Source organism: Pseudomonas alkylphenolica, assembly GCF_016009175.1.
Taxonomy (GTDB): Bacteria; Pseudomonadota; Gammaproteobacteria; order Pseudomonadales; family Pseudomonadaceae; genus Aquipseudomonas; species Aquipseudomonas alkylphenolica_B.
Genome location: NZ_JADUCM010000015.1, coordinates 57,672 through 114,905 on the forward strand (window position 1 = coordinate 57,672; position 57,234 = coordinate 114,905).

A 57,234-nucleotide genomic window follows, 5' to 3' on the forward strand; every position below is an offset into this window, starting at 1 on the left:
CAGCGTGCAACCGCCTGGCAACGTCGACAGCACGCCCCAGCCCTGTTCGTCGAACAGGTGTTGCCAGCGGGCGTCGGTCAGCGGCCGGGTGATGCTGGCACTGAGTTCCAACGGGAACGTGCCGCTACGCTGCACCCCTACCCTTGGCAGGAAGGCGCCAACGCAGATCAGCACCTGCTTTGCCTGCACCTCGCCAGCGTCAGTCCGGACTGTCCAGCCCTTGCCCGGCGCGCGCTGCAAATCGGTCACCGCACTGTTTTCATAGACATCCACCTGCGCTGGCAAGCTGTCGGCCAAGCCTTTGACATAGCGCGCCGGCTGCAACAGCCCATTGCCACCGCCGCAGTGAATGGCGCGGCTGTAGAAGGCTGTACCCAGACGCTGTTCAAGGTCGCCTGCTTCAAAAAAGCGCGCCTGCGCGCCAACGGCCTTCAGCGTTGCCAGCGTCTGTTCAACGGCATCGAGGTGAGCGGGCTCATGCACGGCAAAGTGGTAGCCGTCATCGTTCAGTTCACAGTCGATATCCAGTTCAGCGATGCGCTGGCGAACCTCAAGGCCCGCAGCAACACCGATACGGGAGGCGACCTGATAGCCCGAAAACCCTGGGGTGCCGAGCAATTCACCGGCGCCCGGCAGTTCGTGGCTGACCACGAAGCCCGAGTTGCGCGCAGAAGCGCCTTGCGCCACACGCTGGCGGTCAAGCAATGCAATGCGCTGAGAAGGAAAGCGGCTGGCTAGCGTGTGGGCTGCCGACAGGCCGGTGATGCCACCGCCGATGATCAGCCAATCGACATTCTGCTTGCCTACAAGCCGCGCTCGCACCGCAGATTCGCCCGCCAGGGCGATCCAGCCACAGTGGTTGTTCATTGTCTGTCACTCCTCCACAATCAATGCGCAGGAGTTATTGGCAATAACCCGCTGATGCGCCCTCTTAGTCTCTAATTTAAGGGCACTCGGGCATTGACTCTAACGTTAAAAAATCATCCATCCATTCGGAATTTGCATGGGTAAAAACTTCCGTGTGCCGTCCTTGCAGGCGCTGCAAACCCTGGTCCGGGTGGCCGACACCAGTAACTTCACCGAGGCCGCCCGGCAGTTGCACCTGACTCAAAGTGCGATCAGCCGACAGGTGCAGCAACTCGAAGAGCACTACCAGACGGTGCTGTTCGAGCGCACCAGCCGCAAGGTGGCGCTGACCGCTCAAGGGCGTGAGGTGTACGAGGTTGCGCGCGAAATGTTGGCGTCGCTACGGACACTGGAACAGCGCCTGGCACCTGCAGCGCTGGACCGGCCTTTTCGTATCCGCGTCTTCGTCTCCCTGGCGGTGCGCTGGCTGCTGCCCAGGCTGAGCGCGTTCTATGCCATCAACCCCGGCCTGTGCCTGTCCATCGAGACGGTCAGTGGCGAACTGGTGGATACCAGTGGTGACTGCGACGCCTATGTGCTGTACCTGCCCGACGGGCTCGACGAGCGGCCGATGACGTTGTTGTTCGAGGAGTACCTGGTGCCGGTCTGCGCGCCAGGGTTCAACGATGGGCGCACCCCGCCGCGCGCACTCGATCAACTCGAGCAACACGCGCTGATTCACGGTTCGACCCGTCAGCATGAATGGACAGTATGGCTGCAGGCCCAACACGATCAGACCGAGCGCAGCTTCAAACACCTGATGTTCAACCTCGACGACCTGGCGCTGGATGCCGCCAGCCGCGGTCTGGGCGTCGCCATGACAGACAGGACGCTGGCCCACGACGCTTTGGTGCGCGGCGACCTGGTCATCCCCTTCGGCGAGCCGCTCAAGACCGGAGCGGTGTATGCCCTGTGGTTGCGTGACAGCGGTGCAACGCACCCTGCCTGCCGCGCGGTTCTCAGCTGGTTTGAAACGCAGATCGAACAAACGGTCCTCGGTTGATCTGCCACCCGGCTCAGGCCGGGTAAGCCGCACTGCTGACAATCGAGCTTGATAACAATTCTCAGTTGCATATAATTCGCCGATTGATATCCCGGTATTCGTCGTCGTGTCCAGCCCCAGCGACCAGCTCGATTTCTACATGTCCCATCGCACCGCGCTGGTGGACTACTCGACGCCTATTGTTGGCTGCCGTGCGCAGGCCGAAGACGTGGTGCAGGAAGCCTGGCTGCGCTTCAGCCGCACGCTGGAGGAAGAGAAGTCCATCGCCCAGCCGGCCGGTTACCTCTACCGCATCGTGCGCAACCTGTCGCTCGACGTCAGCCGCCGCAGCACCCTGGAAAACCGTGTACCGGACGCCGCCGAGTACCTTGACGAGCTCGCCTCGCCGCAGCCATCCCCTGAGCACGAAGCGCTCTACGTCGATGAACTGCGTGTTCTGCAGGAGGCCCTCGCACGCCTGCCGGCGCGTACGCGTGAGGCTTTTCGCCTGCATCGCCTGGAGGGGCAAACCTTTCAGCAGATCGCCGTACAGCTGGGCATTTCCGTCAGCCTCGCCCATCAACTGGTGCGCGACGCGCTGACTTACTGTGCGGAGCAGCTCGACGATGACTGACGCCCGCATTCCGAACCTTCCGCCCGCTGCCCGACTGAGGAATAATGGGGTGCCTCACGCCATGGAGGCACCCCAGTTGCCAGACGAACGCGCCACCGCAACTCCGCGCCCCGCCTTGCGTGACGACCCGATCTGGGCAGAGGCCCTGGACTGGCTGCTGAAAACCCGCGCAGCGCCCACCGATGAAGCGCTGCAGCAGGCACTGGCGAATTGGCTGGGCAGCTCACCTGAGCATGCACGCGCCTTTCGCAAGGCTGAACGCGTCTGGCTGCTCAGTGGCGATCTCTCATTTGCACGCCCTGCTCCGCGCCCGGAAACGCCTCCCATAGCTCCGTCCAGGCGCATCAACCGCTGGCGCCGGGCATTGGTTGCCGGTGCCCTGGCGGCCAGCATCACGTTATTGGCTTTGCCGACCTGGCAGGGGCTGACTTCCGACGAAGCCACGGCAGTTGGCGAGCACCGCAGCCTCGTGCTCGAAGACGGCAGCCGCGTCGAACTGGACAGCGACAGTGCCATCGATGTGCATTTCAGCAACGGCGGGCGTCAGGTCACGCTGCGTCGCGGGCAGGCATTCTTCCAGGTCACGCCCGACAGCCAGCGCCCGTTCCAGGTACGAGCGGGCGAAGTTGAGGTGACGGTTACCGGTACCGCCTTCGACGTCAGCCTGGCACCGCGCCAGGTCGCCGTGGCGGTCGATCATGGCAGCGTGCAGGTCAGCAACGGCGCGGCCGGCGAACCGCTGGCACGGCTCGCGGCCGGTGACCGCCTGCGCGTTCCCGAGCACGGTGCGCCGCTGCTCGACCGCGTGCCCCGCGATCAGATCGCCGCCTGGCGCAATTGGCGCCTGCTGGTCAATGACCGACCGCTGAGCGAAGTCGTCGATGAGCTACGTCGCTATCAACCGGGGTTGATCCTGCTCCAGGACAACGCCCTGGCCGAACGGCGCATTACCGCCGCCCTCGATCTGCGCTCGCCCAAGTCGGCGCTGCAGGCCGCACTGGCGCCGCTGGGCGGGCAGGTCAGCAGCTGGTCACCCTTGCTGTTGGTAATCGACCGCCACTGATTTTCACGCTTTAGCATTATTTTCTGGAAATTCACTTCGCCCGTTCGTCTTTCCCCCGCCAATAGGATCGATATCGATTCTCATTACTTGCGCCGTTGCGCTCTTGGGGGAACATCCGGATGTCCACAACCGCTCTCGCACCTCGCTGTCTGCTGGGTGCAACCGGGCTGATGCTCGCGCTCTTTGCCTTGCCGTCCGGCGCTGAGCCGGTAACCACCGAGCCCAGCCCCGACACCCGCGAGAGCCGACGCCATTTCGATATCCCGCGACAGCCGCTGGCCAGCGCCCTGCTCAGCTTCGGCAGCCAGTCCGGGTTACAGGTCAGCGTCGACAGCCGCTTGCTGGATGAGCGCCTGAGCGCCGGTATCCAGGGCACCATGAGCAGCGAAGAAGCGCTGCAGCGCCTGCTCGATGGCAGCGGCCTCGGCTGGCGCTACAGCGGGCCGTCAGCCTTGGTGTTGACGCCCCTGACGCAGAGCGCACTGAACCTGGCCAACACGGTCGTCAGCACCCGCACATCGCCGCACCAGGGCGAAACCACCCTCGACCGCAAGACCATCGACGCCCTGCCGGGGGGCAACGGCGACATCACCAGCCTGCTCAAGATCCACCCCAACGTGCAGTTCGACAACAACCAGTTGAGCAGCAAGAACCCGGGGGAAATCGCCCCGGCCAACATCAGCATCAACGGCGCCAAGTACTACCAGAACGCCTTTCTGGTAGACGGCATGAGCATGAACAACGACATCAACCCCGGCGACAGCCAGCACAACCTGGTGAATTCGGTACCCGGGCGCAGCCAGGGGCTGGCGCTGGACACCGAACTGCTCGAAGACATCAAGGTTTACGACAGCAACATCGGCGCCAGGTACGGCGGCTTCAACGGTGGTGTGGTGGCTGCCGAAACGCGCCAGCCGACCAAGGACCTGCACGGTAAGGTTTCCTACCAGACCACCCGTTCATCCTGGACCCGCTACCACGTCGACGAAGACGAGCAAGCCAAGTTCGACGCGGCAAGTTCGGGCAGCAGTTATGCCTACCAGCCCGACTTCGTGAAGCATTTCGTCCGCGCCACGCTGGAAGGCCACCTCACCGAGAACCTCGGCCTGCTTGCCAACGTCACGCAGAAAACCTCGACCATTCCGGTCAATGTGTTCAGCAGCAACAATGATGGCAAGGCCGGCTATACCGCCCAGCAGGAAGACCAGGAACGCAAATCCCAGAGCGTGTTCCTCAAGGCGGTTTACAAGGCCAGCGAGCGTCTGGACCTGGAAGGCAGCTTCACTTCTAGCCCCGAAGAGGCCACCTACTTTCGCGACAACGCGCTGGACACCGGCTACACCATCAAGTCAGGCGGCACCCTGCTCAATTTCAAAGCCGACTACCAGGCCGATAGCGCCAAGATTACCCAGCAGTTTGCCTGGAGCCGGATGGAAAACTCGCGTGACAGTGATGCCGACGACTGGAACAACTGGGTCAAGAATGACGTGAAAAACTGGGGTGTCTCCACCCCGCAGGAAGGTGGCTACGGTGACATCGACCAGACCCAGGACAGCTATGAGTACAAGCTTGAAGCGGCCTGGGACGCCATGGACTTCTACGGTAGCCGCCACAGCCTGACCACCGGCATGGAGCTCAAGTATCAGGCGTTCAGCTACGAACGCCTGACCGCCAGTGACGTCAATGTGTATGGCGCCCTGCCCGGTACCACCACCTGCGCCAGCGCCAGCAGCCTTGGCGGCGACCGTTACTGCGACAGCGACGCCCGCCAGTATGTGCGCCAGCTCACCCGCTACGCCGCCGGCGACTTCGACTTCAACGTCAACAGCGCCGCCCTGTACGTCCAGGACGAGATCGAGATCGGCCGTGTCACGCTGCGCCCGGGCGTGCGTCTCGACACTGACGACTACATGCAGCAGACCACCGTCGCGCCCCGCCTGGCGCTGGAGTGGGATGTTTTCGGCGACCAGCGCACGCGCATCAGTGCCGGACGCAACCGCTACTACGGCCGCAACTCCGCGTACTGGGCCCTGCGTGAGGGCGTCAACAGCCTGCAGACCCGCTACGCCCGCACGGCCGCCGGCGGCGCGTGGACCAAGACCTCGTTCGCCAACGATGCCCAGTTCAACAAGCTCGACATTCCCTACGACGACGAGTGGACCCTGGGTATCACCCAACAGGTGCGTGACCTTGAGCTTGCGCTGAAGTGGGTGCGCCGCGAGGGCCGCGACCAGGTCATGCAGAAAGTCGTCGACAACAGCGGTGACCCGAGCCTCACCAGCAGCTATGACGTGTACACCAACGACGGCAAATCCAACACCGAAGTAGTGACACTCACCCTCACGCCGCTACTGAGCTACGACGTCTGGGGTACCCGCAACTCCGGCCAGCTGGCCGCCGACTGGACCCACTTCAACACCACCCACACCGACTACAGCGAAGAGTTCGAAGACGACGACTACGTGCGCTACAACGGCCAGATCATGCACATCAGTGAGCTGCCACCGAGCAACTACAACCACGACTGGACCTACCGACTCACCACCACTACCGAGATTCCTGCCTGGAACCTGGGCTGGACCAACTTCTTCCGTTACCGCGCCGGGATCGACACGCTCAAGACCCGGGTCGGCAAGGTGGACGGCTACACCGAGTACTTCGACAAGAGCTACGGCAACGCCCTCACCTGGGACATGCGCCTGGCCTGGGAAATCCCCACCGGCCGCGATCAGGCCGCGTTCGTCAACGTCGATGTGTACAACGTCACCGACCGCGTGATTGCCAGCGGCGATACCTCGGCCACTGCCGCCATCAACTCGGCCATCTACGAGACCGGGCGCCAGTTCTGGCTGGAGGTCGGCTACCGCTTTTGAGCCGACCTGACCCGATGCCGACCAGAAGAATAACCATGAAAAGCCTGATAACCGCCTTCATCGCCAGCCTGCTCTGGCTGAGCACCGCCGACGCCGACGACTGCCTGAAACAGCTGGCCTCCGGCACGTTCAGTGACGCCGACGCCGCCTGCCTGCGCACACGCTACAGCGGCCCCAGCCAGCAGTGGCCGAAGCCGACGGTGGATGCCGACATCGCCTGGCAGGAACTGGCGCCGCTGCCTCAGCGGGCACCCTCGCCCGCAAGCAACCCGTTCAGCAGCGAAAAAGCCCGACTCGGCGAAAAGCTGTTCTTTGACCCGCGCTTGTCGCGCTCCGGACAGATTGCCTGCGCCTCTTGTCATGAGCCGGACCTGGCATTTGCCGATGGCCGCAAGGTGTCCTTCGGCCACGACCGCGCGGCGGGACGGCGCAATGCCCCGAGCATCGTCACCAGCGGCCTGGTCACACCGCTGTTCTGGGACGGGCGCGCGGCGACGCTGGAAGATCAGGCCCTGATGCCGGTGGTCGACCCGCTGGAAATGGCCTTTACCCGCGAGGAACTGGTCACCCGCCTGCGTGGCCTGCCGGAATACCCGCCGCTGTTCACCAGCGCGTTTGCGCAAGGGCCGCTGGACGCCGGGCAGATTGCCGCGGCGCTCGCCACTTACCAGCGCACCCTGGTGCAGAAAGCCCGAAACACGCCGTTCGAACGCTTTCTGCGAGGACGCCACGATCAGCTCAACGACCAGCAACTGCAGGGTCTGCACCTGTTCCGCACCAAAGCGCGCTGCCTCAACTGCCACTTCGGCCCGGCAATGAGCGATGGCCAGTTCCACAACGCCGGCATGACCTATTACGGCCGCAAGTACCAGGACCTCGGCCGTTATGAGCAAACCGGCCTGAGCGAGGACTCGGGACGTTTTCGCACACCGTCACTGCGCCTGGTTGGTCGCACCGGACCCTGGATTCACAATGGCCTGTTTCCCGACCTCATGGGTGTACTGAATTTCTACAATGTCGGCATGCCACGCCCGAAACCGCAGCCCGGGCAGGAGCACGATCCGCTGTTCCCGCGCACCTCGGAACGCCTCAAGCCGCTGGCCTTGAACCGCTCGGAACTACTGGCGCTACGGGCCTTCCTCGACACCTTGTAGGACCCGGGCGGGGGTTGCTTGTCCGGCCGTTGACCTGAGTCGTGAAAACATCGCCCGGCCTGCCTATGCTGATGCCCTATGGGCGTACGCTTGCCGGTCGATGCTTTGACCGCAACACTGAGCGAGCAGCCTTGCTCAAACAACTGCGTCCGCCCTGAACTACGCAAAAGGATCGATTCATGCTGCTCGCTCGCTGGCTACCCGGCCTGTCCAATCTGTTGCATTACCGCCGCGAATGGTTCCATGCCGACCTGCAGGCCGGGCTGTCGGTAGCAGCCATCCAGATTCCGATTGCCATCGCCTATGCGCAGATTGTCGGCCTGCCGCCGCAGTACGGGCTGTACGCGTGCATTTTGCCGATGATGGTCTACGCCCTGATCGGCAGTTCTCGGCAACTGATGGTCGGCCCGGACGCCGCCACCTGCGCCATGGTGGCCGGGGCCATTGCACCGCTGGCAATGGGCGATCCGGCACGGCTGGCGCAACTGTCAGTGATCATCACCATCCTGGTCGGCTTGATGCTGATCGGCGCCGGGGTGGCGCGTGCCGGCTTCATTGCCAGCTTTTTCTCCCGGCCTATCCTCATCGGCTACCTCAACGGCATCGGCCTGAGTTTGCTGGCCGGGCAACTGGGCAAAGTGATCGGCTTCAAGATCGAAGGCAACGGTTTCATTCTGAGCCTGATCAACCTGATGCAGCGCCTCAATGAGATCCACTGGATGACCCTGACCATTGGCCTGGCCGGGCTGGCCCTGCTCATCTGGCTGCCGCGCCGCTACCCGCGCCTGCCGGCGGCGTTGGTCACGGTGATCATCGCCACGGCCGTGGTCGGCGTATTTGGCCTGGACCGTTTCGGCGTGGCAGTCCTCGGCCCGGTGCCGTCGGGCATACCGGAGCTGGCCTGGCCGAAAACCAACCTTGAAGAAATGAAGAGCCTGATGCGCGACGCCCTGGGCATTGCCACGGTGAGTTTCTGCAGCGCCATGCTCACCGCCCGCAGCTTCGCCGCCCGGCACGGTTACGCCATCAATGCCAACCACGAGTTTCTCGCCCTGGGGGTTACCAACATTGCCGCCGGTGTATCCCAGGGCTTTGCCATCAGCGGCGCCGACTCACGCACCGCCGTCAACGACATGGTCGGCGGCAAAAGCCAGCTGGTCGGAATCATCGCCGCCCTGGTGATCGCCCTGATCCTGTTGTTCTTCACCGCTCCCATGGCCTGGATTCCCCAGGCAGCGCTGGGCGCTGTGCTGCTGATGGCCGGCTGGGGCCTGATCGACGTGAAGTCGCTGGGCAAGATCTACAAGCTCAGCCGTTTCGAGTTCTGGCTGTGCGTGTTGACCACCGTGGGTGTGCTGGGTGTTGGCGTGTTGCCGGGCATCATCATCGCCGTGACCCTGGCGATCCTGCGCCTGCTCTACAGCATCTACCAGCCCACCGACGCGGTGCTGGGCTGGGTACCCGGAGTTGAAGGCCAGGTCGATATCGAGGGGCACAAGGATGCGCGCACGGTCAAAGGCCTGGTGGTGTACCGCTTCGACGACGCGATCCTGTTCTTCAATGCCGACTACTTCAAGATGCGCCTGCTCGAAGCCGTACAGCGCGAGCCTGAACCACGGGCGGTGCTGTTTGACGCAGAGGCCGTGACGTCCATCGATGTCAGCGGCATTGCGGCGCTACGCGAAGTGTGTGAAACCCTCAACGCGCGCGGCATCCATTTCGGTATTGCCCGGGCCCGTGGACGCTTTTTGCGCATGCTGGTGCGTTCGGGGCTCGCCCGGGAGATGGAGAACGGCATGCTCTTCGGTTCGGTACGCTCGGGCATCCGCGCGTACCGCTTGTGGCGTAACCGCATGCGCAAGGAGACGGCGCCAGCACCTGCAGCTCCGCCGCAACTGCCGTAGAACGACCGGTCGGCTCAGGAGCGCGGCATCAACCCTGGCAAGGCATGCATCAGGGCGTTGACGGCGAAGCCGATGAACATCACCCCGCAAGCACGGGTGATCCATAGCTCGTAGCGGGTATACAGGGTGCGCACCTGACGCGCGCCCACTACCCCGATCAGAATCACATAGGCCAGCAGCCCACCGAGAAAACTCAAGGCAATCAGCGCGGGCAGCATCGACCAGTCCAGCGCCTCGGCGCGGCTGGAGAGCAACGCAGTGAAAGTGGCCACGGCCACGGGGTACGCCTTGGGGTTGGTCAGGCCGAAGACGATGCCGTGCCAGAACGGTTTGCGCACCGGGCCGCCGTCGCCGTTTCCGTTGCCGGGCTTGCTGCGCAGTGCGCGCCAGCCCAGCCAGAACAGGTACAGGCCACTCAGCAAACCGAGGATGTCGAACACCGAACTGCCGATCTGGCGGGCACCGACAATGGCGACCAGCGCCGTGCTGCACCAGAGCACATCGCCCAGCAGATGGCCACAGAGAAACCCCGCCCCTGCCCGGCGCCCGCGCGTCGCGCCGATGCCCAGCACCGCCAGCACACCGGGACCCGGGGTAATGCCATAGATAAATCCGGAAGCCATCACGGCAAACAATAGCGAAAGGGTCATTGGGGCCTGGCTCCTCGGTGCATCGGCAAAGAGGCGAAGTCTACGGTAGCCACCGGCTTGCGGCCAACACCTCAGTAGTCGTAGGCCTCAAGGAGCTGTACCTCGCTGCGCGGCGGTGGGCGCCCCAGATAACGCAACAACTGGCCGCTGCGGTTGGTGAAGATGCCATCGACACCGGCGTCCAGGACCTCGGCAAAGTCCACGGGTTCATCGACGGTGTACACATGCACCAGCAAGCCCTTGTCATGGGTCATGCGGTTCATCCACGGCTGCACCAGGTCGGCATAGCTTTGCGCCCCGCCGGCACTCAGGGCGGCCGACGGGCCGGTGCCGATGGCCCCGGCCGCTTTGGCGTAATCAAGCCAGCGCTCGAATTCGGCGTGACTCCTGGGTTGCTGGCGCGCATAAAACGCCGCCTTGTCGGTCTCTCCCGATTCGGCAAAGCTCTGCGCCGACGCCGGCTCGATGCTGCCCTTGCCGACCCACAGCAACAGTACCTTGGGCACCTGGGGCATGGCCTTGTGCAGCAGGGCCAGGCTGTCGCGATCAAAGCTCTGCAGCACCACCCGCCCCGGGTGATCGAGCCAGCCGCGTGCTTGCAGGCGTGCTTTGAGGTCAGCCTCGATACCGGGGAACCGCTTCGGCACCTTGGTCTCGATGTACAAACCGGGACGTTTGCCCTTTTGGCCTTCGGCAATGTCCATGACCTCGTCGAGGGTCAGGATCTGCAGGCCCTTGAAGCGCTCCTGCGCCCGCTCGGGATAGGCCGTGTTGAACCAGTTGCCGGCATCCAGTGACTTGAGCTCGGCCAGGGTGAAGGCACTGACCGGGCTGTCCTTGCGCTCGGGATAGCGCTGGGCGACATCGCTGGTGCGCAACAGGTTGTCATCATGCACCGCCACCAACACCCCGTCGCTGGAACGCTGCAGGTCCAGTTCCAGGTAGTCGGCGCCCCGCGCCCGGGCCAGCAGGTAAGCGGGCGCCGTTGATTCCGGTGCGTCAAACGACGCTCCCCGATGGGCAATGACCGCCGGGTACGGGATTCCCTGCCTGGCCGCCAGTTCCTTGCCGGTGTCGGCCGCCGCCCACCCGGCCAGAGGCAATAGCAGCAGGCAACCGAGCCAGCAAAATCCTGATACGCGCATGCGTCCTCCTCCTGATTGATTGCGACCCCAGCATAGTCGCCGGCACTGATGACAGCCCGATGGCATGCTAAAGTCGCGCCGATCGAACGACCTTGCCAAGAGAACACCATGCCCCATGCCGACTTCGACGCCAGCCTTCACAGCTGGCCGCAACTGAATGCCGACCATCCCTGCAGCGGTTTGTTGCTGGGCAATGGCGCCAGTCGTGCGGTGTGGCGGCCGTTCACTTATTTCTCCTTGTTCGAGGAAGCGCAGCGGGTACGCCACAAACCCCTGAGCCTGACCGACCAGGCCCTGTTCAAGTCGCTGGGCAGCGAACTGTTCGAGCCGGTCCTCAGCGCCCTGAACACCACGGTACGCATCAACGCCGCGCTGGCGATCAGCTCATCGGCGCCGCTGAACCGCTATTACGCGATCAAGGAAGCCCTGATCCATGCGGTGCGCAGCGTACACATCCCGTGGCGCCTGCTGCCGGCCAGCACCCTGCAGCGCATCAACAGCGCGCTGCGCAGCTACCAGAGCGTTTACTCCAGCAACTACGACCTGCTCAGCCACTGGGCGGTCAGCCACGCCCCGAACGGTTTTCAGGCCTTGTTCGATGAAGAAGGCACCTTCGATATCCGCCGCACCCACAGCGCCGGTACGCGCCTGCTGTATGTGCATGGCGGCCTGCACCTGCTCAAGCAACAGGACGGCAGCACCCGTCAGCGCAGTGCCAGCGGCAGTCAGTTGCTCGATGGCTTTGCGGTGAACACACCCGGCGATGTACCGCTGTTCGTCAACGAAAGCAGCAGCGATGACAAGCTCAAGGCGATACGCAGCTCCGACTACCTGAGCTGGTGCCTGGGCGAGCTGGCGACCCATCAAGACGGCCTGTGCCTGTTTGGCCAGCACCTGGACAGCAGCGACGGTCACCTGTTGCAGGCCATCAAGCAGGCCTGCCCGGCGCACCTGGCCATTGCCATCCGGCCCTTGAGCGAAGCCTCGATCATCAGCCAGAAGCAGCACTTCGCCCAGCGATTTGCCGACACCCCGGACATCCCCCTGTATTTTTTCGACGCCAGCAGCCACCCCCTTGGCGCTGCCGACCTGGAAGTCCCGGTGCCCGTTGTGGTGCGCAAGCGGCGCTGAGTCAATACAACTTCGCATTGGCAAATAACAATTATTATCGATAACATCCGCGACTTTCTACGCAGGCCTCCTGGAAAGTTTGCATGCAACGCCCCAAACCCGATCCACTGACCCCTGACACGTGCCGCGGGTTTTATGCCGACATCCTGCATTTCCTGCGCAAGCGCCTGGACAATGCCAGTGATGCGGCCGACATCACCCAGGACGTGTTTGCTCAGTGGCTGGGGTACCGGGACCGCGCGCGGGTCGAGCAACCCCGGGCCTTTCTGTTTCAGGTCGCACGTAATCTGCTCAGTGATCACTGGCGCCGCCAACGGGTGCGGCACGCCGTGCTCGACGAGCAGGTCACCAGCAGCGAAGACGCCCCGCTCGACACCCAGGCCGACCCGCTGAACCATGCCCAACAACAGCAACGCCTGGAACAATTGAAACGCGTGCTCGCCGAGCTCTCGCCGCGCCGGCGCGAAGCCCTTATGCTGCACCGCTTCGAAGGTTTGACGCAGGCACAGATTGGCGAGCGAATGGGCATTTCCGTGAGCATGGTGGAAAAGCACATTGCTGCCGCGCTGCTGCATTGCAAGCAGCGCCTGGACAGTGACAATGGCACGGAGCAAGGACAATGACCCCGATTCCCGAAATCGATAAGCGCGCCATCGATACCCAGGCAGCCAGCTGGTTCAGCCAGAACCGCAACGCCCCCTCGCGTGAAGCGCGCAAAGCCTTTGCCGTGTGGCTGCAGACACCCGAGCACGCCCGCGCCTATAGCCAGTTCGAACAGCTCTGGGACGACCTCGCCGCCCTCAAGCGCCTCAATCAGCCTGTCGCCTTGCCGGTGCGCAAAGCCCGCAACTGGCGCCCGGCGCTGGCCGTCGCCGCTGCGCTGGTATGCGCCCTGCTGGCGAGTAACGTCGGGCTGCCCGACACGCATTACGCCGACGCGTTTGCGGTCGATGACCAACACCCGCGCACCGTTGAGCTACCCGATGGCAGCCAGCTGACCGTCAATGCCCACACACGCCTGCGGGTGGACTTCGATGCCGAGCGCCGCCTGATTCACCTGGATCAGGGCCAGTTGTTCATTGACGTCGCTGCCAACAAGGAACGCCCTCTGTTTATCGAGGCCGGCGCTGCCCGGGTACGGGTGGTCGGCACGGCCTTTGACCTGCGCCGCGGCCAGCAGGAACTGGTGGTGAGCGTGGCCCACGGTCAGGTGGCCCTGGAAACACCGGGCGAAGATCGCCAGCCGGTGTTGCTCGGCGCCCGCCAACGCGCCAGCTATGACCTTGCAGGGGGCAGCCTGCGTTGGCAAACCCTGAGCGATCAGGAGGTGGGCGACTGGCGCAGCGGTCATGTGACCTTTCGCGATCGCGAGCTGAGCAGCCTGGTTGACGAAATTTCACTCTACCGCCAGGCGCCGGTGGTGCTTGCCGACCCGGTGCTGGGGCGCTACAGGGTTTCCGGCAACCTTGATGTCGACGACCCAGATGCGTTGCTCAAGGCCCTGCCCGCCCTGCTGCCGGTCAGCACCGTGACGCTTGCCGATGGCCGCCTGCGAATCGAGCCGAAATAAAATTCTGAGAATATTTTTCATTCGCATATGAGGGTTTCCCGCTGCAACGCGTCTTCCTCCCGTCTGCGTCGTCATTGCAGGCCTTCTGGCCATTGTTGCCGTATTGGGGGATTTCATGTTGCGTGCGTTTCGTCCTTTTACACCTCTGTCTGCCCGTCCATCGCTGCTGGCTGCCTGCCTGACCTTGAGCCTGATGGCCGAGGCATCACCGGTAGAGCTGAACTTGCCGGCGCAATCACTGGCGCTGTCGCTGAGCCAGCTGGCCCAGCAGACCAAGGTGCAATTGCTGTTCGACGAAGCCTTGCTGCGTGGCGTGCAGGCCCCGGCGCTGCGAGGCCCCTACGAAGCCGAGCAGGCGATCCGCCAGTTGCTGCACAACAGCCGCTTCGCTCTGGTCAAGGTCGGCAGTACCTACGTGGTGCGCCTGCGCGAAGACGATCCGACCGCAGACAACGGCATCCAGCTGAGCGCCGTGAGCATCGTCGGTGACGGCCAGCAGGTAGATCCCAGCACCGTCGGCCGCTCGACCCTGACCCAGGACGACATCGACCGCTACCAACCGAGCAACATCCCCAGCGTGTTGTCGACCTTGCCCGGAGTGAACATGGGCGGTTCGGTAAAGCCCGGTGGCCAGACCATCAATATCTGGGGCCTGGGCGATGCCGAAGACGTGCCGATGACCGTCGATGGCGCGACCAAAAGCGGCTTTGAGCGCTACCAGCAGGGCACCATCTTCATCGAGCCCGAGCTGATCAAGAACATTGAAGTCGAAAAAGGCCCGCACTCTGTCTACACCGGCAACGGCGGCTTTGGCGGCAGCGTCAACATGACCACCAAAGATGCCCCGGACCTGCTGCAGGACGGCCGCAACAGCGGGGCCATGCTCAAATACGGCTATGCCAGCAATGACCACCAGCAGGTCTACAGCTCGGCCCTGTTCGGCCGCACCGACGATGGCCGCATGGATGCGCTGGTGTACCTGACCAAGCGTGACGGCGACGACATGAAACTGGCCGGCACCCTCCCCGACCCGGACAACGACTACCCGATCAACCCCCGGCGCCTGCCCAACAGCGCCCTGGACCTGGACGGGGCACTGTTCAAGTTCAACCTCCAGTTGACCGAAGAGCAGCGCCTGGGCTTCTCCTGGTCGCGTTCGCAAAGTGAGCGCTGGGCGCCGTTTTCCTCTACCGCCTACCCGACTCCGCCGACCCAGTCCGATATCAACAAGTACGGCTACGACAACGCCCTCAAGCGCTACCTGGCCAACCGCACCACCACCGATACCACCTGGTCGGCCACCTACAACTACCAGCCGATCGACAACCCGTGGGTGGACCTGCAGATGAAGTACTCGGTGTCCGATACCGACCAGACCGACGAGCGCGATGCCACAGCGTTCTTCCAGCCGTCTACGGGCGGGCGCAAGATGGACACCGAGTACTCCGACCAGATGCTCGACGTGCGCAACACCAGCCTGTTTGCCACCGGCCCGCTGGAGCACGCCATGACCGCCGGTTTCCAGGTCCGCCGCCACGAGCGCGACACACAGATGTGGATGCCCGGCAGCAAATACGAAACACCGCTGTACAACAACGGCAATTACCAGCCGAACTTCATGCCCAGCGGCAGCGTCGACAGCCAGGGCTACTTCCTCCAGGACGCCATCACCCTCGGTGAAGTAACCCTGACCCCGTCGCTGCGCTATGACCATGTCGCCAACAACGGCAAGCAGAACGATGCGCCGTTCTACAACGACCCGGCGCTGGGACACGACTACAGCGAGAAAACCTACAGTGGGTGGTCGCCACGCCTGTCGGTGTTCTGGAAGACCAACGAACACACCGCGTTCTTTGCCGACTACAGCAAAACCTGGCGCGCGCCGGTGCTCGACGAACAATATGAAGTGCAGGGCCTTGGCTCGCGCACCGCGAGCAGCCGCAACCTCGACCCGGAGCGCATCACCGCCTTGCGCGCCGGTAACATCACCACCCTGTCGAATGTCTTCACCGACCACGACAACGTGCTGATCCGCACCACCCTGTTCCGTAACAAGATCGAAGAAGAAATCTTCAAGGCCACCGGCATCGGTTGCCCGGAGCAACTGGTCAGCGGCCAGAGCATTGCCAAGGCGTGTGGCAAGGGCCTGATGTCCAACTACCGCAACATCGACAGCGTCACTATCAAGGGCTTTGAGGTCGAGAGCTTCTACGACTCCACCTACCTGTTCGGCGCCGTTTCGTACTCATGGATCACCGGTCGCCATGAAGGCGCCTATACCAATCCCTGGGGCCCGGACGTCTGGGCCAAGGACATCCCGGCACCGAAGTGGATCACCACCCTGGGCGTTAAGATTCCCAGCTGGGATGCGCGGGTAGGCTGGCAGGCGCAGTTCGTGCGCAAGACTGATCGCCTGCCCAGCGACAACTACCGCGAAGGCCCGGCCAGTTCGCTGGGTGACCGCTACTACGACCACTATGCCAACGACGACTACCAGGTCCACGGCCTGTTCGCCAACTGGAAGCCGCAGCAGCCGTACCTCAAGGGCACCGAGGTCAACCTGACCATCGATAACCTGTTCAACAACGACTACCGCCCCGAACTCAGCGGCGCCTATGCCTACAGCCAGGGCCGCAACGCCAAGGTGAGCATCACGCGCTTCTTCTGAAGCGCCGGCAAACTGTACGGATGAACTTGTGAGCAACTGTAACAAGATCATCCGTGGCCGCTGTGGCTCAATGGACTGACTTATCTGCCACAGGCGTTCGTTATGTCCAGCCGCGAAAACACCGGGATGGCCCTTGGCTTGCTCGGTGTCGTGATTTTCAGCCTGACCCTGCCCATGACGCGTATCGTCGTGCAGGAACTGCACCCGCTGCTCAATGGCCTGGGGCGCGCCCTGCTGGCAGCCATCCCGGCGGCGGCCTTGCTGTTGTGGCGCCGCGAAAAGTGGCCGACCTGGCAGCAGATCAAGGGCCTGAGCCTGGTCGCACTGGGGGTGATTCTCGGTTTCCCGGTGTTTTCGGCCTGGGCCATGCAGACGGTGCCGGCGTCCCACGGGGCCCTGGTCAATGGCTTGCAACCCTTGTGCGTCGCCTTCTATGCCGCCTGGCTGTCGCATGAGCGCCCGTCAAAGGCCTTCTGGGCCTGCGCTGCCCTGGGCAGTGCGCTGGTGCTGGTGTACGCGATGATCATGGGCGCCGGGCAGATTCAGGCCGGTGATCTGTTGATGCTGGCGGCGATTGCCGTCGGTGGCCTGGGCTATGCCGAGGGTGGACGGCTGGCGCGGGAGATGGGCGGCTGGCAGGTGATCTGCTGGGCGCTGGTGCTGGCCAGCCCGCTGCTGATCGGCCCGGTGGTGTACCTGGCGCTGCAGCACCAGGGGCCGGTCAGCGCCCAGGCGTGGTGGGCCTTCGGGTATGTGTCGCTGTTCTCGCAGTTCATCGGCTTTTTTGCCTGGTATGCCGGGCTCGCGTTGGGCGGCATCGCCCGGGTCAGCCAGATCCAGTTGCTGCAGATCTTCTTCACCATCGCGTTTTCGGCGCTGTTCTTTGGTGAGCAAGTCGAGCCGATTACCTGGGTGTTTGCCGCTGGCGTGATCGGTACCGTGGTGCTCGGGCGCAAGACCCGTGTGCACCCGGCGCCCGCCAGAGCTTGAGTGAGATTTCGTAGGAGCCAGGCTTGCCGGCGAACCAGACGCCGCGGTGTGCCAGCCATACCGCGGCATCATGTTGATACAGGTTTTATTTCAAGCGGCGATCAGGCCATCCGCGCGCAACAGGGTCTCCAGGCAATGCTCCTTGACCCCATAAAAGTCTTTCAGCTGTTGGATCTTCTCCAGCAGTGCCGTTGAATCTCCCGGCGCCTGTCGCTTCACCGCAAGGATCATCTTGTTCTTGTTGGTGTGCTCAAGCGAAATGAACTCGAACACCTTGGTCTCGTAGCCACAGGCTTCCAGGTACAACGCGCGCAGGCTGTCGGTGAGCATCTCGGCCTGCTGGCCCAGGTGCAATCCATACTGCAGCATCGGCTTGAGCAGGCCCGGGCTGTGCAATTGCGGGCGAATCTGTTTGTGGCAGCACGGCGAGCACATGATGATCGCCGCACCGCAGCGAATACCGGTGTGAATGGCATAGTCAGTGGCGATGTCGCAGGCATGCAGGGCAATCATCACGTCAATGGCGCTAGGCACCACGCTGCGTACATCCCCACATTCGAACACCAGCCCCGGATGCTCCAGGCGCGCGGCAGCGGCATTGCACAGCTCGACCATGTCCGGACGCAACTCGACACCCGTCACTTGCGCATCGCGCTGCAAGGTGTTGCGCAGGTAGTCATGGATGGCAAAGGTCAGGTAACCCTTTCCCGAACCAAAGTCCGCCACGCGCAAGGCTTGATCAGCCGCCAGCGGCGCGGAACTCAAGGCATGGGAAAACACTTCGATGAACTTGTTGATCTGCTTCCACTTGCGCGACATCGCCGGGATCAAGGCATGTTGTTTGTCGGTCACGCCCAGGTCATGCAGAAACGGCCGGCTCAGTTCCAGGTAGCGCTTTTTCTCCCGGTCATGTTCGCCGTCCGCAGCCTTGCGTGCCTGCTGCACGGCACTGCTGTGCAGCATCGGCTTGCCCTTTTTGCTGAACTCCAGTTGCGCCTCATTATTGAGGCTCAACAGGTGGGCATTGCGAAACGAGCCCGGCAGCAACTCGGCCACCAGCGCCAGTGCCTGGTCATTGGGCAGGTTACGGGTAATGTCACGGGTCTGGTAGCGATACACCAGCGACAGGCAAGCCTGGCCCTTGACGGTCAACGGTTTGGCGATGATCCGCTGCAAGGCTTCTTCAGTACCGACATGGCGCGCCAGCACCAGCTTGATCAGGGCGTTCTGTTCAAGGCTGGTGGCGAGCAGGCTCAGAAACTGCGCACGCGCATCCGGCGCGGTCTGGGCGGAGGGGGAATCGGACATCGGAAGTGGGTGCCTCGGGTTACGAAGGGGGCGACTGAGCGCAATGCCGGGCATTTTACGTGGATGACCGGCCTGCGCACAGTTTTTGTCGATCAGCGTTTGCCGCTTACCCCAGTACCACCAGGCGGTTGGGCAGTTCGTTGCGCGCCTGGGTCACCGGCACGTGCTGGCGCAACACCTCGCCGCAAGCCTCGACGCAGGTGACGAAACCCTGCAGTGTCTGGCCTTTGCCTACCTGCTCGGTGAAACGCTGGACGATGCCGTCCCAGACTTTGTTATCGAGGTGCCGGGAGATACCTTCATCCACCAGAATCTCGACATAGCGCTCGGCTTCGCTGACGAAAATCAGCACACCGGTACTGCCCAGGGTGTGGTGAAGGTTTTGTTCCAGAAACTGCCGCCGGGCCAGGTTCGACGCGCGCCAATGGCGTACCGAACGCGGTATCAGCCGGGTTGTCAGGCGCGGGATGCGGAACACCAGGCTGAAGACGATGAAGGTCAGCCACTGGCTGATCAACAGCGTGCTGACGCTTAACCAGCCGCTGAGGTAATGCACGATGCCCGGCACCAGCAAGGCCAGCAAACTGGCCCAGAGCAAGGGAATGTAGGCGTAATCGTCGGCGCGCCGGGCCAGTACCGTGACCAGCTCCGCATCGGTGTGCTGTTCGACCCGGGCAATGGCTTCGGCGACCTGGCGCTGTTCATGTTCACTGAGCAATGTCATGCACTGGAAATCCCGTTGAGTGTTGTTTACCAGCCGCCGGAGGAACCACCGCCGCCGAAGCCGCCACCGCCGCCACCGAATCCCCCGCCTCCGCCACCGCCAAAACCACCACCGTAGCCGCCACCGAAACCACCGCCCATGCCGCCGCGACCGCCACGGCCACCGCCGCCCAGGCCCATGCCCTGCAAGGCAAAGACGACGATGACCAACAGAATGAACAGTCCGATCGACCAGCCCGGTGCCTGCGCTTGCCCGCCGCCACCTTGGGCACGCGAAGGCTCGGCCAGCGGATTGCCGCCCAGCACCTGGAGGATGGCAGCGGTGCCCTGGACGATGCCCTGGCTGAACTCGCCACGACGAAACGCCGGGGTGATGATGCTGTTGATGATCACCGAAGACTGCGCATCGGTCAGGCGCTCTTCAAGGCCGTAGCCCACTTCGATGCGCAGCCTGCGTTGTTTGGGGGCGATGATCAACAGCGCGCCGTTGTCCTTGCCCTTCTGGCCTATTCCCCACTTTCGACCGAGCTGGTAACCGAAATCCTCGATTTCCAACCCTTGCAGGTCATTCAGGGTGACCACCACAACCTGCTCGCCGGTGGCCTGTTCATGTGCCGTGAGCATGCGTTCAAGCTGGCCTCGGCTATTGCTGTCGAGCAACCCGGCCTCATCCACCACCCGGCCGGTCAGGGCCGGGAAGGCAACGTCTGCGCGCAGCGGTGCGACCATCAGCAACGCCAGCATCAGCCCCCATACCAGCCGGCGCATCAGAATTTCACTTCAGGGGCTTTGTCGGCGTCGGTGGCAGTGGCCTCGAAGTTCTCCCGTATCGGCAGGTTGCTGTACATCACCATGTGCCAGAGACGACCGGGGAAAGTGCGTATCTCGGTGTTGTAACGCTGAACGGCGGCAATGAAGTCCTTGCGGGCCACGGCAATACGGTTTTCCGTGCCTTCAAGCTGGGACTGCAACGCCAGGAAGTTCTGGTTCGATTTCAGGTCCGGGTAGCGCTCCGAAACCACCATCAAGCGGCTGAGCGCACCGGTGAGTTGCGATTGCGCCTGCTGGAACTGCTGGAGTTTCTGCGGATCGTCCAGGGTGCTGGCATCGACCTGGATGGAGGTTGCCTTGGCCCGCGCTTCAATGACCGCGGTCAAGGTTTCCTGCTCTTGCTTGGCATAGCCTTTGACCGTTTCGACCAGGTTGGGAATCAGGTCGGCGCGGCGCTGATACTGGTTCTGTACCTGGGCCCAGGCCGCCTTTACCTGTTCATCGTAGTTGGGAATGTTGTTGATCCCGCAACCGGCCAGCAGGCTGCCCAGCATCAGTATCAGCCACAGCTTTGCGCCCTTGAAGTGGATTACCTGCATAGTTGCTCTTCTCCTTGATCTGCGTTAACCGTTGCACTTGAGGCATAATCCGCTACCGCCGCTGGATCGTGACGGCCCAATCGGCTAGAAGATGCCCCAGCAAACTACAACAATAGCCGCTTCCCCAACTTCGGCTGGGCAGTATCACCGTGAATACTGCCGTAAGCCTTGAGAACAGAACTTAATGAACAAGCTGTGTTTGCTGGGCCTCCTCGTTAGCCTGGCCAGTCAATCGGCCCTTGCCGACACCTCCTCCGCGCCGTTGCAGAACAAGCAGGCCTTTATCGCCGACCTCATGGGGCAGATGACCCTGGATGAGAAGATCGGCCAGTTGCGCCTGATCAGCATCGGCCCGGAAATGCCTCGCGAGATGATCCGCAAGGAAATCGCCGCAGGGCGCATCGGTGGCACGTTCAACTCGATCACCCGCGCCGAAAACCGGCCGATGCAGGACGCCGCGGGGCGCAGCCGCCTGAAAATCCCGATGTTCTTCGCCTATGACGTGATCCACGGCCACCGCACCATTTTCCCGATCAGCCTGGCCCTGGCCTCGAGCTGGGACATGGACGCGATCGCCAAGGTCGGCCGGGTTTCGGCGCTTGAAGCCGCTGCCGACGGCATCGACATGACCTTCGCACCAATGGTCGACATCGCCCGTGATCCACGCTGGGGCCGCACCAGCGAAGGCTTTGGCGAAGACACCTACCTGGTGTCGCGCATCTCCAGGGTCATGGTCGAGTCGTTCCAGGGCAAGAGCCCGGCAGAGGCCACCAGCCTCATGGCTGCGGTCAAGCACTTCGCCCTGTATGGCGCAGTGGAAGGCGGTCGCGACTACAACACCGTCGACATGAGCCCGAGCAAGATGTTCAACGACTACCTGCCCCCGTACCGCGCCGCTATTGATGCCGGCGCCGGTGGCGTGATGGTCGCGTTGAACTCGATCAACGGTGTTCCGGCCACCTCCAATACCTGGCTGATGCAAGACCTGCTGCGCAAGGACTGGGGCTTCAAGGGCGTGACCGTCAGCGACCACGGTGCGATCACTGAACTGGTTCGCCACGGCGTCGCCCGCGACGGCCGCGAAGCGGCAAAACTGGCGATCAAGGCCGGCATCGACCTGAGCATGAACGACTCGCTGTACGGCGAAGAACTTGCCAGCCTGCTCAAGGCGGGTGAAATCAACCAGGCCGACATCGACAACGCCGTGCGTGAAGTGCTCGGCGCCAAGTACGACATGGGCCTGTTCGCTGACCCGTACCGACGCATTGGCAAGGCCAGCGAAGACCCTGCCGACACCTACGCCGACAGCCGCCTGCACCGTGCCGAAGCCCGTGACGTGGCACGTCGCAGCCTGGTGCTGCTGGAAAACCGCGAACAGACCCTGCCGCTGAAAAAAGCCGGCACCATTGCCCTGGTCGGGCCGTTGGCCGATGCCCCGATCGACATGATGGGCAGCTGGGCCGCCGCTGGCCGTCCGCATCAATCGATCACCGTGCGCGAAGGCATGCGCCAGGTGCTCGGCGACAAGGCCAAGGTGATCTACGCCAAAGGTTCCAACGTCACCCACGACAAGGCCATTCTCGATTACCTGAACTTCCTCAACTTCGATGCCCCGGAAATCATCGACGATCCGCGTCCGGCTGCGGTGCTGATCGACGAAGCGGTCAAGGCTGCCAAGCAGTCCGATGTCGTGGTGGCGGTGGTGGGAGAATCGCGTGGCATGTCCCACGAATCGTCGAGCCGCACCACCCTGGAAATCCCCGCCGCCCAGCGCGAGCTGATCAAGGCCCTGAAGGCCACCGGCAAGCCCCTGGTGCTGGTACTGATGAACGGCCGGCCGCTGTCGCTGGCCTGGGAGCGGGAACAGGCCGATGCCATCCTGGAAACCTGGTTCAGCGGTACTGAAGGCGGCAACGCGATTGCCGACGTGCTGTTTGGTGACTACAACCCGTCGGGCAAGCTGGCGATCACCTTCCCGCGCTCGGTCGGGCAGATCCCGATGTACTACAACCACCTGAGCATTGGCCGGCCGTTTACCCCGGGCAAGCCTGGCAACTACACCTCGCAGTACTTCGAGGAGCCAAACGGCCCGCTATACCCCTTCGGCTATGGCCTGAGCTACAGCGACTTCAGCCTCTCGGCGCTGACCCTGTCGAGCAAGACCCTGAAAAAAGGCCAGACGCTCGAAGCCAGCATCCGCGTGAAAAACACCGGATCGCGTGACGGTGAAACCGTGGTGCAGCTGTATGTGCAGGATATTGCCGCGTCCATGAGCCGCCCGGTGAAAGAGCTGAAGAACTTCCAGAAAGTCATGCTCAAGGCCGGTGAAGAGCGCACCCTGACCTTCATCCTCAGTGAAGACGACCTCAAGTTCTACAATAACCAGCTGCAATGGGCGGCGGAACCGGGTGAGTTCAATGTCCAGGTCGGGCTCGACTCCCAGACCGTGCAGCAACAGCGCTTCGAACTGCTGTAAACCTCGCCAAGCACCCAGGGAAGGCCAGGAGGCCTTCCCTATCTGCCGGGATCTGCACCATGCCGCTTTCCTTCCGAGCCCTGCGTTTGGGACTGTTTGTTTTCTTCATACTGGCCGGCATGTTGTTCACTGCCGGCTGGGCCATGCACCACGCCAAACGTCAGGCGATGATTGAAGACGCCGGCCGCGCCAGCCAGCAACTGGGCCTGTACGCCAATTCGCTGCATACCCTGATCGACCGCTACCGCGCCCTGCCAGCCGTGCTGGCTCTGGACCCGGAGCTGATCAAGGCCCTGAGCAGCCCGGTCGACAAGCCGGTGCAGGACGCCCTGAATCACAAGCTCGAACGCATCAACAGCACCGCCAACTCCTCGACCCTGGAGCTGCTGGACAGCACCGGCCTCGCCGTGGCGGCCAGCAACTGGCGCCTGCCCAGCACCTATGTGGGCTCCAACTACGCCTTTCGCCCCTACTTCAAGCAGACCCAGAGCCAGGGCACCGGGCGCTTTTATGCCGTGGGCGTGACCAGCGGTGTACCCGGTTACTTTCTCTCCAGCGCGGTGCAGGGTGAGAACCAGCGCTTTCTCGGGGCCATGGTGGTCAAGCTGGAGTTCCCTGAACTTGAACGTGAGTGGCGTCAGGGCAGCGATATCCTGCTGGTCAGCGATGCCCGCGGGATCATCTTCATCGCCAACCAGGACGGCTGGCGTTACCGCGAGCTCAAGCCCTTGAGCCGCGAAGACCGGGCCGAACTGGCAGTCACCCGCCAGTACGACAAGCAACCGCTGGTGCCACTGCAGCACCAGGTCCTCAACCGCTTCGGTGACAACAGCCACCTGACCCGCGTACAGGGCCCGGAAGGCAGCACCGAGTACCTGTGGGAAAGCTTGCCACTGGAAGCCGAAGGCTGGACCTTGCACCTGCTGCGCAAACCGCAGGTCAGCAACGCCGGGCGCAATGCAGCCCTCGCCGCTGCGGCCGTATGGCTGAGCCTGGTGTTTGCCCTGCTGTTCATCAGCCAGCGCCTGCGCCTGGCCCGCTTGCGCCAGCGTAGCCGTGAAGAGCTCAAGCAGTTGGTCGAAGAACGCACCCGCGACCTGCGCACCGCGCAGGAAGGCCTGGTGCAATCGGCCAAGCTCGCAGCCCTGGGGCAGATGTCTGCCGCCCTGGCCCATGAAATCAATCAGCCGTTGACGACCCAGCGCATGCAGCTGGCGACCTTGCGCCTGCTGCTCGACAACCAGCGCTATGACGAAGCACGTCAGGCACTGGAGCCGCTGGAGCAGATGCTGACACGCATGGCCGCCCTCACCGGCCACCTGAAAACCTTTGCCCGCAACAGCCCCAGCGGCCTGCGCGAACGCCTGGACCTGGCCACCGTGGTTGATCAGGCCCTGCAACTGCTCGAGACGCGCATTCGCGCCGAGCAGGTAGAGGTCGCCCTGTACCTGGCCCGGCCGGCCTGGGTGCGCGGTGATGCCATCCGCCTTGAACAGGTGCTGATCAACTTGCTGCGCAATGCCCTGGATGCCATGGCCGGCAAAAGCTACAAGCGCCTGGAAGTCCGTATTGAACTGGCAGCCGATCAGTGGCGTCTCAGCGTGTTCGACAGCGGTGGTGGCATCCCTGGCGAGCACCTGGGCAATGTCTTCGATCCCTTCTTCACCACCAAGCCCGTCGGCGAAGGCCTGGGGCTTGGACTGGCGATTTCCTATGGCATCATTCATGAAGCCGGCGGGCGCCTGACCGTCGAGAACCAACCCGGGGGCGCCTGCTTCGCCTTCACCCTGCCCAGAGACCCGGAGCCCTAATGTTGAACTCGGTAATGGTCGTCGACGACGAAGCCAGCATCCGCACCGCGGTGGAACAATGGCTGAGCCTGTCCGGCTTCAACGTGCAACTGTTCAGCCGCGCCAGCGACTGCCTGGAGCAATTGCCCGAACACTTCCCCGGGGTGATCCTCAGCGATGTGCGCATGCCGGGCATGGACGGATTGCAGTTACTCGAGCAGTTGCAGACGCGCGATGCCGACCTGCCGGTGATTCTGCTGACCGGGCATGGCGATGTACCCATGGCCGTCGACGCCATGCGCAACGGCGCCTATGACTTTCTCGAAAAGCCCTTCAGCCCGGAGAGCCTATTGGGCAGCCTGCGCCGCGCGCTGGAGAAACGCCAACTGGTGCTGGAGAACCGGCGCCTGCATGAGCAGGCCGACCTCAAGGCACGCCTGGACCAGACCCTGCTGGGCATGTCGCAAGGCATGCAGCAACTGCGCAAACAGGTACTGGACCTGGCCGACCTGCCGGTCAATGTCCTGATCCGTGGCGAAACCGGCAGCGGCAAGGAGCAGGTCGCCCGCTGCCTGCACGACTTCGGTCCGCGGGCCGACAAACCCTTCGTTGCACTCAATTGCGCGGCGATTCCCGAAGCCTTGTTCGAGGCCGAGCTGTTCGGCCATGAAAGCGGGGCCTTTACCGGCGCCCAGGGCAAACGCATCGGCAAGCTGGAATACGCCAATGGCGGCACGGTGTTTCTCGATGAGATCGAAAGCATGCCCCTGGCCCAGCAGGCCAAGCTGCTGCGTGTGTTGCAGGAGCAGAAGCTGGAGCGTCTGGGGGCCAACCAGAGTATCCGCGTCGACTTGCGCATCATCGCCGCGACCAAGCCCGACCTGCTGGAAGAAGCCCGCGCCGGACGCTTTCGTGAAGACCTGGCCTACCGCCTGAACGTCGCCGAGCTGCGCCTGGCGCCCTTGCGCGAACGGCGTGAAGACATCCCATTGCTGTTTGCCCATTTTGCCCGCCAGGCCGCCGAGCGCGTGGGGCGCACGGCACCTCAACTGAGCGGCGCACAGTTGGGTCACCTGCTCAGCCACGACTGGCCGGGCAACGTCCGCGAACTGGCCAACGCGGCCGAGCGCCATGCCTTGGGCCTGGGTGAACCGGCCGTTGTCACCGTAGAATCCGGACAGTCGCTGGCTGCCCAGCAGGAAGCCTTTGAAGCTCACTGCCTGCGTGCGGCCCTGAGCCGCCACAAAGGCGAAATCAAGGCGGTGATGGAGGAGCTGCAGCTGCCGCGCCGCACCCTCAACGAGAAGATGCAGCGCCACGGGCTGCTGCGCGAAGACTTCCTGCAATAAGCGGAATCTTGCCGATCACCCCTCGCAGCATGAGCGGATTTCCGCTCATCAATCGGGCGAACCCCTTGTAATCCGGGCCTCCAGCACCTGGCACAGCTCCTGCTATAGCCCTCGCAGGCTGCGTTTCGGCGCGCTCCACAAAAACAACTATGAAGGTCCCTTCGATGGATAACTCCAGCACCCTGCCCGCCGGGGCGGCCATTGCGCCCGCCGCGGAAAAAACCACCCGAAGCCGGCTCAAGTCGATTTTCAGCGGTTCGATCGGCAACATGGTCGAATGGTACGACTGGTACGTTTACGCCGCATTTTCCCTGTACTTCGCCAAAGCCTTCTTTCCTGCCGGCGACACCACCGCACAACTGTTGAACACCGCCGCAATCTTTGCCGTGGGCTTTCTGATGCGCCCGATCGGTGGCTGGCTGATGGGCCTGTATGCCGACCGCAAAGGCCGCAAAGCCGCGCTGATGGCCTCGGTTCTGCTGATGTGCGCAGGCTCGCTGGTCATCGCCCTGACGCCAGGCTACGAGACCATCGGTGTTGCCGCTCCCGTCCTGTTGGTGATTGCCCGTTTGATGCAGGGCCTGTCCGTCGGTGGCGAATATGGCACCTCGGCCACCTACCTCAGCGAAATGGCCACCAAGGAGCGTCGCGGCTTCTTCTCCAGCTTCCAGTACGTGACACTGATCTCTGGCCAGCTCATTGCCCTGGCGGTGCTGATTATCCTCCAGCAAACCCTGACCACCGAGCAGCTGTACTCGTGGGGCTGGCGCGTACCGTTCGTGATCGGCGCCCTGTGCGCGGTCGTGGCCCTGTACCTGCGTCGTGGCATGGAAGAAACCGCTTCGTTCACCAAAAAGGAAAAGTCCAAGGAAAGCCTGATGCGCACCCTGATGCGCCATCCCAAGGAACTGGCAACCGTGGTCGGCCTGACCATGGGCGGCACCCTGGCCTTCTACACCTACACCACCTACATGCAGAAGTACCTGGTGAACACGGTCGGCATGAGCATCAGCGACTCGACCACCATTTCGGCGGCGACGCTGTTCCTGTTCATGTGCCTGCAACCGGTGATCGGCAGCCTCTCCGACAAGATCGGCCGGCGCCCGATCCTGATCGCCTTCGGTGTGCTGGGCACCCTCTGCACCGTGCCGATCCTGACCACCCTGCACACCATCCAGACCTGGTGGGGCGCGTTCTTCCTGATCATGGCGGCGCTGATCATCGTCAGCGGCTACACCTCGATCAACGCCGTGGTCAAAGCCGAACTGTTCCCCACCGAAATCCGCGCCCTGGGCGTCGGCCTGCCGTACGCGCTGACTGTGTCGATCTTCGGCGGTACCGCTGAATACGTGGCCCTGTGGTTCAAGAGCATCGGCATGGAAACCGGTTACTACTGGTACGTGACCGCCTGTATTGCCTGCTCGTTGCTGGTGTACGTGTTCATGAAAGACACCCGCACGCATTCGCGCATTACCACCGACTGATCAACTCTGCGGGTTGATAAAAAAGGGGGCCTCCAACACTGGAGGCCCCCTTTTTTCATGCCGGCGAATCAGGACAGTTCAGAGACCGTCTGGCGCTGATTGCGGTTGTTGTAGTAGTAAGCCATGCCAATCAGCACCAGCAGCACGGCGCCGAGTACCGCGGACGAGCCCACGGTGCCAAAGTCCAGGCCACCCTTCTCATGCGGTTTGGTCAGGAAGTCGCCCAGGGTCGCGCCAAAGGGGCGGGTCAGCACGAACGCAATCCAGAACAGCACAACGGTCGATATCCGCGTCCAGTAGCGTGCCACCACCACCAGCGCGATAGCCGAACCGATCAACAGCGCACCGCCGGCAAAGCCCAACCCGGAGTCATCCGCCAGGTAGTCGCCCAATGCCGTGCCCAAGGTGTTGGAGAACAGGATGGCGACCCAGTAGAACAACTCCCCCTTGCGCGAGGTGATGCGATTCACGTCCAGCGGGTTGCCACTCAGGCGCCACAAGGCAAAGGTCAGCATCAGGATACCGATCAGAATTGCCGAGCCGGTGGCGTAACCCAGGCCGAGGGTACGGTCCATGAAATCGGACATGGTGGTGCCCGCCGTACTGGTCGAAAGGATCACCAGCCAATAGAGCACCGGGTGATAGGTCCTCGACAACAACTGGGTCACCAGGGTGACCAGAAACACGCTGATCAGCAGCACCGAACTCAGGGCATAGCCCACGTTCAGTGTCATCGACAGCAGGTCGCCCGCCGTCTCGCCCAAAGTGGTTGCGCAGATTTTCATGACCCAGAAGGCCAGTGTGATCTGGGGAAGTTTGTTCATGCAGTGCCGCTCCATAGTCAGGTGCGGCACAGACTGCTGAGCGGCTGATGAAAAAACGGTAGTGGACTAATGAAAAAAGCGTTGGCCTCGAGAATTATTCGCTTAACGCCTCATTAATCCTCGCGCCTTAGTCTTTGACTACTGACAAACCACTTACCTGAATCAACGGCGTGACCCGTGAAACAGTAATTCTCGTCGCCAAATACATCTAATTAATCGATTTATATGCGCCATTTTTTGCTCTTTTTAATCAAATTAATCGGCGTAGCATTGAACCCATAGAAAGAAACAACCCCACACCACCCCGGAGCAACGACCATGAAAAGCAAACTGATCCTGACCCTCGCCTTCTCGGTACTGGCTGCCAACGCTTTTGCTGAAGACGGCTTCGATCGCACCAACGCCCACAGTTTCAGCGCCCTCCAGACCCAGTCGGCAACCTTTGCAGAAGACGGTTTTGATCGCACTGGCGGCGCCAAATTCGCCGAAGACGGCTTCGACCGCACCGGCGGCGCCAAATTCGCCGAAGACGGTTTCGATCGCACTGGCGGCGCCAAATTCGCCGAAGACGGCTTCGATCGCACCGGCGGTGCCAAATTCGCCGAAGACGGTTTCGATCGTACCCAGGCCCACCGCATCAGCTGAGCACTGATGCGCGGCACTCAGCCCGGCCTCGGCCGGGCTTAATCGTTTTCAGCCGGGCAAAGCCTTGGCACACTAGGCACTTACTCATCGGTAAGGCTTCAAGGCAGATGTATTACTACGAACCCGGCAAAGGCCACGGCCTGCCCCACGATCCCTTCAATGCAATCGTCGGCCCGCGCCCTATTGGCTGGATCTCCACCCAGGATGACGAAGGTCGCTTGAACCTCGCGCCCTACAGTTTCTTCAACGCCTTCAACTACATTCCACCGATCATCGGTTTCTCCAGCGTCGGGCGCAAAGACAGCCTGAACAACATCGAGAAAACCGGCGAATTCGCCTGGAACCTGGCCACCCTGCCCCTGGCCAACGCCATGAACCAGAGCTGCGCAGCCGTGCCGGCCGACGTCGACGAGTTCGCGTTGAGCGGCCTGACGCCGGTAGCGTCCAGGGTTATCGCAGTGCCACGGGTGCAGGAAAGCCCGGTGTCATTCGAATGCAAGGTGACCCAGATTATCCAGTTGCAGCGCGCCGACCAGGTGCCGGTACCTAGCTGGTTGATTCTGGGTGAAGTGGTGGCGGTGCACATTGCCGAGCACCTGCTCAAAGACGGCATCTATGACACCGCAGCCGCGCAACCGATTCTGCGCGGGGGGGGCCCTGCGGACTATTTCGAGCTGGGCAACCTGTTCAAAATGGCCCGCCCGCAGGTCAACAGCTGAGTTACCAGACCAGCTCGGCGTCGTCACTGACGCCCTGCAGGCGCTCCAGTTCAGCGCAGGCCGCTTCGTCAGCAGCCAGGGCAGTCTTGAACGTCTGCCCTTCAAGTACCTTGTGAAAACGCGGCGCGCCGGTGGCACCCAGGCCTTTCACCGCGATTGCCGCGTTGTAACCCTCTTCCCCGCGTACGGCTGCCGATACCGCTTCAAACTGCGAAAACTCTTTACGTGCCATGTGCTGCAAATCCACATCGGTTGTCGAAAACCGTCATTCTAACTCGCCGTGGGCTCGCCGAACGTATGCAGATCGAGACTGGCGACCACCTGGGCCTGAACCAGCTCGCCAAACAGGTCCAGGGTCGGTGAGGCAAAGTAACCGCTCATCGCTTGCTGGTCGCACCAGAAACCACTGAGCAACCACAGGTCGGCGTCGGCCTGGGACTGTTGCAGGTTGAACTGCAGGCAGCCCGGTGCTTGCCGCGACGGTTCGAGCAACTGGCGCAAGCGTTGGCCCAGTTCCACGGAGCGACCGCTACTGGCCCGGATAAAAGCAAGGTGAGTGACCGAGTGAGACGAGGTCATGCGCATTTCTCCTAGAGCAGCCAGATCGTAGTACCAGGCTGCCAAGGTTAGGCGACACCTCGCACGCGCCGTTAGGCCATTCCTGTCACACGCTTGCCTGATCCTGCGCGCGGCAGGATCAGGCAAGCGCTCGACAGCATTTGGCTAGCGCTGCAGCTTGCACAAACCTATGCTGCTTCAGTCCCTTTCTGGAAGTACTCGTGATGTCTACGCTCGACCCTGAACGCCAGGTTCTCGACCCGACCCTGGAACAGCAACGTCAGGAGCTGGCCGACCTGGTGCGTCGCCATGCACCGGGAACCACGACGGCAGAATCGGCCATCGCGAACCTGTACCTGGTGCGTTACGAAGAAAGCGTGCGGTCGGTGCCTACCCTGGCACAACCAGCGTTGTGCATCATGGCCCATGGCAGCAAGGAAATCAGTCTGGGCGATGAACGCTACGCCTACGACCCGTTGCACTACATGGTGTTGTCGGTGGCGCTGCCGCTCAGCGGCGTGCTGCTCGAAGCCAGCCCGGAGAACCCGAGCCTCGGCGTGCGCCTCAACATCGACCCGGCGCAGATCAACAGCCTGCTTGCCGAAGCCGGTCCGATGGGGGTTCCTGCGCTGCCATCGGGGCGTGGGCTGTATGTCGAACGTACCGATCCATTGCTGCTCGACGCCTTGTTGCGCTTGATCCGCTTGCTGGATACGCCCAAGGACATCGCCGTCCTGGCGCCGTTGATCCGCAGGGAAATCATGTACCGCTTGCTACGCGGGCCGCAGGGCTACCGCCTGTATGAAATTGCCATGTCGAGCAGCCAGACCCATCGGGTCTGCCAGGCGATCACCTGGCTCAATCAGCACTTTCATCGCCCGCTGCGCATCGAGGATCTGGCCCGCGAAGTGAACCTGAGCAGTTCCACCCTGCACCATCGCTTCAAGGCGGTGACCTCGATGAGCCCGCTGCAGTATCAAAAGCAATTGCGCCTGCAGGAAGCGCGGCGGCTGATGCTCAACGATGGCCTGGAGGCAGCCGTGGCCGGCTACCGGGTGGGTTACGAGAGCCCGTCGCAATTCAGCCGTGAATACAGCCGGCTTTACGGCGCGCCGCCGGCACGGGACCTGGCCCGGTTGCGCAGCGCACTGTAAAGCATTGCGCAAGGCCGCTTAGGCCGGTACTGCCTGCTGCCACTGGTTCTGGTCGATCTCGATCAGGCTCGGACCCTTGCGCTCGCAGGCCTGGCGCAGCGCCTGGCGCAATCCGTCGATATCGCAGACTTCCAGGGCCGCACAACCGAGCGCCTTGGCCACGCCGATGAAGTCCGGGGTGTGGATGTCGACGCCCACCGGCTCGATGGCGCGGTTGACCATGTACTTCTTGATTTCCTCGTACCCTTGGTTATTCCACAACACGACAATCAACGGCACCTGGGCTTCGGTCGCGCTGGCAAGTTCCGGCAGAGTGAACTGCAGGCCGCCGTCGCCGATCAAGCAGATCACCGGTGCCCGCTCTTCAATGGCCTCGGCACTGCCGAGCCAGGCGCCCATGGCCGCCGGCAAGGCGTAGCCGAGGGTGCCGTAACCGGTGGAGGCGTTGAACCAGCGGCGTGGCTGATCCATGTCCAGGGTCAGGTTGCCGGTGTACACCGGTTGGGTCGAGTCACCCACCAGAATGGCGTTCGGCAACGTGTCGAGCAGGGTCTTGAGCATCCGCGTCTGGCTGTGCATTGGCAGGTCCCAATCGGCCAGCAGCGTTTCGCGCAGGCGTGCCGCACGGCTGGCGCCCCACTCAGCGCCGCGTACCGGTGCAGGCTGTTCGGCCAGGGCCACCAGCAGGGCCTGCGTCGCGACCGTGGCGTCGGCCACCAGGGCGATTTCCGGCGGGTAGTTGCGTACGGTCTGGTCCGGGTCGATGTCGATGCGCAGCAGGCGGCCAGGAATTTCGAAGCCACCTTTGAAAGTCACGTCGTAGTCGGTTTCGGCAAGTTCGGTACCGATCGCCAGCACCACGTCTGCTTCGGCCACCAGTGCACGGGTGGCGACCAACGACTGGGTGGAACCGATCTGCAGTGGATGGCTCGATGGCAGCACGCCTTTGGCATTGATGGTCAGTGCCACCGGAGCCTGCAGGTATTCAGCCAGGCGTGTCAGCGCTGCGCTGGCATCGATGGCGCCGCCACCGGCGAGGATCAGTGGGCGGCGAGCGCTGGCCAGCAAGGCGGCCATCTGCGCCACCGGAGCCGGTGCCGCGCCAGCGCGGGCAATGCGCACCGGCGCACTGCCGAGCAGGTGGTCGGCATCTTCAACCAATACATCCAGGGGGATCTCGATGTGCACCGGACGTGGACGGGCGCCGTCGAATACGGCAAAGGCACGGGCCAGCACCATCGGCAGGTCGTCGGCACTCATCAGGGTATGGGAAAACGCCGCCACACCGGCGACGAGGCTGCCCTGTGCCGGCAGCTCATGCAGCTTGCCGCGACCGCCGCCCAGCTGATTGCGCGACTGAACGCTGGAGATCACCAGCATCGGAATGGAATCGGCGTAAGCCTGCCCCATCGCGGTGGTGATGTTGGTCATCCCGGGGCCAGTGATGATGAAGCAGACGCCGGGTTTGCCACGGGTACGCGAGTAGCCATCAGCCATGAAACCTGCGCCTTGCTCATGGCGCGGGGTAATGTGCCGGATAGACGATTGTGCCAACCCGCGGTAAAGCTCGACGGTGTGCACGCCGGGAATTCCGAAGACATGGTCAACGCCATAGCCTTCAAGGAGTTTGACCAGTACTTCGCCGCAAGTTGCCATGTTCGCCTGCCTGTTGTTGTGCTGAAAACAGGCTCTATTGGACTGCCGCCACGCTAACGGCACAATGCAAAAAAGCGCATACTAGCCATGTCTACAGATCATGGCTTGACGATAATGAAACGCCTGCCCCCCTTGCCCGCCCTGCATACGTTTCTGGTCACGGCCCAGTGCTGCAACTTCACCCGGGCTGCCCAACAATTGCACATCACCCAAGGTGCGGTCAGCCGGCAGATTGCCGGGCTCGAGGAGCACCTGGGGTACGCGCTGTTCCTGCGCCAGGCCCGAGGCCTGAGCCTTACCCGCGAAGGTCAGGACTGGCTGCCGCGGGTTCAACAGGTGTTCGCCTTGATCGAGGAAGGCGTGCAGCATGTGGGGGCGCGCAGCACCACGCTGCAGTTCAAGGCGCCTACCTGTGTGATGCGCTGGTTGTTGCCACGCTTGATGGAATGGCAGGCACTGCGCCCGGACGTACCGGTGGAGCTGACCACCACGGTGCACCATGGCGTGGACTTTCGCCGCGAGGTCTTCGATGCCGCCGTGGTGTACGGTGCGGCGCCCAACCACGGGTTGCACACCCTCAAGCTGTTCGATGAACAACTGACACCGGTATGCGCGCCGCAACTGGTGTCTGGTGACCTGCCCATCACCCGGCTGGCCGACCTCGACCAGCACATGCTGCTGCACCCAACCCGCGATCACCATGACTGGAACGTCTGGCTCAATGCCGCAGGCGCCAACCTGCCACGGCACAGCAAAGGCCAGCATTTCGAAACCCTGGACATGGCGATGTCGATGGCTTCCCAGGGCACCGGCGTTGCCATCGGTGATTGGTCGCTGATCGGTGACGACCTCAAGAGCGGGCGCCTGGTGACGCCCTTCCCGCTAAAGGTCAGGACGGGCCAGGCCTATTACCTGGTCCGCCCGCAGGGCTCGAACAGCCCCGCCCTGCTTGAACTGTTCGACTGGTTGTGCGTGCAGGCGCAGGGCCGGCGCGATCAGTAGCCAACAGTAAAGCGTTGACGCGAGTGTGCAGGCTTTTCCACTTCGTCGAGCATGGCGATGGCGTAGTCTGCAAAGGTGATCAAGCTTTTGCCGTCAGCACCGATCAGCAAGTGGTCCTTGCCCGTCTGGTAGTGACCCGTGCGCGCGCCTTCGACAAACTCGGCAGAGGGTGAGAGAAAGGTCCAGTCCAGTTCTTTTTCCTGACGCAAGGTGTCCAGGTAATGCCCACCGGCGGTGGCCTCGGCCTTGTAAGCCTCAGGGAAATCAGGGCTGTCGATGACCTTGTGCCCCGATGGCAGCAGCAGGCTGCCCGCCCCGCCGACGACCAGCAGGCGTTTCACCCCTGCCTTTTTCACCGGCTCGATAATCGCCTGCGGCTTGATGCCGGAAAAATGCGCGGCGCTGAGCACCAGGTCGTGCCCAACCAGTGCCCGCTCCAGCGCGTCGGCATCGGTGACATCCAGCGCCACCGTGGTGACTCCTTCACGCCCCTGCAATTCTGCCGGGTTGCGGGCTATGGCCGTGACGCGGTGGCCACGACGCAGCGCTTCTTCCAGTAACTGGCTGCCGGCACGTCCGGTAGCCCCGATGATTGCAATCTTGCTCATGGAAACGCTCCTGTCAGGATTAACGAGTTGTTACCACTTCATTTCGCCCTTGGCGACCTTGGCACTGAGCTCCAGCGAGCTCTGTTCGCCCAGGTCCGGGTAACGCTTGTTCATGGCCGCAACCAGCCCGTCGGCATTGCCGGCCCTGGCGGTTTCGGCGTCGAAGGCGCGGATGTAACTGGCAGTAAAGCGCACAGCTTCAAGCGCTTCACCCGGCTGGCCCAAGTAATGACCGGGCACTACCGTGCGCGGCTTGAGCTGTTCGATACGCTCAAGGGTCGCCAGCCAGTCGCGGTGCGATTGCGCGGTTTGCGTATCGGCCATCCATACGTGCAGGTTGTTCGCCACCACCACGCCACCGACCACCGCCTTGATCGACGGGATCCAGACAACGCTGCGGTCTGGCTGCGGGCCATCCAGGCCGATCACCTCGAGGTCCTGGCCCTCCAGCGTCAGCCGGTTACCCGCCAACACCTCTGGCACGACAAGCCTGGCGGGTTTGTCTGCGCCCATTTGTGGGCCCCAGTACGCCAACTTGGCATCCATCGTCTGTTTGATATGGTCAACCGTAGCGGGCGAGGCAACCACCCTGGCGTCGGGAAAAGCCTCGGTCAGCGTCTGCAGGCCGAAGTAGTAATCCGGATCACCATGGCTGATATAGATGGTGGTCAGGTGTTTGCCGCTGGCGCGCAGTTTCGCCAGCACCTGTTCGGCTTGCGCCTTGCCGAACTGGGCATCTACCAGAATGGCATCGTGCTTGCCGCTGACAATCACAGAGCTGACCGGGAACAGCGCCTCGCTCCCCGGGTTGTAGACAGTCAAGTGCAACGGCTGCTCAGCCGCTTGAACCTGGGCCAGCGCACCGAGAGTGGCCAACGCCAGTAAAAAACCGCGCAGGGAAAACGAACGACGCATCAAGGCAATTCCTGAAAGTGGGACCATGGGCAACAGCTTAGTTGCGCGATCCGTCGCAAAAAATGCGATTATCAGGACTAGTTTGTTTCTGAATCCGGGCAAATCATGGATCGTCTGAGCGCAATGCGGGTGTTCGTCACGGTGGTCGACCTGGGCAGCCAATCCGCTGCCGCCGACCATCTGGACCTGTCCCGTCCCGTGGTGTCGCGTTACCTCGCCGAGCTGGAAGACTGGGTCGGCGCCCGCCTGATGCAGCGCACCACCCGCCGTCTGAGTCTGACCGCCGCAGGCCAGGAAACGCTGTCACGCTGCCGGCAGATGCTGGAACTGGCCGGCGACCTGCAAGCGGCTGTACGCGCCCCGGACGAGGCGCCACGAGGCGAGTTGCGCATCAGCGTCAGCACCTCGTTTGGCCAGGCGCAGCTGGTGGATGCCGTCGCGGCCTACGTCAAACGCTATCCCGGGGTCACCATCGACCTGCAAATGCTCGATCGCACCGTGAACCTGGTGGATGAACGCATCGACCTGGCCATCCGCACCAGCAATGAACTGGACCCCAACCTGATTGCCCGCCGCCTCAGCGTCTGCCGCTCGGTAGTGTGTGCAGCTCCCGCCTACCTGCGCGAGCATTCGACACCGATGCAAGTGGAGGACCTGACCCGGCACAACTGCCTGACTCACTCCTACTTTGGCCGCCACTTGTGGCACTTCGAGGTAAACGGCGAAAGCGTTTCGGTGCCGGTGCAAGGCAACATCAGCGCCAATGAAGCCATGACGCTGCAACGCGCAGCTCTGGCCGGCAGCGGTATCGCCATGCTGCCGACCTACCAGGCTGCAGCCGCCTTGCGTAGCGGTGAACTGATCCGGTTGTTGCCACAGGCCAAGCCCCAGGAGCTCAACCTCAATGCCGTGTACACCTCGCGCAAACACATGCCGGCCACCCTGCGCAGCATGCTCGACTTTCTCGCCGAACGTTTCACCGCCGAGCCGCAATGGGACCGCGACCTGCAGTAAGCCGGCAGTCGGGGCAATACTGGCCTATGCTTTAAGTAGCACGTATGTGCTGGTTGAAAGAGGTGAGCATCATGGGCCTCAAATCCAGAAGATGCGCAGTTGTCTGCGCCATTGCCGCAGTGCTCGGGCTTTATGGCACCGCCGCTTACCGGGTCGAACAGGCTCGCCATCAGCCGTATTCGGCAGCCAGCTGCAGCCTGGCCCATTGTGTACCGCACACTGCAACCCTCAGCGCCCTCAGGTAAGGCAAGGCCAGCAGTCGATCGGCACGCCGTGTTGATCGAGGCAGACGCTTAGCAAGCTATCGAGTACACTGGTCGGCACGTGCTTGTGCAGCCAGGCGCTGCACGATAACCCTGCCTTTTCGAGCTGGCCTGTGACCCAACTCAACACACCTCAACCGGTTCTGCGCAGCGTACTGATGGCGCTGATGCTGGCTATTTTCCTGGGTGCCCTCGACCAGACGATCGTCGCTGTGTCGATGCCGGCGATTTCCGCGCAGTTCAATGACGTCGGCCTGCTGGCCTGGGTGATCTCCGGCTACATGGTGGCCATGACCGTGGCCGTGCCGATCTACGGCAAACTGGGTGACCTGTATGGCCGGCGGCGGATGATCCTCACTGGCACCGCGCTGTTCACCCTGGCCTCGCTATTCTGCGCCGTGGCGCAAAACATGGAGCAACTGATCCTCGCCCGGGTGCTGCAGGGTATTGGCGCCGGCGGCATGGTGTCGGTCAGCCAGGCGATCATTGGCGACTTCGTGCCACCGCGTGAACGCGGTCGCTACCAGGGTTACTTCAGCAGCATGTACGCCCTGGCCAGTGTGCTCGGCCCGGTGTTGGGCGGCTACCTTACCGAGTACCTGTCGTGGCGCTGGGTGTTCTGGCTGAACCTGCCCTTGGGGTTGACCGCCTGGTGGGTAACCCGCCGCGCGCTGCACACGTTGGTGGTGCCACAGCGCCAGGCCCAGGTGGACTACCTGGGCGCGGCCCTGCTGATTTTTGGTCTGGGCAGCCTGATGCTGAGCATCACCCTGATCGGCCAGGGACACGCGTGGCATACGCCCGAAGTCAGTGTCCTGGTGCTGTGCGCGCTGCTCGGGTTGTGGGTGTTTGTGCGCCATGAGCGTCAGGTCGCCGAACCCCTGCTACCCCTCAAGCTATTCTCCAACCGGGTCGCTACGCTGTGCTGGTGTACATTGTTCTTCACCAGCTTTCAGGCCATTTCCCTGACCATGTTGATGCCCCTGCGCTACCAGAGCATCACCGGCGCCGGCGCAGACAGTACCGCCCTGCATATTCTGCCGCTGGCCATCGGCTTGCCAATCGGTGCTTACTGCGGGGGCCGCCTGACCAGTTTCACCGGACGCTTCAAACCGCAGATCCTCGGCGGCGCGCTGCTGATGCCGTTTGCCATCGTTGGCATGGCGTTCACCGCACCGCAAGCGGCCTGGCTCAGCGGCTTGTTCATGATCCTGACCGGGATTGCCTCGGGCCTGCAGTTCCCGACGTCGCTGGTGGCGGCGCAAAGTGCGGTACAGGCGCAGGATATCGGCGTGGCCACCAGCACCAGCAACCTGTTCCGATCGCTGGGTGGCGCCATGGGCGTGGCCTGTATGTCGGCAATGTTGCTGGCAATGCTGCAGGGCACGGGCCTGAGCCTGGCCGGCGATGCGTTGCTCGGCAGCCTCAAGGCGGGCATGCCGGACGAACAACTGCAGCTGCAATTGCTGACAACCTTCCGCCATTTATTACTGGGCAGTGCTATGGTGTCTGTGCTCGGACTGACAGCCGCACTGGCGTTGCCTGACGCGCAATTACGCGGCCATGGGTAGGACGGATCCGAAGGTTGTGGACATATTTCATCACAAACCTTCACAAAGTCCTATTTGCGCAATGAGGGGCTCAAGCGCAGCATATCCAGCCCGGTATCGACCCATTGCTCGGCATCACCGAGCAAGTCGAAGCTTTCCGGCAAGAGCAGCCAGCGTCGAATCAGACCGTCGATGTAGGCATATATCGCCAGTGCTGCACGATCCGGATTCACATCAGCGGGCAATTGCCCGCGCTTGATTGCATTGCCCAGCGACAACGCGATATGGGCATGACACTCATCTGTCGAGGTTTGCCGTTGCTGGCGAATTTCGCACATATCATCGGTGAACTCGCACTTGTGATGCAGAATTTCATTGATACGGCGGGTTTTCGGGTCAAGCACCAACTGGTGCATCAACTGGACCAGCAGCTTGCGCATGCAGCCGAGCGGATCCAGCTCGTCTTCACTTTCGCTGGCCCGGGCCAGGGCGTCGAGAGGCTCATGCAGGCTGTCGAGCATCGCTTCGACCAGCTCGGCCTTGTCGTTGAAATGCCAATAGATAGCGCCACGGGTAACCCCGGCCAGTTTGGCGATATCGGCGAGCGTGGTGCGCGCCACTCCGCGCTTGTAGAAGGCCTTTTCTGCTGCCTCAAGTATCTGGGCGCGGGTTTCCTGGGCTTCCTCTTTGGTTCTACGGACCATGGCAGTACAACCTCATCAAGACCCAGACGTGCCTGTGGCCATCCGGGAGCTGGGCCGGGCCAACCTTTTGCAGATTGTGACCGGCATATGAAATTCAAGGCTTGCAGCGGCCTGGGGCATCGTCAGCAAGGTATTTACAAACAACCATGAATGTAAGTATATTCCTTAGCAAGCTATTTATCCACTCGACAGAATTTTTTCTTAAACACCCTTTCCACTATTCTTGAGCGTCTTCAGCTCTTGCGACCCGAGGATCTTCATGCAATTCAAGCCAGCTGTTACCGCTCTGGTATCCGCCGTCGCCCTGGCAACACTGCTCAGTGGCTGTAAAAAGGAAGAGGCTGCGCCCGTTGCGCAAGCGCCTCAGGTCGGCGTCGTAACCCTGAAAACTCAAGCCTATACCCTCACCTCCGACCTGCCGGGGCGGACCACTGCTTATCGCATTGCTGAAGTTCGCCCACAGGTCAACGGCATCATTCTCAAGCGTCTGTTCAAGGAAGGTACCGAGGTCAAGGAAGGCCAGCAGCTCTACCAGATCGACCCGTCAGTGTACGAGGCGACCCTGACCAGCGCTCAGGCCAACCTGCAATCGACCCGTTCGCTGTCCGAACGCTACAAGCAACTGGTTGCCGAACAAGCCGTAAGCCGCCAGGAATACGACGACGCGCAAGCCAAACGTTTGCAGGCTGAAGCCGCGCTGCGCAGTGCCCAGATCGACCTGCGCTACACCAAGGTGCTGGCCCCGCTGAGCGGCCGTATCGGTCGTTCCGCAGTCACCGAAGGCGCCCTGGTCAACAATGGCCAGGCCGACGCCATGGCCGTCATCCAGCAACTGGACCCGATCTATGTCGACGTCACCCAGTCTTCGGCCGAGCTGCTCAAGCTGCGCCGTGAACTGGAAAGCGGCCAGTTGCAGAAGGTCGGTGACAACGCCGCCAAGGTCACCCTGACCCTGGAAGACGGCAGCACCTACCGCCAGGAAGGTCGCCTGGAGTTCTCCGAAGTGTCGGTTGATCCGACCACAGGTTCGGTCACCCTGCGTGCCGTGTTCCCCAACCCCGAACACAACCTGCTGCCGGGCATGTTCGTCCACGCGCGCCTGAAGGCCGGCGTCAACGACCAGGCCATCCTGGTGCCGCAACAAGGCGTGACCCGCGACCTCAAGGGCCAGCCGACTGCACTGGTCGTCAACCAGGAAAACAAGGTCGAGCTGCGCCAGCTCAAGGCCAGCCGGACCGTTGGCAGCGAGTGGCTGATCCAGGAAGGCCTCAACGCCGGTGACCGCGTGATCACCGAAGGCCTGCAGTACGTCAAACCGGGTGTCGAGGTGAAGGTCAGCGAAGCCACCAACGTCAAACCTGCCCAGACCACCCAGGCCAATGCAACGAATGCAGAGGCCAAAGGGGAGTAAACCATGTCGAGATTTTTTATCGATCGCCCGATTTTTGCCTGGGTGATCGCCTTGGTGATCATGTTGGTCGGCGCGTTGTCGATCCTCAAGTTGCCAATCAACCAGTACCCGAGCATTGCGCCACCGGCCATCGCCATCGCCGTAACCTATCCGGGCGCCTCGGCGCAGACCGTACAGGACACGGTGGTTCAGGTGATCGAGCAACAGCTCAACGGTATCGATAACCTGCGTTATGTCTCGTCGGAAAGTAACTCCGACGGCACCATGACCATTACCGCGACCTTCGAGCAGGGCACCAACCCCGATACCGCTCAGGTCCAGGTCCAGAACAAGCTGAACCTGGCAACCCCGCTGCTGCCGCAAGAAGTACAGCAACAGGGTATTCGCGTTACCAAGGCGGTGAAGAACTTCCTGCTGGTAATCGGTCTGGTGTCTGAAGACGGCAGCATGACCAAGGACGACCTGGCCAACTACATCGTCTCCAACATGCAGGACCCGATCTCGCGGACCGCCGGTGTCGGTGACTTCCAGGTGTTCGGTGCCCAGTATGCGATGCGGATCTGGCTCGACCCGGCCAAGCTCAACAAGTACCAGCTGACCCCCGTCGACGTGCGCACTGCAGTGGCTGCACAGAACGTGCAGATTTCCTCTGGCCAGCTCGGCGGCCTGCCGGCCCTGCCAGGGACTCAGCTGAACGCCACCATCATCGGCAAGACCCGTCTGCAGACCGCCGAGCAGTTCGAGAAGATCCTGCTCAAGGTCAACCGCGATGGCTCGCAGGTACGCCTGAGCGATGTCGCCAACGTCAGCCTGGGTGGTGAGAACTACGCCGTGAGCGCGCAGTTCAACGGCAAACCGGCCTCGGGTCTGGCGGTCAAGCTGGCGACCGGCGCCAACGCGCTGGATACCGCCAAGGCACTGCGCAAGACCATCAGCGACCTCGAGCCGTTCTTCCCGGAAGGCATGAAGGCGGTGTTCCCGTATGACACCACGCCAGTGGTGACCGAATCGATCAGCGGGGTAATCCATACCCTGATCGAAGCGATCGTGCTGGTGTTCCTGGTGATGTACCTGTTCCTGCAAAACTTCCGCGCCACCATCATCACCACGATGACGGTGCCCGTGGTATTGCTCGGTACCTTCGGCATCCTCGCTGCCGCCGGCTTCAGCATCAACACCCTGACCATGTTCGGCATGGTACTGGCCATCGGTCTATTGGTGGACGATGCCATCGTTGTGGTGGAAAACGTCGAGCGGGTAATGGCCGAAGAGGGCCTGTCACCCAAGGAAGCCACCAAGAAGTCCATGGGCCAGATCCAGGGCGCACTGGTGGGTATCGCCATGGTGCTCTCGGCGGTACTGCTGCCCATGGCATTCTTCAGCGGCTCGACCGGGGTGATCTACAAGCAGTTCTCGATCACCATCGTTTCGGCCATGGCGCTGTCGGTGCTGGTAGCGCTGATCTTCACCCCTGCCCTGTGCGCAACCATGCTCAAGGCGATTCCCAAGGGTGAACATCACGTTCCCAAACGCGGCTTCTTCGGCTGGTTCAACCGTAACTTCGATCGCAGCGTACAGAGCTACGAGCGCGGTGTCGGCAACATGTTGCGGCACAAGGCGCCGTACCTGCTGGCCTACCTGCTGATCGTGGTCGGCATGATCTGGCTGTTCACCCGCATCCCTACCGCGTTCCTCCCGGAAGAAGACCAGGGCGTACTGTTTGCCCAGGTGCAGACACCAGCCGGCTCCAGTGCCGAGCGGACCCAGGTGGTGATCGACGAGATGCGCAGCTACCTGCTGGACAAGGAAGCCGACACCGTCGCCTCGGTGTTCACCGTAAACGGCTTCAACTTCGCCGGTCGCGGTCAGAGCTCGGGTATGGCCTTCATCATGCTCAAGCCCTGGGAAGAACGTTCCGCCGAGAACAACGTGTTCAACCTGGCCGCCCGTGCCCAGCAACACTTCTTCACCTTCCGTGACGCGATGGTGTTCGCCTTTGCCCCGCCTGCGGTACTGGAGCTGGGTAACGCCACCGGTTTCGACGTGTTCCTGCAAGACCGTTCCGGTGTGGGTCACGACAAGCTGATGGAAGCGCGCAACCAGTTCCTCGGCATGGCCGCGCAAAGCAAGATCCTCTCGGCCGTGCGTCCGAACGGTCTGAACGATGAACCGCAATACCAGCTGACCGTCGACGACGAGCGCGCCAGTGCCTTGGGCGTGACCATTGCCGACATCAACAACACCCTGTCGATTGCCCTGGGTGCCAGCTACGTCAACGACTTCATCGACCGCGGTCGGGTGAAGAAGGTCTACATCCAGGGTGAGTCCGCTTCGCGCATGAGCCCCGAAGACCTGCAGAAGTGGTACGTGCGCAACGCCGCCGGCGAGATGGTGCCGTTCTCCTCCTTCGCCAAAGGCGAGTGGATCTACGGTGCACCGAAGCTTGCGCGTTACAACGGTGTAGAAGCCATGGAGATTCTCGGTGCCCCGGCCCCTGGCTACAGTACCGGTGAGGCCATGCTCGAAGTTGAACGTATCGCCGCGCAACTGCCCAAGGGTATCGGTTACTCCTGGACCGGTCTGTCGTACGAGGAGCGCCTGTCGGGCTCCCAGGCCCCTGCCCTGTACGCGTTGTCGCTGCTGATGGTGTTCCTGTGCCTGGCGGCGCTGTATGAAAGCTGGTCGATTCCGATCGCGGTCATGCTCGTGGTACCGCTCGGGATCATTGGTGCACTGTTGGCCACCAGCCTTCGCGGCCTGTCCAACGACGTGTACTTCCAGGTGGGACTGTTGACCACCATCGGCCTGGCGGCGAAGAACGCGATTCTGATCGTCGAGTTCGCCAAGGAACTGCACGAGCAGGGCCGCAACCTGGTCGACGCGGCCATCGAAGCCTGCCGGATGCGTTTGCGGCCGATCATCATGACCTCGCTGGCGTTCATCCTCGGCGTGGTACCGTTGGCTACCTCTACCGGTGCGGGCTCGGGCAGCCAGCACGCGATCGGTACCGGGGTAATCGGCGGCATGTTGACGGCCACCGTCCTCGCGATTTTCTGGGTACCCCTGTTCTTCGTTACCGTGTCGTCGATGTTCACCGGCAAAAAAGCCGAAGAAGAAGACGCCACACCTGCCACTCCACGCAATGAGGCTGGGCAATGAGTAAGTCCCTGTTGTCCCTGGCGATCACCGCTTTCATGCTGGGCGGTTGCTCGCTGATCCCTGACTACCAGACCCCGGAATCGCCGGTGGCCGCGCAGTGGCCGCAAGGCCCTGCCTACTCGCCGACCGAGTCGGCGCAAGTGGCCGCTGCCGAACAGGGCTGGCGTCAGTTTTTCCATGACCCGGCGCTGCAGCAGCTGATCCAGACCTCGCTGGTCAACAACCGCGACCTGAAGGTCGCGGCCCTGAACATCGATGCCTACCGGGCGCAGTACCGCATCCAGCGGGCCGATCTGTTCCCGGCGGTCAGCGCCACCGGTAGCGGCAGCCGTCAGCGCATGCCGGCCGATATGTCGCAGACTGGCGAATCCGGTATCACCAGCACCTACTCGGCCACCCTGGGCGTGAGCGCCTACGAACTCGACCTGTTCGGTCGCGTGCGCAGCCTCACCGAGCAGCAACTGGAAATCTACCTGTCCAGCGAAGAAGCGCGGCGATCGACCCAGATCGCCCTGGTGGCCAGCGTGGCCAACGCCTACTTCACCTGGCAGGCCGATCAGGACCTGCTCAAGCTGACCGAAGACACCCTCAAGACTTACGAGCAAAGCTACGCATTGACCTTGCGCAGCAATGAAGTAGGGGTGGCTTCGGCCCTGGACCTGAGCCAGGCACGGACATCGGTAGAAGGTGCCCGGGTCAAGCTGGCCCAGTACCAGCGCCTGGTTGCCCAGGACCAGAACAGCCTGGCTGTGCTGCTCGGCACCGGCATTCCGGCCGACCTGCCGGCGGCGAAGGATCTGGACAGCGACCTGCTGGCCGACGTGCCGGCGGGCCTGCCGTCCGACGTGCTGCACCGCCGTCCGGACATCCAGGAAGCCGAGCACCTGCTCAAGGCTGCCAACGCCAACATCGGCGCCGCCCGGGCTGCGTTCTTCCCGAGCATCAGCCTGACCGCCAACGCCGGCACCATCAGCCCGGACATGAGCGGGCTGTTCAACGGCGGTTCCGGTACCTGGCTGTTCCAGCCGCAGATCAACCTGCCGATCTTCAACGCCGGTGCGCTGCGTGCCAGCCTCGACTACTCGAAGATCCAGAAGGACATCAACGTCGCCAAGTACGAGAAAACCATCCAGACCGCCTTCCAGGAAGTCTCCGATGGCCTCGCGGCGCGCAAGACCTTCAACGAGCAGTTGCAAGCCCAGCGTGACCTGGTGTCTGCCAACCAGGACTACTACCGTCTGGCCGAACGTCGTTACCGTATTGGTGTCGACAGCAACCTGACCTTCCTCGATGCCCAGCGTCAGCTGTTCAACAGCCAGCAGTCGCTGATCACCGACCGGCTGTCGCAGCTGGTGAGTGAGGTCAACCTGTACAAGGCCCTCGGTGGCGGCTGGTACGAGCAGACCGGTCAGGCACAGCAGCAGGCGGCGGTTGATTCGCCAAAAAGCTGAGTAGCCGTTGAGTGACCAGAGCCCACCCTTGCGGTGGGCTTTTTTATTCGCCGCACAACCTCTGTAGGAGCATGGCTTGCCCGCGAAAAACGATGACGCGGAGCATCAGGAACACCGCGGTGCCCGGTTCGCCGGCAAGCCCGGCTCCTACGTCGGCGGCTCCCACAAAGACAGTTGCGCCTACAAATCGAAAAGTAACTAACCAGTTAGTGTTCGGTTATCGCCCAGTACCGCTTGTAACGAATTGATTCCCCCTCCCCGCCGCCGCACCATCCCTTCGCAGCTTCTTCATGCCGTACCCAAAGATCGCTACCCGGCCTGTGACCCCACTCCGTCACAGCGGACGGTTTCGGCTTACATAAAAACAAGAGACATACCGAAGATGACCACAACGCCCACCGCACGTCACCTGCTTCCCGGCCTGCTGGCCATGGCTTGCGCCTTGCCCGCCGCCGCAACCGAAGGCGGCTTTATCGAAGACGCCAAGGCCAGCCTCAACCTGCGCAACTTCTACATCAACCGCAACTTCGTCGACCCGGCTTACCCGCAAAGCAAAGGCGAAGAATGGACCCAAAGCTTCATTCTCGATGCGCGTTCGGGCTTCACCCAAGGCCTTGTCGGTTTCGGCGTCGATGTACTGGGGCTGTATTCGGTCAAGCTGGATGGCGGCAAGGGTACGGCCGGCACCCATTTGTTGCCGGTGCATGACGATGGCCGTCCCGCCGATGACTTCGGTCGTCTGGGGGTGGCACTCAAGGCCAAGGTCTCCAACACCGAGCTGAAAATCGGCGAGTGGATGCCGGTGTTGCCGATCCTGCGCTCGGACGATGGCCGCTCGTTGCCGCAAACGTTCCGCGGCGGGCAGATCACTTCCCAGGAAATCGCCGGCCTGACGGTGTACGCAGGGCAGTTCCGTGGCAACAGCCCGCGTAACGACGCGAGCATGGAAGACATGTCGATGAACGGCAAGGCGGCCTTCACCTCCGACCGCTTCAACTTTGTCGGCGGCGAGTACAGCTTCAACGATAAACGTACGCTGATCGGCCTGTGGAATGCCGAGCTCAAAGACATCTACAGCCAGCAGTACATCAACCTGGTGCACAGCCAGCCCCTAGGTGACTGGACCCTGGGTGCCAACCTCGGTTACTTCTTCGGCAAGGAAGATGGCGCCGAGCGGGCCGGTGAGCTGGACAACCGCACCGCCTCGGCATTGCTGTCGGCCAAGTACGGCAGCAACACCTTTTACGTCGGCCTGCAAAAAGTCAGTGGTGACGATGCCTGGATGCGGGTTAACGGCACCAGCGGCGGTTCGCTGGCCAACGACAGCTACAACTCCAGCTTCGACAACGCCAAGGAGCGCTCCTGGCAACTGCGCCACGACTTCAACTTTGCCGGTGTCGGGGTCCCCGGCCTGACCCTGATGAACCGCTACATCAGCGGTGACAATGTGCACACTGCAACGGTCAGCGATGGCGAGGAATGGGCACGTGAATCGGAGCTGGCCTACGTGATCCAGTCCGGCACGCTGAAGAACCTGTCGGTGAAATGGCGCAACTCGACCATGCGCCGCGACTACAGCACCAACGCCTTCGATGAGAACCGCCTGATCATCAGCTACCCGATCAGCATTCTCTGATAAGCGCGGGCGGCGACCCTGGGCCGCCGCCCTGCCGTTTACGCCCCGCGGGTGGTTCGGCTGCGCTGGCCGTTGATGCCGACCGGCACGTCGCCCTGCAAGGTTACCCGACGCACAACCCGGTTCTGCGTGCCATAGTCATCGACGGCGTAATGCTGGGTACCGCGGTTGTCCCAGATCGCCACGTCACCTGCCTGCCAGCGCCAGCGCACGGTGTTTTCCAGGCGCGTGACATGGCTCTGCAACAGGTTGAAGAGGTGGGTGGAATCAAATTGTGAGTAACCCTTCAGGCGTTTGACGAAATGGCCGAGCAGCAGGTGCTTCTCACCGCTGACCGGGTGTACGCGCACCACCGGATGCTCCGTTTCATACACTGTTGAGGTGAAAATACGACGATAGCTTTCCTGCTGCTCGGCGGTGACATTCGGCTTGGCAGCAGCATAGTCGTACTCGTTGCTGTGCACCGCCCAGAGCTTGTCGGCCAGGGCCTGCAATTCAGCCGGGAGGTCCTGGTAGGCCGTGGCGGTGTTGGCCCAGACCGTGTCGCCACCCGAGGCCGGGGCGACCACCGAGCGCAGGATCGATGCCTTCGGATAGGCCTCGACGAAGGTCACATCGGTATGCCAGGAGTTGGCCCGGCGCTCGCCATCCAGTTCCAGCAGGAAGCGCGTGCCTTCGCGAACCGGCACGGTGGGGTGGGCAATCGGCTCACCCAGCAGGTGCGCGAATGCTTCCTGGCCCTGGTCGTCGAGGTGATGCTGGGCGCGGAAGAAAATCACCTTGTGCTCTACCAGTGCGGCCTGGATGGCCTCGATCACGGCGGGCTCAAGGTCGGCACTCAACTGTACCCCGCGAATCTCGGCGCCGATGCGTCCGGCCACCGGATGGATGTCCAGCGCGTGGCTGATCGGTGCTACGGCGTGTGCGGCATTGCTCATGTGACGACCCTCATCTGGCTGCTCTAGGAAAATGCCGATGAAACACTGGCGCTATCTATATGCAAATAAGCTCTAACAGATATTCAAGTGCTTCATTGACGGAATAAGAGCTTGCATTTAAAACCTGAGGCTTCGTGGCGGCAAATACCTTCGCCGTATTTTTGGAATGCCGGGAAAGCATATGGATCTTCGCCAATTACGTTACTTCATCGCCCTTACCGAACACCGCAGCTTTGTCCGCGCGGCCGATGCCATGGGCATCACCCAGCCGGCCTTCAGCCGCAGCATTCAGGGTCTGGAACAGGAGTTCGGGTGCGTGTTGGTCGACCGTGGCAACAAGGAGTTGCGGCCCACCCCGGAAGGCCAGGTGGTGCTACAGCATGCCTTGCGCCTGGTGCAAGGTGCCGCGCAGTTGAGTTGCGAAGTGCTGCAGATGACCAAGCTCGATGCTGGCGAGCTGCATTTCGGCTGCGGCCCTGCACCAGCGGTGCAGTTGGTGCCGCGCGCTCTGGCGCAGTTCCTTCAGGCCTACCCCAAGGTTCGCACCCGTCTGGAAGTGGATAACTGGGAGAAACTCAGCCGGGCCTTGAACCGCGAAGAGATCGAGTTCTTCATCGCCGACATCCGTCAGTTCGAAGCGGACCCGAACTTTCACACCGTGCCCCTGAACCAGCGCCGCGGCCTGTTCTTTTGCCGTCCGGGGCATCCGTTGCTGGCCAAGGAAAGCCTGTCGACCAACGACATGTTCGACTACCCGCTGGCGACCACGCTGATTCCACCGGGCGTGCGCAAGCTGTTGGCCAACCTCAGCGGCAAGACCGACTTTACCCCGCAGCTGCTCACCGAACACCTGCCGACCCTGGTACACCGGGTGCTGGACAGCGATGCCATCGGGATCGGCACCGAAGAAGCCTTCGCCGAGGATATTCGCCAAGGGCGTCTGGTGCGCCTGCACTGGCGCAACCTGCCGGCCAACCTCGACAGCCTCAACGCGCGCTGCGGCATCGTCAGCCGCAGCGGTTTTCGCTTGTCGCCGGCCGCAAGAGCGATGATCGATACCCTGATCAGCCTCGATCAGCAGCCAGGGCTGCAGGTGCTGGCCGGGTAGCCTGCGGGGCCAGCCACTGGCTGACCTTGAACGGCTTGCGGATCAGCCGTTGTTCGGCGGCCAGGTCCACCGAGGCCTGGAGCTGATCGAGAAAAGGCTGGTCGAGGCTTGAACGGAACGTCTGCCCGAGCACCTCGTCCTGCAAGTCGCGCTGGAGGATCACCGGTGGGTAGCTGGCCAGTTCCGAGACCAGTTCGATGTACGCCGTTTTATTGTTTTCATCGCTCAACCACTGAACCGCCTGCTGCTGCGCCTCGAGCAGACGTTGCACCAGTTCGGGGTGAGCATCGACAAACGCCCCCGAGCCCACCAGCACTGCCTGGATACTGCCCACGCCCCCGAGATCCCGGGTGTTGAGCGGCAACTCGGCCAGGCCGCGCTCTTGCAGCGCATTCAGCCCCGACAGCCCCCAGGTGGCATCGATCTGGCGGGCGGCCAGCGCAGCCACGGCGGCACTGAAGTCGAGGTTGATCACCTTCAGGTCTTTCTCGCTCAGCCCCTGGCTGGCCAGGGCCGCGTCGAATGACAACTGGCTGGCGGTGCCGCGAAAGATCGCCACGCGCTTGCCCTTCAAATCCTGCAGGGTCTTTATGCCGCTGCCGGGCACCACGCCCAGGTAATGCTTGATGCCGCGCCCGGTAGCCGCCAGCAAGCGCGTGTCGACACCATTGGCCTTGCCGATGATGGCGGCCAGATCGCCCAGGTACGCGAAGTCGACCTGGCCGTTGGCAAAGGCTTCGTTGATCACCGGGCCAGCACCCTTGAAGTAGTTCCACCGGACCTTGATGCCGTCGGCTGCAAAGGCTTTTTCCAGCAGTTGCTGGCTGCGCAGCACATCGCTGACGCCGCCGCCGGAATTTTTCGTGCCGGCGCTCAGGTCGGGCACGGCGATACGAATCTCGCGGACCTCGACCGCCTGGGCCAACGGGGGCAGCCAGCCCACCACAGCGGCCAGGGCGGGGGCGGCAAACAGGCTGAAAACACGATTGATCGACAGGTTCATGGCGCGACTCCTTGTAATGGTGACGCCACGCTAACCACAACACACACCAGCAAATAAATACTATTAAATTACATTTTAATAATTACATGGAATAAACAAGGCGCTACGGGCCTCTGCGCAACCCATGCAGGCGACACAAGAAAAATATGCTTCGAATGCATTGGATACACGGCCCTGTGCCTGTTTTAAATGCGCTCTCTTATGAGCTATTCGAATTTATTTTCAGATAAATAGACTCAAAAGGAATATATAAATATCCAACCACGGAGCTTCGCCATGGCCCGAGCCTCACTTACCAGCCCGACTCTGGCTCCGCCCGGTCAACGCCTGCCCCTCTTCATCAGCGCCTATCGAGGACACCTGAGTGCCTGGTACCTGCCCTGCGGGCTGGCGCTGTTGTGGTGGCTGGCCAGCCGTTATCTGTGGATGAGCGAACAGATCCTGCCGGCGCCCGCCGTGGTCTGGCAAAGCGCACAGGAACTGGCACAGGGCGAGCTGTGGTCACATCTGGCGATCAGCCTGCAACGCTTGCTGATCGGCCTGCTGGCCGGTGTCGGCAGCGGTGCCGTGCTGGGCGCCTGGCTCGGTGTCAGCCGGCGCGCCGAACGCCTGGTACTGCCCACCTTCAACGCCCTGGCACAAATACCGACGCTGGCCTGGGTACCGCTGTTCATGGTGCTGTTCGGTATCGGCGAAGTGCTCAAGCTGGTGGTGTTGGTCAAGGCCATCATTGTTCCGGTCACCCTGCATACCCTGGTCGGTGTGCGGGACGCGCAACCCCGCCTGCGTGAAGCGGCGGCAGTGCTCAAGCTGCCGCGACACCTGTTGATCACCCGGCTGATCCTGCCCGCGGCCCTGCCCGCCTTCATGGCCGGCGTGCGCCTGGCGCTGGCCACGGGCTGGTCTTCACTGCTGGCGGTCGAGTTGCTCGCCTCCAGTGAAGGCATCGGCTACCTGATGGTCTGGGCCCGCCAGCTGTTCATGCTCGATATCGTGTTCGTCTGCATCGCCGTCATCGGCCTGCTCGGATTTGCCATGGACCGCGGCCTCGGCTGGCTGGAACGGCGCCTGGTGCACTGGCCGCATCCGCCCGGCGCGGAATTGCGGGTGCAGCGCCTGCAGGGCGTCGAGTACCTGCAGGCCTTGCTGCTACCTCTGGCCCTGGTGATCGCCTGGCACCTGGCGAATCAGTTGCAATGGGTCGACGCGACCATCCTCGTGGCCCCCTGGCAGGTGCTGGTCACCGCCTGGGAGGGTCTGCTCGACGGCTCACTGACCTCGGCGTTGGCCGTCAGTGTCGGTCGGGCGCTGGGCGGCCTGCTGCTGGGCGGCGGCCTGGGCTTTGTGCTGGGCCTGTGGATGGGCCTGTCGCGCCCGGCCGAACGCCTACTTGGACCGACCCTTGCCGGTCTGCGCCAGATCGCGATCTTTGCCTGGGTACCGCTGCTCACGGCCTGGTTTGGCTTGGGTGAGCTGGCCAAATGGGTATTTGTCGGGCTGGCCGCGTTTTTCCCGCTGTTCATTGCCACCCAACGCAGTGTCGCCAACCGTTCCCCGCAACTGGAAGAGGCCGCGCGGGTCCTGCACCTGAATCTGCTCCAGCGCCTCCTGCGCCTGGTGCTTCCTGGCGCAGCGCCGGGAATATTCGCCGGGCTGCGCATCGGCCTCATCTATGCCTGGCTCGGCACCATCGGCGCCGAGTACTTCATGCCCTCCGGTGGCGGCATCGGCAGCCTGATGATCGGTGCCCAGCAACTGCTGCGCATGGACCTGATCATGGCCGCGATGCTCCTGGTCGGCCTCACCGGCGCACTGCTGGGCGCCCTCGGACAATACATCGAAGCGCGTGCCACGCGCTGGAGACGAGCATGAACGCAATCGCCCATCCCTTGGTCAGCTTCAACCAGATCAGCAAACACTTTGCCGTGGCTGGCGGTGAGCTGGAAGCCATTCGTGACTTCAACCTGCAGATCGCCGATGGCGAGTTCGTTGCCATCGTCGGCGCCAGCGGTTGTGGTAAATCCACCCTGCTGCGCCTGCTGATCGGCCTCGACAATGATTATCAGGGGCAGATCCTGATCGATGGCAAGCCGCTGACCGGCATCGGCAGCGAGCGCGGCATCGTGTTTCAGGAGCATCGTCTGTTCCCCTGGCTGACGGTCCACGACAACATCGCCCTGGGCCTGGTCAACGAGCCGTTGTCGGCACAGCAGCGCGAACAGCGCATCACCGACTACATCGCCCTGGTCGGCCTGCAGGATTTCAGCCAGGCCTACCCCCATCAACTTTCCGGCGGCATGGCGCAGCGCGTGGCGATTGCCCGTGGCCTGGTGTCGAGCCCGCGCATCCTGTTGCTTGACGAGCCATTCGGCGCCCTCGACGCCCTGACTCGCCAGCAGATGCAGGACGAGCTGCTGGCGATCCGCGCACGTGCGCGGATCACCACCTTGCTGGTGACCCACGACGTCGAAGAGGCGCTGTTTCTCGCTGACCGCGTAGTGGTCCTGGAGCCACGCCCGGGGCGTATCAAGCGCATCCAGCGCATTGACCTGCCACACCCGCGCCAGCGTGCCAGCCACAGCTTCCACCGCTTGCGCGAGGCCTTGCTGCACGACCTGACCGCCGACGACCGCTACCTGCCGGCGGTCCCCGAACAGATCCACAACCTGCCCTTGTCCTACCTTGCCTATTGAGAGCTGACCATGAGCCAACGCCCCAACTTTCTGGTCATCGTTGCCGATGACCTGGGATTCTCCGACCTCGGCGCCTTCGGCGGCGAAATCAGCACGCCGAACCTGGACGCCCTGGCCACCGCCGGCCTGCGCCTGACCGACTTCCACACCGCCCCCACCTGCTCGCCCACCCGTTCGATGCTGCTGACCGGTACCGACCACCACATTGCCGGTATCGGCACCATGGCCGAAGCACTGACCCCGGACCTGATCGGCAAACCCGGTTACGAGGGCTACCTCAACGACCGCGTGGTGGCGCTGCCGGAACTGCTGCGCGAGGCCGGTTACCAAACGCTGATGAGCGGCAAATGGCACCTGGGCCTGAAAGCCGAACTGGCGCCCCATGCCCGCGGTTTCGAGCGCTCGTTCGCCCTGCTGCCCGGCGCGGCCAACCATTACGGTTTCGAGCCGACCTATGACGAGCAGACCCCGCGCCTGCTCAAGTCGACCCCGGCGCTGTACATCGAAGACCAGACCTTTGTCGAGGAACTGCCTGAAGGCTTCTACTCCTCCGACGCCTTTGGCGACAAGTTGCTGCAGTACCTCAAAGAACGCGACCAGAGCCGTCCGTTCTTCGCCTACCTGCCCTTCTCTGCCCCGCACTGGCCGTTGCAGGCGCCGGCCGAAGTGGTTGCACGTTACAAGGGCCGTTATGACGCAGGCCCGGAAGTGTTGCGCCAGGAGCGTCTGGAAAAACTGCGCGCGCTCGGCCTGATCGCCGCCGACACCCGTGCCCATCCGGTCGACAACCACTGGGCCAGCCTTACTGACGAGCAGCGCCAGCGCTCGGCGCGGTCCATGGAGGTCTACGCGGCGATGGTCGAGCGCATGGACTGGAACATCGGGCGTGTGCTGGACTACCTGCGTAATCAGGGGCAACTGGACAACACCCTGGTGCTGTTCATGTCTGACAACGGTGCCGAAGGCGCCCTGCTCGAAGCCTTCCCCAAGTTCGGCCCGCACCTGGCCAGCTACCTGGACCAGCACTACGACAACAGCCTGGAGAACATCGGCCGGGCCAACTCCTACGTCTGGTATGGCCCGCAGTGGGCCCAGGCGGCCACCGCGCCGTCGCGCCTGTTCAAGGCCTTTACCAGCGAAGGCGGCATTCGCGTGCCGGCGCTGGTGCACTACCCTGCGCTCAGCCGTCAGGGGCAGATCAGCCATCAGTTCAGCACGGTGATGGACATCACCCCGACGCTGCTCGATCTTGCCGGTGTACGCCATCCAGGCACCCGCTGGCGCGGGCGCGATGTCGCCGCCCTGCGTGGCAAGTCGTGGCTGGGTTACCTGTCGGGCGAAACCGAGCAGGTGCACGACGAAAACACTGTGACCGGCTGGGAACTGTTCGGCCGCCGGGCGATTCGCCAGGGGCAATGGAAAGCCGTGTACATCCCCGGCCCGGTGGGCCCGGCGACCTGGCAGTTGTATGACCTGGCCAATGACCCCGGCGAGATCGACGACCTGGCCCTGGCACAACCGGCCAAGCTCAGCGCATTGCTCGGTGAATGGCAGAAGTACGTTGAGGAAACCGGGGTGATCCTTAGCGAATCACCGTTCCAGCCGGACTAGTCAGCGCCTGCAGACGGGCGGGGTCGAGAATCTCGATCTCGCCATAGCCCAGGCGCAGCGCCCCTTCCTGCTGCAGCGACTTGAGGATCTGGTTGGTGGTCTGCCGCGACAGCGACAACATCAGTGCCAATTGCTCCTGCGACAACTGCAACACCCGCCGGCTGCTGTCCACTTCGCCGTAACCGGCAGCGATCTGCAACAATCGATGAGCGACGCGCGGGGCCGCAGCCAACAGGCTTTGCTGCTCCAGTTCGACGAATACCCAGCGCAGTTTCTGGCTCATCAGCAATGCGAAGTCGCGCCAATGCTCAGGCTGTTGCCGCAACAATGCCAACAGCGCTGCCTGCGGCACCCAGACCAGACTGACCACGCCTTCTGCCTGGGCATCGTGGGTGCGCGGCTGACCGTCGAACAGACTGATCTCGCCAAACCACTGCGGCGCCTGCACCAGTGTCAGCAGTGCCTCTTTGCCCTCCCGGCTGACCGCTCCGACGCGCATGGCTCCGCTCAATACCGCGTACAGGCCGCACGGCGCATCGCCGCGCTGGAACAGGTACTGCCCGGGTGCCAGCTCACGCAGCCGGGCAACGTCCAGCAGACTATCCTGAAGCGATAACGGTAACTGCTTGAACCAGTGGCCCTGGAGCAATGTCTCGCGCCAGATGGGATCACGCTTCATAACGCCTCTGAGGTCAACTCTGTCGCCTAGCCGACAGACAGCCAAAATGTCTGCAGGGCATGCTCAGGCCACCCTACAGGAGGAACAAGAATGAAAAACCTGGTCGAACACCTGAGTCAATACGCAGCCTACCACCGTGACCCGCGCAACATTGCCACCCACTTCATCGGCATCCCGATGATCGTGGTCGCGGTCACCGTGCTGCTGTCCCGCCCGGGGCTGGAACTGGCCGGGACGTGGCTATCACCGGCATTGCTGGCGGCGTTGGCATCCGCCTGGTTCTACCTGCGTCTGGATCTGCGCTTCGGCTTGGTCATGGGGCTGCTGCTGGGCTTGTGCCTGTGGCTCGGCCAGGTGCTGGCGCTGCAGAGCACGATGGTCTGGTTGAGTGCCGGGCTGGGCTTGTTCGTGGTCGGCTGGGTGATCCAGTTTGTCGGGCACCATTATGAAGGGCGCAAACCGGCGTTTGTCGACGACATCAGCGGCTTGATCATCGGGCCGCTGTTTGTGGTGGCGGAACTGGCGTTCCTGTTGGGGTTGTGCCCGGAATTGAAGCAAGCCATCGAGCGTAATGCCGGACCCGTAGCGATCCGGCAAAAGAATGCGGCTATCTGAGTAGCACGCGTCTACGCCCGCGATTCAACGCCCAGCTCGTCCCACACTGACTCGGCCAAATGGAACGTCGCATTGGCCGCCGGGATGCCGCAGTAGATCGCGCTCTGCATCAGCACTTCCTTGATCTCCTCGCGCGTCACGCCGTTGTTGGCGGCGGCGCGCAAGTGCAGCTTGAGCTCTTCATTGCGGTTCATGCCGATCAGCATGGCGATGGTGATCAGGCTGCGGGTGTGCCGCGGCAAGCCTGGACGGGTCCAGATATCACCCCAGGCGTGGCGGGTGATCATTTCCTGAAACTCGCTGTTGAAGTCGGTCAGGTTGGTCAGGCTGCGGTCGACATGGGTATCGCCAAGTACCGCCCGACGCACCTTCATGCCTTCTTCGTAACGTTGCTTCTCGTCCACGACAGGTTCCTCAGCGGGCCAGCAGAAAATCGATGACGCGGCGGCTGAACGGCTCGCCGACTTCAACGTTGGACAAGTGCGCCGCATGGAACTCGGCGTATTCGGCACCGACCACATGTTCCTGGATGAACAGGCTGCCGGCCGGTGGCGTCACGGCATCTTCGGTGCCGGCAATGGCCAGCAGCGGTACACGGATTTCACCCAGCTGATCACGGAAGTCGGCATCGCGTACAGCGCCACAGTTGGCGGCATAGCCTTCAGGCGAGGTGGCGGCGAGCATGTCGGTAATGCGCTTGGCCTGCTCCGGATGCGCTGCGGCATAAGCGGGGGTAAACCAGCGGGCGATGGACGCATCGCGCAGGCCGATCATGGCTTGCTGGCGATCACGCAGGACCATTTCGATACGCGGGTTCCACACATCGGGGTTGCCGATCTTGGCCGCAGTGTTGCAGACGATCAGGCGGTTCAGGCGCTCACCGGCATTGATGCCCAGCCACTGGCCGATCAGGCCACCCATGGACAGGCCGCAAAAATGCGCGCGCTCGATGTTCAGGGCATCCAGCAGCGCCAGCACGTCCTGGCCCAGTTGCTCGATGCTGTACGGGCCTTCGGTTACCAGCGAACCGCCATGGCCACGGGTGTCGTAGCGCAACACCCGAAAGTGCGCGGCAAAGGCCGGCACCTGGGTATCCCACATGTGCAGGTCGGTACCCAGTGAGTTGGACAGCACCAGCACTGGCGCAT

49 protein-coding genes (2 of these 49 running past the window's edge) are annotated in these 57,234 nt (G+C 62.6%); 30 read left to right on the top strand and 19 right to left on the bottom strand.

Going from position 1 to position 57,234, the window contains the following annotated elements; genetic code table 11:
* Positions 1-867, bottom strand: the 5' portion of a protein-coding gene (locus I5S59_RS14680; RefSeq protein ID WP_197877267.1) for an NAD(P)/FAD-dependent oxidoreductase. 435 nt of this gene lie to the left of the window's left edge; only the first 867 of its 1,302 coding nucleotides appear in the window; it begins with the start codon at positions 865-867; its stop codon lies beyond the left edge, outside the window.
* Positions 868-1,003: 136 nt separating this feature from the next.
* On the opposite strand from I5S59_RS14680, the gene I5S59_RS14685 reads away from it, so the two are divergent.
* From I5S59_RS14685 to I5S59_RS14710, 6 genes are all read left to right on the top strand, one after another.
* Positions 1,004-1,909, top strand: a complete 906-nt coding sequence (locus I5S59_RS14685; RefSeq protein ID WP_197877268.1) for a LysR substrate-binding domain-containing protein — start codon at positions 1,004-1,006, stop codon at positions 1,907-1,909.
* Positions 1,910-2,015: 106 nt separating this feature from the next.
* Entirely contained in the window at positions 2,016-2,522 is a 507-nt protein-coding gene (locus I5S59_RS14690) for a sigma-70 family RNA polymerase sigma factor (RefSeq protein ID WP_332262077.1), read from the top strand.
* A gap of 49 nt (positions 2,523-2,571) precedes the next feature.
* Entirely contained in the window at positions 2,572-3,585 is a 1,014-nt protein-coding gene (locus I5S59_RS14695; RefSeq protein WP_332262078.1) for a FecR family protein, read from the top strand.
* Between the two features lie 119 nt (positions 3,586-3,704).
* Positions 3,705-6,458 carry a TonB-dependent receptor gene (locus tag I5S59_RS14700; protein WP_197877269.1) on the top strand — a complete coding sequence of 918 codons (2,754 nt, stop codon included), beginning with the start codon at positions 3,705-3,707 and terminating at the stop codon, positions 6,456-6,458.
* Between the two features lie 35 nt (positions 6,459-6,493).
* Entirely contained in the window at positions 6,494-7,612 is a 1,119-nt protein-coding gene (locus I5S59_RS14705; protein ID WP_197877270.1) for a cytochrome-c peroxidase, read from the top strand.
* Positions 7,613-7,791: 179 nt separating this feature from the next.
* Positions 7,792-9,516, top strand: coding sequence for a SulP family inorganic anion transporter (locus I5S59_RS14710; protein WP_197877271.1), 1,725 nt, complete (start codon positions 7,792-7,794; stop codon positions 9,514-9,516).
* Between the two features lie 14 nt (positions 9,517-9,530).
* On the opposite strand, the gene I5S59_RS14715 is transcribed toward I5S59_RS14710, so the two are convergent.
* Both I5S59_RS14715 and I5S59_RS14720 read right to left on the bottom strand, forming a co-directional pair.
* Complete coding sequence (locus I5S59_RS14715) at positions 9,531-10,166, bottom strand: LysE family translocator (protein ID WP_128324015.1); 636 nt, start codon at positions 10,164-10,166, stop codon at positions 9,531-9,533.
* Between the two features lie 71 nt (positions 10,167-10,237).
* Positions 10,238-11,311: a glycerophosphodiester phosphodiesterase gene (locus I5S59_RS14720; RefSeq protein ID WP_197877272.1), complete on the bottom strand. Its 1,074-nt coding sequence runs from the start codon at positions 11,309-11,311 to the stop codon at positions 10,238-10,240.
* A 108-nt stretch (positions 11,312-11,419) separates the two neighbouring features.
* Between I5S59_RS14720 and I5S59_RS14725 the strand changes: the two genes are divergently transcribed.
* From I5S59_RS14725 to I5S59_RS14745, 5 genes are all read left to right on the top strand, one after another.
* A complete protein-coding gene (locus I5S59_RS14725; protein ID WP_197877273.1) occupies positions 11,420-12,442 on the top strand; it encodes a DUF4917 family protein in 1,023 nt (340 codons plus the stop codon).
* 83 nt (positions 12,443-12,525) lie between these two features.
* Positions 12,526-13,065: an RNA polymerase sigma factor gene (locus I5S59_RS14730; RefSeq protein ID WP_197877274.1), complete on the top strand. Its 540-nt coding sequence runs from the start codon at positions 12,526-12,528 to the stop codon at positions 13,063-13,065.
* Positions 13,062-14,012: a FecR family protein gene (locus I5S59_RS14735; RefSeq protein ID WP_197877275.1), complete on the top strand. Its 951-nt coding sequence runs from the start codon at positions 13,062-13,064 to the stop codon at positions 14,010-14,012. Before I5S59_RS14730 ends, I5S59_RS14735 begins: the two co-directional genes overlap by 4 nt.
* Before the next feature lie 115 nt (positions 14,013-14,127).
* The gene (locus tag I5S59_RS14740; protein WP_197877276.1) at positions 14,128-16,680 is read left to right on the top strand and encodes a TonB-dependent receptor; all 2,553 of its coding nucleotides are present in this window, start codon (positions 14,128-14,130) and stop codon (positions 16,678-16,680) included.
* Positions 16,681-16,782: 102 nt separating this feature from the next.
* Positions 16,783-17,670: a DMT family transporter gene (locus I5S59_RS14745; RefSeq protein ID WP_197877277.1), complete on the top strand. Its 888-nt coding sequence runs from the start codon at positions 16,783-16,785 to the stop codon at positions 17,668-17,670.
* Positions 17,671-17,760: 90 nt separating this feature from the next.
* Here the strand turns inward: I5S59_RS14745 and I5S59_RS14750 are convergent, their stop codons facing one another.
* The 4 genes from I5S59_RS14750 to I5S59_RS14765 form a co-directional block, all read right to left on the bottom strand.
* Positions 17,761-18,978: a class I SAM-dependent methyltransferase gene (locus I5S59_RS14750; RefSeq protein WP_128324008.1), complete on the bottom strand. Its 1,218-nt coding sequence runs from the start codon at positions 18,976-18,978 to the stop codon at positions 17,761-17,763.
* Positions 18,979-19,084: 106 nt separating this feature from the next.
* Entirely contained in the window at positions 19,085-19,702 is a 618-nt protein-coding gene (locus I5S59_RS14755) for a TPM domain-containing protein (protein WP_197877278.1), read from the bottom strand.
* Between the two features lie 26 nt (positions 19,703-19,728).
* Positions 19,729-20,469, bottom strand: a complete 741-nt coding sequence (locus I5S59_RS14760) for a TPM domain-containing protein (RefSeq protein ID WP_197877279.1) — start codon at positions 20,467-20,469, stop codon at positions 19,729-19,731.
* Positions 20,469-21,071: a LemA family protein gene (locus tag I5S59_RS14765; protein WP_197877280.1), complete on the bottom strand. Its 603-nt coding sequence runs from the start codon at positions 21,069-21,071 to the stop codon at positions 20,469-20,471. Before I5S59_RS14765 ends, I5S59_RS14760 begins: the two co-directional genes overlap by 1 nt.
* 184 nt (positions 21,072-21,255) lie before the next feature.
* Here I5S59_RS14765 and bglX point away from each other — a divergent pair, with 184 nt between their 5' ends.
* The 4 genes from bglX to I5S59_RS14785 all read left to right on the top strand — a co-directional run bounded on the left by bglX (position 21,256) and on the right by I5S59_RS14785 (position 28,170).
* The gene (gene bglX / locus I5S59_RS14770; protein WP_197877281.1) at positions 21,256-23,547 is read left to right on the top strand and encodes a beta-glucosidase BglX; all 2,292 of its coding nucleotides are present in this window, start codon (positions 21,256-21,258) and stop codon (positions 23,545-23,547) included.
* 59 nt (positions 23,548-23,606) lie between these two features.
* Positions 23,607-25,358, top strand: a complete 1,752-nt coding sequence (locus I5S59_RS14775) for an ATP-binding protein (protein WP_197877282.1) — start codon at positions 23,607-23,609, stop codon at positions 25,356-25,358.
* Entirely contained in the window at positions 25,358-26,686 is a 1,329-nt protein-coding gene (locus I5S59_RS14780) for a sigma-54-dependent transcriptional regulator (protein ID WP_197877283.1), read from the top strand. Before I5S59_RS14775 ends, I5S59_RS14780 begins: the two co-directional genes overlap by 1 nt.
* Before the next feature lie 164 nt (positions 26,687-26,850).
* Positions 26,851-28,170: an MFS transporter gene (locus I5S59_RS14785; RefSeq protein ID WP_197877284.1), complete on the top strand. Its 1,320-nt coding sequence runs from the start codon at positions 26,851-26,853 to the stop codon at positions 28,168-28,170.
* 68 nt (positions 28,171-28,238) lie between these two features.
* Here I5S59_RS14785 and I5S59_RS14790 read toward each other — a convergent pair whose 3' ends face one another.
* Entirely contained in the window at positions 28,239-28,994 is a 756-nt protein-coding gene (locus tag I5S59_RS14790) for a hypothetical protein (RefSeq protein WP_197877285.1), read from the bottom strand.
* Positions 28,995-29,312: 318 nt separating this feature from the next.
* On the opposite strand from I5S59_RS14790, the gene I5S59_RS14795 reads away from it, so the two are divergent.
* Positions 29,313-29,639 (top strand): hypothetical protein, encoded by a 327-nt coding sequence (locus I5S59_RS14795; protein WP_197877286.1) that lies wholly within the window; start codon positions 29,313-29,315, stop codon positions 29,637-29,639.
* Between the two features lie 107 nt (positions 29,640-29,746).
* The gene (locus tag I5S59_RS14800) at positions 29,747-30,358 is read left to right on the top strand and encodes a flavin reductase family protein (RefSeq protein WP_197877287.1); all 612 of its coding nucleotides are present in this window, start codon (positions 29,747-29,749) and stop codon (positions 30,356-30,358) included.
* A 1-nt stretch (position 30,359) separates the two neighbouring features.
* On the opposite strand, the gene I5S59_RS14805 is transcribed toward I5S59_RS14800, so the two are convergent.
* On the bottom strand, positions 30,360-30,590 hold the full coding sequence (locus I5S59_RS14805) for a hypothetical protein (protein WP_128323997.1): 231 nt from the start codon (positions 30,588-30,590) through the stop codon (positions 30,360-30,362).
* Positions 30,591-30,628: 38 nt separating this feature from the next.
* Positions 30,629-30,937: an antibiotic biosynthesis monooxygenase family protein gene (locus tag I5S59_RS14810; protein ID WP_128323996.1), complete on the bottom strand. Its 309-nt coding sequence runs from the start codon at positions 30,935-30,937 to the stop codon at positions 30,629-30,631.
* Between the two features lie 203 nt (positions 30,938-31,140).
* On the opposite strand from I5S59_RS14810, the gene I5S59_RS14815 reads away from it, so the two are divergent.
* Positions 31,141-32,070 (top strand): AraC family transcriptional regulator, encoded by a 930-nt coding sequence (locus tag I5S59_RS14815; RefSeq protein WP_128323995.1) that lies wholly within the window; start codon positions 31,141-31,143, stop codon positions 32,068-32,070.
* Positions 32,071-32,088: 18 nt separating this feature from the next.
* On the opposite strand, the gene I5S59_RS14820 is transcribed toward I5S59_RS14815, so the two are convergent.
* A complete protein-coding gene (locus I5S59_RS14820) occupies positions 32,089-33,726 on the bottom strand; it encodes a 5-guanidino-2-oxopentanoate decarboxylase (protein ID WP_197877288.1) in 1,638 nt (545 codons plus the stop codon).
* A 114-nt stretch (positions 33,727-33,840) separates the two neighbouring features.
* Between I5S59_RS14820 and I5S59_RS14825 the strand changes: the two genes are divergently transcribed.
* On the top strand, positions 33,841-34,728 hold the full coding sequence (locus tag I5S59_RS14825) for a LysR substrate-binding domain-containing protein (protein ID WP_197877289.1): 888 nt from the start codon (positions 33,841-33,843) through the stop codon (positions 34,726-34,728).
* Here I5S59_RS14825 and I5S59_RS14830 read toward each other — a convergent pair.
* Positions 34,722-35,336, bottom strand: coding sequence for an NAD(P)-dependent oxidoreductase (locus I5S59_RS14830; protein ID WP_197877290.1), 615 nt, complete (start codon positions 35,334-35,336; stop codon positions 34,722-34,724). The genes I5S59_RS14825 and I5S59_RS14830 overlap by 7 nt on opposite strands.
* 30 nt (positions 35,337-35,366) lie before the next feature.
* Positions 35,367-36,251 (bottom strand): MBL fold metallo-hydrolase, encoded by an 885-nt coding sequence (locus tag I5S59_RS14835; protein WP_197877291.1) that lies wholly within the window; start codon positions 36,249-36,251, stop codon positions 35,367-35,369.
* Between the two features lie 105 nt (positions 36,252-36,356).
* On the opposite strand from I5S59_RS14835, the gene I5S59_RS14840 reads away from it, so the two are divergent.
* Together I5S59_RS14840 and I5S59_RS14845 are read left to right on the top strand one after the other, a co-directional pair.
* Positions 36,357-37,265 (top strand): LysR family transcriptional regulator, encoded by a 909-nt coding sequence (locus tag I5S59_RS14840; RefSeq protein WP_197877292.1) that lies wholly within the window; start codon positions 36,357-36,359, stop codon positions 37,263-37,265.
* A gap of 421 nt (positions 37,266-37,686) precedes the next feature.
* Positions 37,687-39,099, top strand: coding sequence for an MDR family MFS transporter (locus tag I5S59_RS14845; protein ID WP_269670208.1), 1,413 nt, complete (start codon positions 37,687-37,689; stop codon positions 39,097-39,099).
* A 50-nt stretch (positions 39,100-39,149) separates the two neighbouring features.
* Here I5S59_RS14845 and I5S59_RS14850 read toward each other — a convergent pair whose 3' ends face one another.
* Positions 39,150-39,782 (bottom strand): TetR family transcriptional regulator, encoded by a 633-nt coding sequence (locus I5S59_RS14850; RefSeq protein ID WP_197877293.1) that lies wholly within the window; start codon positions 39,780-39,782, stop codon positions 39,150-39,152.
* 259 nt (positions 39,783-40,041) lie between these two features.
* Between I5S59_RS14850 and I5S59_RS14855 the strand changes: the two genes are divergently transcribed.
* The 4 genes from I5S59_RS14855 (at position 40,042) to I5S59_RS14870 (ending at position 47,439) form a co-directional block, all read left to right on the top strand.
* Positions 40,042-41,193 (top strand): efflux RND transporter periplasmic adaptor subunit, encoded by a 1,152-nt coding sequence (locus tag I5S59_RS14855; protein WP_197877294.1) that lies wholly within the window; start codon positions 40,042-40,044, stop codon positions 41,191-41,193.
* 3 nt (positions 41,194-41,196) lie between these two features.
* Positions 41,197-44,352: an efflux RND transporter permease subunit gene (locus I5S59_RS14860; RefSeq protein ID WP_197877295.1), complete on the top strand. Its 3,156-nt coding sequence runs from the start codon at positions 41,197-41,199 to the stop codon at positions 44,350-44,352.
* Positions 44,349-45,803 (top strand): AdeC/AdeK/OprM family multidrug efflux complex outer membrane factor, encoded by a 1,455-nt coding sequence (locus I5S59_RS14865; RefSeq protein WP_197877296.1) that lies wholly within the window; start codon positions 44,349-44,351, stop codon positions 45,801-45,803. Before I5S59_RS14860 ends, I5S59_RS14865 begins: the two co-directional genes overlap by 4 nt.
* A 382-nt stretch (positions 45,804-46,185) precedes the next feature.
* Positions 46,186-47,439 (top strand): OprD family porin, encoded by a 1,254-nt coding sequence (locus tag I5S59_RS14870; RefSeq protein WP_197877297.1) that lies wholly within the window; start codon positions 46,186-46,188, stop codon positions 47,437-47,439.
* 38 nt (positions 47,440-47,477) lie between these two features.
* Here the strand turns inward: I5S59_RS14870 and I5S59_RS14875 are convergent, their stop codons facing one another.
* Complete coding sequence (locus I5S59_RS14875; RefSeq protein WP_197877298.1) at positions 47,478-48,377, bottom strand: TauD/TfdA dioxygenase family protein; 900 nt, start codon at positions 48,375-48,377, stop codon at positions 47,478-47,480.
* Positions 48,378-48,558: 181 nt separating this feature from the next.
* Between I5S59_RS14875 and I5S59_RS14880 the strand changes: the two genes are divergently transcribed.
* Positions 48,559-49,485, top strand: a complete 927-nt coding sequence (locus I5S59_RS14880) for a LysR family transcriptional regulator (RefSeq protein WP_197877299.1) — start codon at positions 48,559-48,561, stop codon at positions 49,483-49,485.
* On the opposite strand, the gene I5S59_RS14885 is transcribed toward I5S59_RS14880, so the two are convergent.
* Complete coding sequence (locus I5S59_RS14885; RefSeq protein WP_197877300.1) at positions 49,442-50,488, bottom strand: ABC transporter substrate-binding protein; 1,047 nt, start codon at positions 50,486-50,488, stop codon at positions 49,442-49,444. The genes I5S59_RS14880 and I5S59_RS14885 overlap by 44 nt on opposite strands.
* 276 nt (positions 50,489-50,764) lie before the next feature.
* On the opposite strand from I5S59_RS14885, the gene I5S59_RS14890 reads away from it, so the two are divergent.
* From I5S59_RS14890 to I5S59_RS14900, 3 genes are read left to right on the top strand one after another with little or no spacing between them, the layout of a single operon-like run.
* Positions 50,765-52,360, top strand: coding sequence for an ABC transporter permease (locus I5S59_RS14890; RefSeq protein WP_197877301.1), 1,596 nt, complete (start codon positions 50,765-50,767; stop codon positions 52,358-52,360).
* The gene (locus tag I5S59_RS14895; RefSeq protein ID WP_197877302.1) at positions 52,357-53,181 is read left to right on the top strand and encodes an ABC transporter ATP-binding protein; all 825 of its coding nucleotides are present in this window, start codon (positions 52,357-52,359) and stop codon (positions 53,179-53,181) included. Before I5S59_RS14890 ends, I5S59_RS14895 begins: the two co-directional genes overlap by 4 nt.
* A gap of 9 nt (positions 53,182-53,190) precedes the next feature.
* Positions 53,191-54,792 carry an arylsulfatase gene (locus I5S59_RS14900; protein ID WP_197877303.1) on the top strand — a complete coding sequence of 534 codons (1,602 nt, stop codon included), beginning with the start codon at positions 53,191-53,193 and terminating at the stop codon, positions 54,790-54,792.
* On the opposite strand, the gene I5S59_RS14905 is transcribed toward I5S59_RS14900, so the two are convergent.
* On the bottom strand, positions 54,764-55,471 hold the full coding sequence (locus I5S59_RS14905) for a Crp/Fnr family transcriptional regulator (protein WP_197877304.1): 708 nt from the start codon (positions 55,469-55,471) through the stop codon (positions 54,764-54,766). The two genes, I5S59_RS14900 and I5S59_RS14905, sit on opposite strands and share 29 nt — an antisense overlap.
* Before the next feature lie 90 nt (positions 55,472-55,561).
* On the opposite strand from I5S59_RS14905, the gene I5S59_RS14910 reads away from it, so the two are divergent.
* Positions 55,562-56,086 carry a DUF962 domain-containing protein gene (locus I5S59_RS14910; protein WP_197877305.1) on the top strand — a complete coding sequence of 175 codons (525 nt, stop codon included), beginning with the start codon at positions 55,562-55,564 and terminating at the stop codon, positions 56,084-56,086.
* 11 nt (positions 56,087-56,097) lie between these two features.
* Here I5S59_RS14910 and pcaC read toward each other — a convergent pair whose 3' ends face one another.
* Together pcaC and pcaD are read right to left on the bottom strand one after the other, a co-directional pair.
* Entirely contained in the window at positions 56,098-56,490 is a 393-nt protein-coding gene (gene pcaC / locus I5S59_RS14915) for a 4-carboxymuconolactone decarboxylase (protein WP_197877306.1), read from the bottom strand.
* A 10-nt stretch (positions 56,491-56,500) separates the two neighbouring features.
* Positions 56,501-57,234: the 3' portion of a 3-oxoadipate enol-lactonase gene (gene pcaD, locus I5S59_RS14920; RefSeq protein ID WP_197877307.1), read on the bottom strand. The gene runs 58 nt beyond the window's last position; only the last 734 of its 792 coding nucleotides appear in the window; its start codon lies off the right edge, out of view — the gene reads right to left on this strand; it ends in the stop codon at positions 56,501-56,503.

Bases quoted from the DNA above. Each gene is read 5' to 3' on its own strand.
- I5S59_RS14685 (WP_197877268.1), top strand. From the start codon at position 1,004: ATGGGTAAAAACTTCCGTGTGCCGTCCTTGCAGGCGCTGCAAACCCTG.
- I5S59_RS14700 (WP_197877269.1), top strand. From the start codon at position 3,705: ATGTCCACAACCGCTCTCGCACCTCGCTGTCTGCTGGGTGCAACCGGG.
- I5S59_RS14705 (WP_197877270.1), top strand. From the start codon at position 6,494: ATGAAAAGCCTGATAACCGCCTTCATCGCCAGCCTGCTCTGGCTGAGC.
- I5S59_RS14710 (WP_197877271.1), top strand. From the start codon at position 7,792: ATGCTGCTCGCTCGCTGGCTACCCGGCCTGTCCAATCTGTTGCATTAC.
- I5S59_RS14715 (WP_128324015.1), bottom strand. From the start codon at position 10,166: ATGACCCTTTCGCTATTGTTTGCCGTGATGGCTTCCGGATTTATCTAT.
- I5S59_RS14720 (WP_197877272.1), bottom strand. From the start codon at position 11,311: ATGCGCGTATCAGGATTTTGCTGGCTCGGTTGCCTGCTGCTATTGCCT.
- I5S59_RS14725 (WP_197877273.1), top strand. From the start codon at position 11,420: ATGCCCCATGCCGACTTCGACGCCAGCCTTCACAGCTGGCCGCAACTG.
- I5S59_RS14730 (WP_197877274.1), top strand. From the start codon at position 12,526: ATGCAACGCCCCAAACCCGATCCACTGACCCCTGACACGTGCCGCGGG.
- I5S59_RS14735 (WP_197877275.1), top strand. From the start codon at position 13,062: ATGACCCCGATTCCCGAAATCGATAAGCGCGCCATCGATACCCAGGCA.
- I5S59_RS14740 (WP_197877276.1), top strand. From the start codon at position 14,128: ATGTTGCGTGCGTTTCGTCCTTTTACACCTCTGTCTGCCCGTCCATCG.
- I5S59_RS14745 (WP_197877277.1), top strand. From the start codon at position 16,783: ATGTCCAGCCGCGAAAACACCGGGATGGCCCTTGGCTTGCTCGGTGTC.
- I5S59_RS14750 (WP_128324008.1), bottom strand. From the start codon at position 18,978: ATGTCCGATTCCCCCTCCGCCCAGACCGCGCCGGATGCGCGTGCGCAG.
- I5S59_RS14755 (WP_197877278.1), bottom strand. From the start codon at position 19,702: ATGACATTGCTCAGTGAACATGAACAGCGCCAGGTCGCCGAAGCCATT.
- I5S59_RS14760 (WP_197877279.1), bottom strand. From the start codon at position 20,469: ATGCGCCGGCTGGTATGGGGGCTGATGCTGGCGTTGCTGATGGTCGCA.
- I5S59_RS14765 (WP_197877280.1), bottom strand. From the start codon at position 21,071: ATGCAGGTAATCCACTTCAAGGGCGCAAAGCTGTGGCTGATACTGATG.
- bglX (WP_197877281.1), top strand. From the start codon at position 21,256: ATGAACAAGCTGTGTTTGCTGGGCCTCCTCGTTAGCCTGGCCAGTCAA.
- I5S59_RS14775 (WP_197877282.1), top strand. From the start codon at position 23,607: ATGCCGCTTTCCTTCCGAGCCCTGCGTTTGGGACTGTTTGTTTTCTTC.
- I5S59_RS14780 (WP_197877283.1), top strand. From the start codon at position 25,358: ATGTTGAACTCGGTAATGGTCGTCGACGACGAAGCCAGCATCCGCACC.
- I5S59_RS14785 (WP_197877284.1), top strand. From the start codon at position 26,851: ATGGATAACTCCAGCACCCTGCCCGCCGGGGCGGCCATTGCGCCCGCC.
- I5S59_RS14790 (WP_197877285.1), bottom strand. From the start codon at position 28,994: ATGAACAAACTTCCCCAGATCACACTGGCCTTCTGGGTCATGAAAATC.
- I5S59_RS14795 (WP_197877286.1), top strand. From the start codon at position 29,313: ATGAAAAGCAAACTGATCCTGACCCTCGCCTTCTCGGTACTGGCTGCC.
- I5S59_RS14800 (WP_197877287.1), top strand. From the start codon at position 29,747: ATGTATTACTACGAACCCGGCAAAGGCCACGGCCTGCCCCACGATCCC.
- I5S59_RS14805 (WP_128323997.1), bottom strand. From the start codon at position 30,590: ATGGCACGTAAAGAGTTTTCGCAGTTTGAAGCGGTATCGGCAGCCGTA.
- I5S59_RS14810 (WP_128323996.1), bottom strand. From the start codon at position 30,937: ATGACCTCGTCTCACTCGGTCACTCACCTTGCTTTTATCCGGGCCAGT.
- I5S59_RS14815 (WP_128323995.1), top strand. From the start codon at position 31,141: ATGTCTACGCTCGACCCTGAACGCCAGGTTCTCGACCCGACCCTGGAA.
- I5S59_RS14820 (WP_197877288.1), bottom strand. From the start codon at position 33,726: ATGGCAACTTGCGGCGAAGTACTGGTCAAACTCCTTGAAGGCTATGGC.
- I5S59_RS14825 (WP_197877289.1), top strand. From the start codon at position 33,841: ATGAAACGCCTGCCCCCCTTGCCCGCCCTGCATACGTTTCTGGTCACG.
- I5S59_RS14830 (WP_197877290.1), bottom strand. From the start codon at position 35,336: ATGAGCAAGATTGCAATCATCGGGGCTACCGGACGTGCCGGCAGCCAG.
- I5S59_RS14835 (WP_197877291.1), bottom strand. From the start codon at position 36,251: ATGCGTCGTTCGTTTTCCCTGCGCGGTTTTTTACTGGCGTTGGCCACT.
- I5S59_RS14840 (WP_197877292.1), top strand. From the start codon at position 36,357: ATGGATCGTCTGAGCGCAATGCGGGTGTTCGTCACGGTGGTCGACCTG.
- I5S59_RS14845 (WP_269670208.1), top strand. From the start codon at position 37,687: ATGGCGCTGATGCTGGCTATTTTCCTGGGTGCCCTCGACCAGACGATC.
- I5S59_RS14850 (WP_197877293.1), bottom strand. From the start codon at position 39,782: ATGGTCCGTAGAACCAAAGAGGAAGCCCAGGAAACCCGCGCCCAGATA.
- I5S59_RS14855 (WP_197877294.1), top strand. From the start codon at position 40,042: ATGCAATTCAAGCCAGCTGTTACCGCTCTGGTATCCGCCGTCGCCCTG.
- I5S59_RS14860 (WP_197877295.1), top strand. From the start codon at position 41,197: ATGTCGAGATTTTTTATCGATCGCCCGATTTTTGCCTGGGTGATCGCC.
- I5S59_RS14865 (WP_197877296.1), top strand. From the start codon at position 44,349: ATGAGTAAGTCCCTGTTGTCCCTGGCGATCACCGCTTTCATGCTGGGC.
- I5S59_RS14870 (WP_197877297.1), top strand. From the start codon at position 46,186: ATGACCACAACGCCCACCGCACGTCACCTGCTTCCCGGCCTGCTGGCC.
- I5S59_RS14875 (WP_197877298.1), bottom strand. From the start codon at position 48,377: ATGAGCAATGCCGCACACGCCGTAGCACCGATCAGCCACGCGCTGGAC.
- I5S59_RS14880 (WP_197877299.1), top strand. From the start codon at position 48,559: ATGGATCTTCGCCAATTACGTTACTTCATCGCCCTTACCGAACACCGC.
- I5S59_RS14885 (WP_197877300.1), bottom strand. From the start codon at position 50,488: ATGAACCTGTCGATCAATCGTGTTTTCAGCCTGTTTGCCGCCCCCGCC.
- I5S59_RS14890 (WP_197877301.1), top strand. From the start codon at position 50,765: ATGGCCCGAGCCTCACTTACCAGCCCGACTCTGGCTCCGCCCGGTCAA.
- I5S59_RS14895 (WP_197877302.1), top strand. From the start codon at position 52,357: ATGAACGCAATCGCCCATCCCTTGGTCAGCTTCAACCAGATCAGCAAA.
- I5S59_RS14900 (WP_197877303.1), top strand. From the start codon at position 53,191: ATGAGCCAACGCCCCAACTTTCTGGTCATCGTTGCCGATGACCTGGGA.
- I5S59_RS14905 (WP_197877304.1), bottom strand. From the start codon at position 55,471: ATGAAGCGTGATCCCATCTGGCGCGAGACATTGCTCCAGGGCCACTGG.
- I5S59_RS14910 (WP_197877305.1), top strand. From the start codon at position 55,562: ATGAAAAACCTGGTCGAACACCTGAGTCAATACGCAGCCTACCACCGT.